Annotated in this window: 59 protein-coding genes and 4 tRNA genes (2 of these 63 only partly in view); 21 read left to right on the forward strand and 42 right to left on the reverse strand. The window is 72.9% G+C overall.

Annotated elements, in window-relative coordinates:
• A protein-coding gene (gene amcB / locus AB0K25_RS02775; protein ID WP_219470523.1) for a cyclophane-forming radical SAM peptide maturase AmcB crosses the window boundary here: on the forward strand, positions 1–856 show its 3' portion. The gene continues 248 nt to the left of window position 1, outside the view; only the last 856 of its 1,104 coding nucleotides appear in the window; its start codon lies beyond the left edge, outside the window; it ends in the stop codon at positions 854–856.
• On the forward strand, positions 825–1,058 hold the full coding sequence (gene amcA, locus AB0K25_RS02780; protein WP_219465589.1) for a multiple cyclophane-containing RiPP AmcA: 234 nt from the start codon (positions 825–827) through the stop codon (positions 1,056–1,058). The genes amcB and amcA overlap by 32 nt, the downstream gene beginning before the upstream one ends.
• A 183-nt stretch (positions 1,059–1,241) precedes the next feature.
• Here amcA and AB0K25_RS02785 read toward each other — a convergent pair whose 3' ends face one another.
• Complete coding sequence (locus AB0K25_RS02785; RefSeq protein ID WP_208565355.1) at positions 1,242–1,460, reverse strand: DUF3073 domain-containing protein; 219 nt, start codon at positions 1,458–1,460, stop codon at positions 1,242–1,244.
• 344 nt (positions 1,461–1,804) lie between these two features.
• Positions 1,805–2,887 carry a Glu/Leu/Phe/Val dehydrogenase dimerization domain-containing protein gene (locus AB0K25_RS02790; RefSeq protein ID WP_363817997.1) on the reverse strand — a complete coding sequence of 361 codons (1,083 nt, stop codon included), beginning with the start codon at positions 2,885–2,887 and terminating at the stop codon, positions 1,805–1,807.
• 264 nt (positions 2,888–3,151) lie between these two features.
• Here AB0K25_RS02790 and AB0K25_RS02795 point away from each other — a divergent pair, with 264 nt between their 5' ends.
• Both AB0K25_RS02795 and AB0K25_RS02800 read left to right on the forward strand, forming a co-directional pair.
• The gene (locus AB0K25_RS02795) at positions 3,152–3,991 is read left to right on the forward strand and encodes a hypothetical protein (protein ID WP_219465593.1); all 840 of its coding nucleotides are present in this window, start codon (positions 3,152–3,154) and stop codon (positions 3,989–3,991) included.
• A gap of 251 nt (positions 3,992–4,242) precedes the next feature.
• On the forward strand, positions 4,243–4,452 hold the full coding sequence (locus AB0K25_RS02800; RefSeq protein ID WP_007073996.1) for a BldC family transcriptional regulator: 210 nt from the start codon (positions 4,243–4,245) through the stop codon (positions 4,450–4,452).
• A 109-nt stretch (positions 4,453–4,561) separates the two neighbouring features.
• Here AB0K25_RS02800 and AB0K25_RS02805 read toward each other — a convergent pair whose 3' ends face one another.
• Positions 4,562–4,942, reverse strand: a complete 381-nt coding sequence (locus AB0K25_RS02805; RefSeq protein WP_208565358.1) for a PPOX class F420-dependent oxidoreductase — start codon at positions 4,940–4,942, stop codon at positions 4,562–4,564.
• 43 nt (positions 4,943–4,985) lie between these two features.
• Between AB0K25_RS02805 and AB0K25_RS02810 the strand changes: the two genes are divergently transcribed.
• On the forward strand, positions 4,986–5,825 hold the full coding sequence (locus AB0K25_RS02810; RefSeq protein WP_363818001.1) for a methyltransferase domain-containing protein: 840 nt from the start codon (positions 4,986–4,988) through the stop codon (positions 5,823–5,825).
• A 31-nt stretch (positions 5,826–5,856) separates the two neighbouring features.
• Here the strand turns inward: AB0K25_RS02810 and AB0K25_RS02815 are convergent, their stop codons facing one another.
• Positions 5,857–6,162 (reverse strand): hypothetical protein, encoded by a 306-nt coding sequence (locus AB0K25_RS02815; protein WP_208565360.1) that lies wholly within the window; start codon positions 6,160–6,162, stop codon positions 5,857–5,859.
• A gap of 169 nt (positions 6,163–6,331) precedes the next feature.
• Between AB0K25_RS02815 and AB0K25_RS02820 the strand changes: the two genes are divergently transcribed.
• Positions 6,332–7,186, forward strand: coding sequence for a 3-hydroxyacyl-CoA dehydrogenase family protein (locus AB0K25_RS02820; RefSeq protein ID WP_363818282.1), 855 nt, complete (start codon positions 6,332–6,334; stop codon positions 7,184–7,186).
• Entirely contained in the window at positions 7,183–7,926 is a 744-nt protein-coding gene (locus tag AB0K25_RS02825; RefSeq protein ID WP_219465595.1) for an enoyl-CoA hydratase/isomerase family protein, read from the forward strand. The genes AB0K25_RS02820 and AB0K25_RS02825 overlap by 4 nt, the downstream gene beginning before the upstream one ends.
• 48 nt (positions 7,927–7,974) lie before the next feature.
• Here the strand turns inward: AB0K25_RS02825 and AB0K25_RS02830 are convergent, their stop codons facing one another.
• Complete coding sequence (locus AB0K25_RS02830; protein ID WP_208565362.1) at positions 7,975–9,327, reverse strand: ABC transporter substrate-binding protein; 1,353 nt, start codon at positions 9,325–9,327, stop codon at positions 7,975–7,977.
• Between the two features lie 183 nt (positions 9,328–9,510).
• Between AB0K25_RS02830 and AB0K25_RS02835 the strand changes: the two genes are divergently transcribed.
• Positions 9,511–9,900, forward strand: a complete 390-nt coding sequence (locus tag AB0K25_RS02835) for a hypothetical protein (protein ID WP_219465597.1) — start codon at positions 9,511–9,513, stop codon at positions 9,898–9,900.
• A gap of 36 nt (positions 9,901–9,936) precedes the next feature.
• Here the strand turns inward: AB0K25_RS02835 and AB0K25_RS02840 are convergent, their stop codons facing one another.
• Positions 9,937–10,350, reverse strand: a complete 414-nt coding sequence (locus AB0K25_RS02840) for a hypothetical protein (RefSeq protein ID WP_219465599.1) — start codon at positions 10,348–10,350, stop codon at positions 9,937–9,939.
• Positions 10,351–10,477: 127 nt separating this feature from the next.
• On the opposite strand from AB0K25_RS02840, the gene AB0K25_RS02845 reads away from it, so the two are divergent.
• Positions 10,478–11,194: a DUF2786 domain-containing protein gene (locus AB0K25_RS02845; protein WP_363818006.1), complete on the forward strand. Its 717-nt coding sequence runs from the start codon at positions 10,478–10,480 to the stop codon at positions 11,192–11,194.
• Positions 11,195–11,206: 12 nt separating this feature from the next.
• Here the strand turns inward: AB0K25_RS02845 and AB0K25_RS02850 are convergent, their stop codons facing one another.
• The 9 genes from AB0K25_RS02850 to AB0K25_RS02890 all read right to left on the reverse strand — a co-directional run bounded on the left by AB0K25_RS02850 (position 11,207) and on the right by AB0K25_RS02890 (position 17,741).
• On the reverse strand, positions 11,207–11,731 hold the full coding sequence (locus tag AB0K25_RS02850; protein WP_208565366.1) for an SRPBCC family protein: 525 nt from the start codon (positions 11,729–11,731) through the stop codon (positions 11,207–11,209).
• Positions 11,732–12,129: 398 nt separating this feature from the next.
• Positions 12,130–12,203, reverse strand: a tRNA-Phe gene (locus tag AB0K25_RS02855).
• Positions 12,204–12,305: 102 nt separating this feature from the next.
• Positions 12,306–12,382, reverse strand: a tRNA-Asp gene (locus AB0K25_RS02860).
• 31 nt (positions 12,383–12,413) lie between these two features.
• Positions 12,414–12,486 (reverse strand) — tRNA-Glu (locus AB0K25_RS02865).
• Between the two features lie 143 nt (positions 12,487–12,629).
• Entirely contained in the window at positions 12,630–13,418 is a 789-nt protein-coding gene (locus AB0K25_RS02870; protein ID WP_208565367.1) for a polysaccharide deacetylase family protein, read from the reverse strand.
• 63 nt (positions 13,419–13,481) lie between these two features.
• Positions 13,482–14,420, reverse strand: a complete 939-nt coding sequence (locus AB0K25_RS02875; protein WP_219465601.1) for a MerR family transcriptional regulator — start codon at positions 14,418–14,420, stop codon at positions 13,482–13,484.
• On the reverse strand, positions 14,410–15,072 hold the full coding sequence (gene idi / locus AB0K25_RS02880) for an isopentenyl-diphosphate Delta-isomerase (RefSeq protein WP_219465602.1): 663 nt from the start codon (positions 15,070–15,072) through the stop codon (positions 14,410–14,412). The genes AB0K25_RS02875 and idi overlap by 11 nt, the downstream gene beginning before the upstream one ends.
• A gap of 4 nt (positions 15,073–15,076) precedes the next feature.
• Positions 15,077–16,558, reverse strand: coding sequence for a phytoene desaturase family protein (crtI, locus tag AB0K25_RS02885; RefSeq protein ID WP_219465603.1), 1,482 nt, complete (start codon positions 16,556–16,558; stop codon positions 15,077–15,079).
• 28 nt (positions 16,559–16,586) lie between these two features.
• A complete protein-coding gene (locus tag AB0K25_RS02890; protein WP_219465604.1) occupies positions 16,587–17,741 on the reverse strand; it encodes a polyprenyl synthetase family protein in 1,155 nt (384 codons plus the stop codon).
• A 64-nt stretch (positions 17,742–17,805) separates the two neighbouring features.
• On the opposite strand from AB0K25_RS02890, the gene AB0K25_RS02895 reads away from it, so the two are divergent.
• From AB0K25_RS02895 to AB0K25_RS02905, 3 genes are all read left to right on the forward strand, one after another.
• Positions 17,806–18,717 carry a phytoene/squalene synthase family protein gene (locus AB0K25_RS02895; RefSeq protein ID WP_357532847.1) on the forward strand — a complete coding sequence of 304 codons (912 nt, stop codon included), beginning with the start codon at positions 17,806–17,808 and terminating at the stop codon, positions 18,715–18,717.
• Complete coding sequence (locus tag AB0K25_RS02900) at positions 18,714–20,036, forward strand: deoxyribodipyrimidine photo-lyase (protein ID WP_219465606.1); 1,323 nt, start codon at positions 18,714–18,716, stop codon at positions 20,034–20,036. Before AB0K25_RS02895 ends, AB0K25_RS02900 begins: the two co-directional genes overlap by 4 nt.
• 151 nt (positions 20,037–20,187) lie before the next feature.
• Complete coding sequence (locus AB0K25_RS02905) at positions 20,188–21,672, forward strand: FAD-dependent oxidoreductase (RefSeq protein ID WP_363818013.1); 1,485 nt, start codon at positions 20,188–20,190, stop codon at positions 21,670–21,672.
• 221 nt (positions 21,673–21,893) lie between these two features.
• Here the strand turns inward: AB0K25_RS02905 and AB0K25_RS02910 are convergent, their stop codons facing one another.
• The 3 genes from AB0K25_RS02910 to AB0K25_RS02920 all read right to left on the reverse strand — a co-directional run bounded on the left by AB0K25_RS02910 (position 21,894) and on the right by AB0K25_RS02920 (position 24,050).
• The gene (locus AB0K25_RS02910; protein ID WP_219465607.1) at positions 21,894–22,649 is read right to left on the reverse strand and encodes a crotonase/enoyl-CoA hydratase family protein; all 756 of its coding nucleotides are present in this window, start codon (positions 22,647–22,649) and stop codon (positions 21,894–21,896) included.
• Between the two features lie 451 nt (positions 22,650–23,100).
• Positions 23,101–23,292 carry a DUF397 domain-containing protein gene (locus AB0K25_RS02915; protein WP_219465609.1) on the reverse strand — a complete coding sequence of 64 codons (192 nt, stop codon included), beginning with the start codon at positions 23,290–23,292 and terminating at the stop codon, positions 23,101–23,103.
• Positions 23,283–24,050 (reverse strand): helix-turn-helix transcriptional regulator, encoded by a 768-nt coding sequence (locus tag AB0K25_RS02920; RefSeq protein ID WP_363818018.1) that lies wholly within the window; start codon positions 24,048–24,050, stop codon positions 23,283–23,285. Before AB0K25_RS02920 ends, AB0K25_RS02915 begins: the two co-directional genes overlap by 10 nt.
• A gap of 198 nt (positions 24,051–24,248) precedes the next feature.
• Here AB0K25_RS02920 and AB0K25_RS02925 point away from each other — a divergent pair, with 198 nt between their 5' ends.
• Positions 24,249–24,527, forward strand: a complete 279-nt coding sequence (locus tag AB0K25_RS02925) for a flavin reductase (protein ID WP_308290966.1) — start codon at positions 24,249–24,251, stop codon at positions 24,525–24,527.
• Between the two features lie 149 nt (positions 24,528–24,676).
• Positions 24,677–25,528, forward strand: coding sequence for a Rieske 2Fe-2S domain-containing protein (locus AB0K25_RS02930; protein ID WP_363818021.1), 852 nt, complete (start codon positions 24,677–24,679; stop codon positions 25,526–25,528).
• A gap of 366 nt (positions 25,529–25,894) precedes the next feature.
• Here the strand turns inward: AB0K25_RS02930 and AB0K25_RS02935 are convergent, their stop codons facing one another.
• The 12 genes from AB0K25_RS02935 to AB0K25_RS02990 all read right to left on the reverse strand — a co-directional run bounded on the left by AB0K25_RS02935 (position 25,895) and on the right by AB0K25_RS02990 (position 35,441).
• A complete protein-coding gene (locus AB0K25_RS02935; RefSeq protein ID WP_219465613.1) occupies positions 25,895–27,205 on the reverse strand; it encodes a LysM peptidoglycan-binding domain-containing protein in 1,311 nt (436 codons plus the stop codon).
• Between the two features lie 131 nt (positions 27,206–27,336).
• On the reverse strand, positions 27,337–27,711 hold the full coding sequence (locus tag AB0K25_RS02940; RefSeq protein ID WP_244251708.1) for a hypothetical protein: 375 nt from the start codon (positions 27,709–27,711) through the stop codon (positions 27,337–27,339).
• 53 nt (positions 27,712–27,764) lie between these two features.
• Positions 27,765–28,241, reverse strand: a complete 477-nt coding sequence (locus AB0K25_RS02945; RefSeq protein ID WP_219470552.1) for a TadE/TadG family type IV pilus assembly protein — start codon at positions 28,239–28,241, stop codon at positions 27,765–27,767.
• A gap of 176 nt (positions 28,242–28,417) precedes the next feature.
• Positions 28,418–28,939, reverse strand: a complete 522-nt coding sequence (locus tag AB0K25_RS02950; protein WP_363818025.1) for a TadE family protein — start codon at positions 28,937–28,939, stop codon at positions 28,418–28,420.
• Positions 28,936–29,127, reverse strand: a complete 192-nt coding sequence (locus tag AB0K25_RS02955) for a hypothetical protein (protein WP_208565381.1) — start codon at positions 29,125–29,127, stop codon at positions 28,936–28,938. Before AB0K25_RS02955 ends, AB0K25_RS02950 begins: the two co-directional genes overlap by 4 nt.
• A gap of 28 nt (positions 29,128–29,155) precedes the next feature.
• A complete protein-coding gene (locus AB0K25_RS02960) occupies positions 29,156–30,016 on the reverse strand; it encodes a type II secretion system F family protein (protein ID WP_219470556.1) in 861 nt (286 codons plus the stop codon).
• Positions 30,016–30,915: a type II secretion system F family protein gene (locus AB0K25_RS02965; RefSeq protein WP_219465615.1), complete on the reverse strand. Its 900-nt coding sequence runs from the start codon at positions 30,913–30,915 to the stop codon at positions 30,016–30,018. The genes AB0K25_RS02960 and AB0K25_RS02965 overlap by 1 nt, the downstream gene beginning before the upstream one ends.
• Positions 30,912–32,465: a CpaF/VirB11 family protein gene (locus tag AB0K25_RS02970; protein WP_219465616.1), complete on the reverse strand. Its 1,554-nt coding sequence runs from the start codon at positions 32,463–32,465 to the stop codon at positions 30,912–30,914. Before AB0K25_RS02970 ends, AB0K25_RS02965 begins: the two co-directional genes overlap by 4 nt.
• Positions 32,455–33,258 (reverse strand): ParA family protein, encoded by an 804-nt coding sequence (locus AB0K25_RS02975; RefSeq protein WP_219465617.1) that lies wholly within the window; start codon positions 33,256–33,258, stop codon positions 32,455–32,457. Before AB0K25_RS02975 ends, AB0K25_RS02970 begins: the two co-directional genes overlap by 11 nt.
• Positions 33,259–33,260: 2 nt before the next feature.
• The gene (locus tag AB0K25_RS02980) at positions 33,261–33,911 is read right to left on the reverse strand and encodes an SAF domain-containing protein (RefSeq protein WP_219465618.1); all 651 of its coding nucleotides are present in this window, start codon (positions 33,909–33,911) and stop codon (positions 33,261–33,263) included.
• Positions 33,912–33,963: 52 nt separating this feature from the next.
• Positions 33,964–34,884 carry a hypothetical protein gene (locus AB0K25_RS02985; RefSeq protein ID WP_363818031.1) on the reverse strand — a complete coding sequence of 307 codons (921 nt, stop codon included), beginning with the start codon at positions 34,882–34,884 and terminating at the stop codon, positions 33,964–33,966.
• The gene (locus tag AB0K25_RS02990) at positions 34,878–35,441 is read right to left on the reverse strand and encodes a hypothetical protein (protein WP_208565387.1); all 564 of its coding nucleotides are present in this window, start codon (positions 35,439–35,441) and stop codon (positions 34,878–34,880) included. The genes AB0K25_RS02985 and AB0K25_RS02990 overlap by 7 nt, the downstream gene beginning before the upstream one ends.
• A gap of 545 nt (positions 35,442–35,986) precedes the next feature.
• On the opposite strand from AB0K25_RS02990, the gene AB0K25_RS02995 reads away from it, so the two are divergent.
• Positions 35,987–36,715 carry an A24 family peptidase gene (locus AB0K25_RS02995; protein WP_308291123.1) on the forward strand — a complete coding sequence of 243 codons (729 nt, stop codon included), beginning with the start codon at positions 35,987–35,989 and terminating at the stop codon, positions 36,713–36,715.
• Positions 36,716–36,738: 23 nt separating this feature from the next.
• On the opposite strand, the gene AB0K25_RS03000 is transcribed toward AB0K25_RS02995, so the two are convergent.
• The gene (locus tag AB0K25_RS03000) at positions 36,739–37,389 is read right to left on the reverse strand and encodes a phosphatase PAP2 family protein (protein ID WP_357532869.1); all 651 of its coding nucleotides are present in this window, start codon (positions 37,387–37,389) and stop codon (positions 36,739–36,741) included.
• Positions 37,390–37,562: 173 nt separating this feature from the next.
• Here AB0K25_RS03000 and AB0K25_RS03005 point away from each other — a divergent pair, with 173 nt between their 5' ends.
• Complete coding sequence (locus tag AB0K25_RS03005) at positions 37,563–39,908, forward strand: glycosyl hydrolase family 65 protein (protein WP_363818287.1); 2,346 nt, start codon at positions 37,563–37,565, stop codon at positions 39,906–39,908.
• Here the strand turns inward: AB0K25_RS03005 and AB0K25_RS03010 are convergent.
• The gene (locus AB0K25_RS03010) at positions 39,873–40,358 is read right to left on the reverse strand and encodes a hypothetical protein (RefSeq protein ID WP_219465623.1); all 486 of its coding nucleotides are present in this window, start codon (positions 40,356–40,358) and stop codon (positions 39,873–39,875) included. The two genes, AB0K25_RS03005 and AB0K25_RS03010, sit on opposite strands and share 36 nt — an antisense overlap.
• Before the next feature lie 183 nt (positions 40,359–40,541).
• Between AB0K25_RS03010 and AB0K25_RS03015 the strand changes: the two genes are divergently transcribed.
• Positions 40,542–41,324 (forward strand): SAM-dependent methyltransferase, encoded by a 783-nt coding sequence (locus AB0K25_RS03015; RefSeq protein WP_363818036.1) that lies wholly within the window; start codon positions 40,542–40,544, stop codon positions 41,322–41,324.
• On the opposite strand, the gene AB0K25_RS03020 is transcribed toward AB0K25_RS03015, so the two are convergent.
• Together AB0K25_RS03020 and AB0K25_RS03025 are read right to left on the reverse strand one after the other, a co-directional pair.
• Positions 41,297–42,535 carry an MFS transporter gene (locus tag AB0K25_RS03020; protein WP_363818039.1) on the reverse strand — a complete coding sequence of 413 codons (1,239 nt, stop codon included), beginning with the start codon at positions 42,533–42,535 and terminating at the stop codon, positions 41,297–41,299. The genes AB0K25_RS03015 and AB0K25_RS03020 overlap by 28 nt on opposite strands.
• Before the next feature lie 206 nt (positions 42,536–42,741).
• Positions 42,742–43,215 carry an Rrf2 family transcriptional regulator gene (locus tag AB0K25_RS03025; protein ID WP_357532875.1) on the reverse strand — a complete coding sequence of 158 codons (474 nt, stop codon included), beginning with the start codon at positions 43,213–43,215 and terminating at the stop codon, positions 42,742–42,744.
• Positions 43,216–43,523: 308 nt separating this feature from the next.
• On the opposite strand from AB0K25_RS03025, the gene AB0K25_RS03030 reads away from it, so the two are divergent.
• The gene (locus AB0K25_RS03030; RefSeq protein ID WP_208565392.1) at positions 43,524–43,916 is read left to right on the forward strand and encodes a transcriptional repressor; all 393 of its coding nucleotides are present in this window, start codon (positions 43,524–43,526) and stop codon (positions 43,914–43,916) included.
• Positions 43,917–44,187: 271 nt separating this feature from the next.
• Here the strand turns inward: AB0K25_RS03030 and AB0K25_RS03035 are convergent, their stop codons facing one another.
• Positions 44,188–44,580 carry an SCO5389 family protein gene (locus tag AB0K25_RS03035; protein ID WP_363818043.1) on the reverse strand — a complete coding sequence of 131 codons (393 nt, stop codon included), beginning with the start codon at positions 44,578–44,580 and terminating at the stop codon, positions 44,188–44,190.
• A 172-nt stretch (positions 44,581–44,752) separates the two neighbouring features.
• Here AB0K25_RS03035 and AB0K25_RS03040 point away from each other — a divergent pair.
• Positions 44,753–44,827, forward strand: a tRNA-Lys gene (locus tag AB0K25_RS03040).
• Between the two features lie 375 nt (positions 44,828–45,202).
• On the opposite strand, the gene AB0K25_RS03045 is transcribed toward AB0K25_RS03040, so the two are convergent.
• Both AB0K25_RS03045 and AB0K25_RS03050 read right to left on the reverse strand, forming a co-directional pair.
• Positions 45,203–45,577: a type II toxin-antitoxin system VapC family toxin gene (locus AB0K25_RS03045; RefSeq protein ID WP_219465631.1), complete on the reverse strand. Its 375-nt coding sequence runs from the start codon at positions 45,575–45,577 to the stop codon at positions 45,203–45,205.
• Positions 45,574–45,828: a type II toxin-antitoxin system prevent-host-death family antitoxin gene (locus AB0K25_RS03050; protein WP_219465633.1), complete on the reverse strand. Its 255-nt coding sequence runs from the start codon at positions 45,826–45,828 to the stop codon at positions 45,574–45,576. Before AB0K25_RS03050 ends, AB0K25_RS03045 begins: the two co-directional genes overlap by 4 nt.
• Before the next feature lie 794 nt (positions 45,829–46,622).
• On the opposite strand from AB0K25_RS03050, the gene AB0K25_RS03055 reads away from it, so the two are divergent.
• The gene (locus tag AB0K25_RS03055) at positions 46,623–47,204 is read left to right on the forward strand and encodes a TetR/AcrR family transcriptional regulator (protein ID WP_208565394.1); all 582 of its coding nucleotides are present in this window, start codon (positions 46,623–46,625) and stop codon (positions 47,202–47,204) included.
• A 454-nt stretch (positions 47,205–47,658) separates the two neighbouring features.
• Entirely contained in the window at positions 47,659–48,522 is an 864-nt protein-coding gene (locus AB0K25_RS03060) for a ParB N-terminal domain-containing protein (protein ID WP_219465635.1), read from the forward strand.
• Between the two features lie 54 nt (positions 48,523–48,576).
• Here AB0K25_RS03060 and AB0K25_RS03065 read toward each other — a convergent pair whose 3' ends face one another.
• The 5 genes from AB0K25_RS03065 to AB0K25_RS03085 all read right to left on the reverse strand — a co-directional run.
• Positions 48,577–49,938 (reverse strand): aminotransferase class V-fold PLP-dependent enzyme, encoded by a 1,362-nt coding sequence (locus tag AB0K25_RS03065; protein ID WP_219465636.1) that lies wholly within the window; start codon positions 49,936–49,938, stop codon positions 48,577–48,579.
• A gap of 90 nt (positions 49,939–50,028) precedes the next feature.
• Positions 50,029–51,573 (reverse strand): GMC oxidoreductase, encoded by a 1,545-nt coding sequence (locus AB0K25_RS03070; RefSeq protein WP_357532878.1) that lies wholly within the window; start codon positions 51,571–51,573, stop codon positions 50,029–50,031.
• A gap of 37 nt (positions 51,574–51,610) precedes the next feature.
• Positions 51,611–52,771 (reverse strand): acyl-CoA dehydrogenase family protein, encoded by a 1,161-nt coding sequence (locus tag AB0K25_RS03075; RefSeq protein ID WP_219470565.1) that lies wholly within the window; start codon positions 52,769–52,771, stop codon positions 51,611–51,613.
• Between the two features lie 8 nt (positions 52,772–52,779).
• Positions 52,780–53,523 (reverse strand): class II aldolase/adducin family protein, encoded by a 744-nt coding sequence (locus tag AB0K25_RS03080; RefSeq protein WP_219465640.1) that lies wholly within the window; start codon positions 53,521–53,523, stop codon positions 52,780–52,782.
• Positions 53,520–54,184, reverse strand: partial view of a dihydrodipicolinate reductase C-terminal domain-containing protein gene (locus AB0K25_RS03085; RefSeq protein WP_219465641.1) — the 3' portion only. Its footprint extends 79 nt past the window's final position; 665 of the gene's 744 nt are visible here — the last part of the coding sequence; its start codon lies beyond the right edge, outside the window; the stop codon is at positions 53,520–53,522. The genes AB0K25_RS03080 and AB0K25_RS03085 overlap by 4 nt, the downstream gene beginning before the upstream one ends.

Consider the following 54,184-nt stretch of genomic DNA (forward strand, 5'->3'; position numbering starts at 1 on the left):
CGCCGGGGTCGAGCACCATGTGCAGACCAACGCCACGTTGATCGACGACGCCTGGTGCGCGTTCTTCGTCGAGCACGGGGTGCGGGTCAGTGTGAGCGTGGACGGCCCACCCGACCGCAACGGGGAGCGGGTGACCCGGGCCGGCCGGCCGGCGTACGACCGGATCGTCCGGGGGATCGCCGCGTTGCGTCGGCACGGTCTGCCGTTCTCGGCGCTGGCGGTGGTGAGCCGGCCGACGCCGGGGCTCGCCACGGAGCTGTACGACTACTTCCTCGACCTGGGTTGTGACGTCCTCGGCCTGAACATCGAGGAGACCGAGGGGGTCAACACCCGCAGCAACGCCTACGACGCGGCGACGGTGACCGCGTTCTGGGCGGAGCTGGTGTCGGCCTGGCGGCGGACACCGCGGCTGCACCTGCGGGAGGTGGAGTGGTCGTTGCGGTACGCGGCGGCGGTGCTCGACGGCGCGGAGGGTGACCTGCTGCCCCGGCAGCTCGACCCGATCCCGACGATCGGGCACGACGGCTCGGTGACCGTGCTCTCCCCCGAGCTGGCCGGCTTCTCCGACGCCCGCTACGGCGACTTCAGCAGCGGCAACGTGCTGGTCACCCCACTGGCCGAGATCCTGGCCGGGGCGGCGGGCACGGACTGGGTGGGTGAGTTCCTCACCGGTGTCGAGGCGTGCCGGTCGTCCTGCCCGTACTTCGGCTTCTGCGGCGGTGGCCACGCGGCCAACCGCTACTTCGAGCAGGGGCGGTTCGACGGTACGGAGACCGAGCACTGCCGCAACAGCAAGATCCGCCTATTGGAGGGAGTGTTGGAGCATGCCCGAGACCACGAGTCGCCGGTCGCCTGAGCGCGTCGGGGCTGGCACGGACCAGGTCGCCGACCGGGTGCGGGAGGCCGCTGGGGAGATCTCCGCCCTGCTCCACGAGGCTGACGCCGCGCGTCGTTCCCGGTCGGAGGCGTCGGGCGGGGAGGGTGCCGGCGCGGTGTGCGCCTGGAACCACTTCGAGAACATCCCGACCTTCTACAACTGGAACAACCGACCGCGTTGAGCCCAGCGACGACGGTTCACCGCACCGGCAGGGTAGCGGTGGCCGCCGGGATCAGGGACCGCGCCGATCGGCCGGAGCGTGCTCCGGGACGGCGGGGTCCCTGATCGTCGGTGGTAGCGCCGCTCTGGTCGGGCACATGCGTGAGCACGCGGAGAGTTGCCGCGTGCTCAATGTGACCGGAGGTCAGCGGGTCGCCGGAGCCCAGGGGTCCGGATCGTCGCCCGCATGATCCTCGTCGTCGTCGTCGACATACTCTTTGTAGTCGTCGTCGAAGTGCTGTTCGGACTTCCCACCAGCACTCGCCAATTCGCGCTGCAAGGCGGTGAGGTCGGTGTTCGGGGAGTGGTACTTCAACTCCCGGGCCACCTTTGTCTGCTTGGCCTTAGCACGGCCGCGCCCCATGGCTCGACCCCCTCGCACAGAATGCGGGGCAGCCCGAAGGCGGGCCCCGATGACGTCAGGCATCTCTCGTGGCTCTTACGGTACATGGGGATGCCACCGTTCGGCACCTCGGGTTACCGTCTGCCGGCCCTGCGCGTCGCAGTCACCCGGCCGTCACCGATTGTACCGGGTAAGGGGTGATCGCCGGAGCTGCCCATGACGCCGGTCAAACCCCCCCAAAAGCCACGTAATCCCCATGCTGTCGAGCGGGTTTCCCCACCCCGGCGGCGGTCGGGTCGGGACCCGGTGGGCCGCCGGGGGGCGGTGTCCCGGGCGCGGCCGGCCGCCAGGCCCGGGACGGGCGCTCACCGCAGGTGGATGGCGCGCAGCCGGCCCACCTCGGCCATCCGGCGCTCGGCCAGCCGGTCGGCCGCCACGGCCGGCGGCACCCCCTCGTCGTCGGCCAGCCGCAGGATCTGCCGGGTGGTGTCGAAGATCCGGGTGGCCCGCAGCTTCGCCCGGTCGAAGTTGAAGCCCTCGATCTCGTCCGCGACCTGGATCACACCGCCGGCGTTGACCACGTAGTCGGGGGCGTAGAGAACGCCCCGGTCGGCGAGCTGCTTCTCGATGCCCGGGTGGGCGAGCTGGTTGTTGGCCGCCCCGGCGACCACCCGGGCCCGCAGCGCCGGCACGGTGTCGTCGTTGAGCGCCCCGCCCAGGGCGCACGGGGCGTACACGTCGATGTCGGCGGCGGCCAGCGCGGAGGTGTCGTCGACCAGGGTGACGCCGGGATGGTTGGTCCGCGCCCACGCCAGTGCCCTCGGGTCGACGTCGGTCGCCAACACCTCGGCCCCGTCATCGACCAGGTGACCGGTCAGGTGCCGGCCGACCTTGCCGAGCCCGGCCACCCCGACCCGACGCCCGCGCAGGCTCGGGGTGCCCCACACGTGCTCGGCGGCGGCCCGCATCCCCTGGAAGACCCCCCAGGCGGTGAGGACCGACGAGTCGCCCGCGCCGCCGTGCTCCACGCTGCGGCCGGTCACGTAGCGCGTCTCCCGCGCGATCACGTCCATGTCCGCCACGAAGGTGCCGACGTCGCAGGCGGTGTAGTAGCGCCCACCCAGGGACTGCACGAACCGGCCGTACGCGCGCAGCAGCGACTCGCTCCTGAGCTGGTCCGGGTCACCCCAGATGACCGCCTTGCCGCCGCCCAGGTCCAGCCCGGCCAGGGCGTTCTTGTACGCCATCCCCCGCGACAGGTCCAGCACGTCGGCCAGTGCCGCCGCTTCGCTGGCGTACGGGTAGAACCGGGTGCCGCCGAGCGCGGGGCCCAGCGCGGTCGAGTAGATACCGATGATCGCCCTGAGGCCGCTCTGCCTGTCCTGACAGAAGACGACCTGCTCGTGACCGGCTGATCCCGGGTCGTCGGTGCTCGCGAATACGCCCATGGCACGCTCCTGTGTCGGTGTGCGCCCTCGTGGGGCGCGGACCTGGTCGGCTGCCGGCGGGGATGGTGCCGGCCCCTGACCAGCCTAGTGGCGGTCGGAGACCGTGCCGTAGCCCGACGGGCCCGGTGCCGGGTCGTCCGCCGCCGACCGGCCCCGGTCCGGCCGGACCACCCGGCACCGGGTCACCTGCCGCCCGCCGGGCACCGGCCCGGCCGGGCACGACGGCGGCGGCACCGGCACCGGGTTTCGTGGGAGGATCGCGCGGTGCCGTCGCTCTTCGCTTCTTACCTGCGCGTGTACGAGCCGCTGACCGCCTTCGACCGGGACCGTCAGTCGTACTGGCGGCGCTACGTGCGGGAAGGGCGGGCGGTGGCCCCGTTGGAGGGGCCGGGTCGGCAACGGACCTCGGTCATCGCGGCGCTCGGCGCGGGCTGGACCCGGCTGCCCGACCTGCCCGACGAGGCGTACGTGCTGGAGATCGACGATGCTCTGCTGGTCTGCCCCTGGAACCTGCGGGTCCGGGTCGCCGAGGCGGCGCTGAGCGCCCGCGAAGGGGTGCCGTCGGTGATCGCCGACGCGTTCGTCCCGCCGATCCTGGCCGGGCAGGCCAAGTCGGTGGTGGAGGACTGGCGCAGCGGTGCCCGGGTGCTGGAGCACGGGGTGCCCAGGCTGCACGAGCAGATCGCCACCTGGGGCGTACCGCTGCGGTGGTTCGTGCTCTTCGAGGGGGGCGAGCGGGACCTGGTCACCCGGCCGGGGCGGCGGGCGTTGCGCTACCGGACGGAGATCTCCAGGGCCCGGCGACGGGCCTCCCGGGCGCTGTCGGTGCTGAAGAAGTCGATCGGTGAGGCGCCGATCACCGAGGCGGTGGAGGAGGCCGCCCGGTGGTTGGAGGAGTTCCACCCGCGCTCGGTGGTCGAGCTGGACTACGGCGGTCTCGTGCAGTTGCTCTCCGACGAGACGCTGGCGGGGGACGACTCGCCGGAGCTGGTGGCGACGGGTCTGGCCGGGCTCTCCCGGGGCGAGGCGGACGAGGCGTCGGCGGCCTATGACCGGCTGGTTGCCAGGTGGCGGGCGATCCAGCTGCTGGAGCGGTGCAATTAGCCATAAAACGCCCAGTAGCAACGCCAACCATGAGACAGTCTCGTAGTTGACGCATCACGAACCGTGATCATGAGTCCGAATAAGGTACTTTCTGCCGTGTAAAAGTCAGATAAATCGGGCATGGTTCATCCGTCCGTCTAGGGACCTTCGGCCGTTCGGCCCATGTCGGACATCGGGGACTAGCCGGACCATGGGAGACGCGTCGGCCGGCGGGACCCCGGCCGATGTCTATCCATGTGGAGGAGTGACCGATGGCATCGCGAACGCACGAACCAGAGCCGCTACTCACGCCGGCCGAGGTGGCGTCGATGTTCCGTGTCGACCCGAAGACGGTGACCCGGTGGGCCAAGGCGGGGAAGCTCAGCGCGATCCGAACCCTGGGCGGACACCGTCGGTACCGTGAGTCGGAGGTGCGGGCGTTGCTACAGGGACAGATCCCCCAGCAGCGCCAGGGGGACTGACCCGGTCAGAGCGTTTCGACCTCAGGGGCGGGCGGACGTCGCGGCAAGCGGCGACCGACCGCCCCTGAGTCATGTACGTGGTCGGTGCGGTCACCGGCCGGGCCGACGGTCACGGCCCGACGGTGACCCGGATACCGATGGTGCCCGCCTCGCCCCGGCGCAGCCGGCTGCCGAGCAGGGTCAACCGGCCCAGCAGCCGGTACTTGCGCTTGAGCAGGTCACGCACCCGGCTGCTCTCCTGCGGCCCACAGAGCACCGCGTGGCCCGGCACCGCCTCGCCCAGCGGACGGCCGCGCACGTCACAGGGGGCCACCGTCACCGTGCCGTCCCGCCGGATCCGCTTGACCTTGCCCGAGTCGGCAACCGTCCAGATCGCCAGGGTGTCGTCGTCACGGACCGCCCAGACCGGGGTGGACACCGCACGACCGTCCTTGCGGAACGTCGTCAGCAGGACGTACTTCTCCGCCGCCAGGCGGTCCAGATCGGTCACGCCGCCCAGGATACGGCGACCGCTCCCGGATAACGTGCAGGTCGTGACCGGAGAACCTCGGCTGGGCGACGTGTTCGGAGAACTACTGCGCGACGCGTACGCGGTGCACACCGGGATCGGCCCCCGGCCGTTGGTCGGCGGACGGCTGCCCCGACCGGTCATCGAGATCATCGAACGGGACGACGGACTGGTCAACGGGGCCCCCGCCGCGCACTACCTCGACGGGCCGGAGCACTGGCAGCCGTACGACCACCGGGCCGTGGACCGGACCCGGGGGGCCACCCTGGACGTCGGCGTCGGGGGCGGGCGGATCGCGCTGGTGCTCCAGGAGCGCGGGGTACCGGTCACCGGGCTGGACACCTCACCGGGGGCGCTGCGGGTCAGCCGGCACCGGGGGGTCCGCGACCTCGTCCTCGGCACCGTCGACGAGCACGTCGGCGATGGCCGCCGCTACGACACGTTCCTGCTGCTCGGCAACAACCTGGGGCTGATCGAGGGACGGGAGCGGGCCCCGGCGTTCCTCGCCGCGCTCGCCGCGCTGGCCCGGCCCGGCGCGCAGGTCATCGCGCACGGCACCGACCCGTACGGCACCACCGACCCGGTGCACACCGGCTACCACGAGTGGAACCGGCAGCGGGGGCGCCTGGGCGGGCAACTACGGTTGCGGCTGCGCTACCGCGAACTCGGAACCGAGTGGTTCGACTACCTCGTCTGCTCCGCCGAGGAGTTGGCCGAACTGGTCCGGGGCACCCCGTGGCGGCTGACGGACGTGGACGACCGCGACGCCCCGTACTATCTGGCCACCCTGCGGCTGGCGGGGCCCGGGGGCGGTGAGCGGGGCCGGCAGGCGGTGATCGGGGCCCGGGGGGCGGGTGGGCGGTGAGCGGGGGCCCGGTCGGGCCCCCGCGTCCGGATCAGACCTGGACGGTCGGGGGAAGCGGCTCCGGGGGGAGGCCGCCGTCGCCGTCGACCACCTCGTCCGGGGTGCCGTCCTCGTCGATGTCGACCATGGTGATGTCGACCTTGCCGTCGCCGTCGGTGTCGAACTGGAACAGGTCCGCCCGGCCGTCGCCGTCGGTGTCCACCACCCACACGTCGGTCTTGCCGTCGTTGTTGGTGTCGGCGCGGAGTAGGTCGACGCGCTCGTTGCCGCGCGTCTCCACGACCGCCGTGCCGTCGGTGGTGCCGCTGCCGTCCACGGTCTCCGGTGCCTGGCTCATGTCGACTGGTTCCTTCCCTTGACGTTGGCCCGTCTGTACCCGGTGCGGCGATCCCCCACGCATGCCGCCGGGAACGGTGCTGCATAGGGTCGCACCCATGAGCGAGCGAAGCGAGCGGTCGGGCGTGCCGGAGACCCCGCACGTCACCGTGCGCAGTGAGGGAGCGTCCATGAGTCGTCTTGTCGTCGTCGGGGCCGGCACGATGGGGCTCGGCATCGCCTACGTGGCGGCCGGCGCGGGCTACGCCGTCGAGTTGGTGGAGGTGGACCGGGGGCGGGCCGCCGCCGCCGCCGTCCGCCTCGACGAGCTGTGCGCGCGGGCGGTGCAGCGGGGCAAGGCCGGTGCCGACGAGGCCGCCGCGCAGCGGGCCCGGATCACCCTGCGGGGCGCGCTCGCCGAGGTCGCCCCGGCACCGGAGGTGATCGTCGAGGCGGTCCCCGAGCGACCGGAGCTGAAGCGGTCGGTGCTCGCCGAGGCGGAGCGGCTGCGCCCGGCGCTGCTGGGCAGCAACACCTCCAGCATCCCCATCGGCGAGCTGGCCGGGGGCCTGGCCCGGCCGGAGTCCTTCCTCGGGCTGCACTTCTTCAACCCGGTCTGGGCGATGGCCCTGCTGGAGGTGGTGGTCGGCGCGGCCACCGCGCCGGAGACCACCGCGGCGGCCGTCGCGCTCGCCGGCCGGCTGGGCAAGGACCCCGTCGTGGTACGCGACCTGCCCGGGTTCGCCACCTCCCGGCTCGGGGTGACCCTCGGCCTGGAGGCGATCCGGATGGTGGCCGACGGGGTGGCCGCACCCGCCGACGTGGACAAGGCGATGGTGCTCGGCTACCGGCACCCGGTCGGCCCGCTGGAGCTGACCGACCTGGTCGGGCTGGACGTGCGGCTGGACATCGCCCGCACCCTCCAGGCCGCCTACGGTGACCGGTTCGCCCCGCCACCGCTGCTGGTCGAGATGGTCGCCGCCGGGAAACTCGGCAAGAAATCCGGCCAGGGCTTCTACGCGTGGAAGGACGGTCGCCGGCAATGAGCGGACTGCGGGTGGAGGAGCTGCCCGACCGGGTGGTGGTGACCCTGGACCGGCCGGAGAAGCGCAACGCCATCGACGCCGACCTGATCGGTGCGCTGCACGACGTCTGTGCCGCGCTGGAGGCCCGGCCGCGGCTGCTGCTGCTCACCGGCGGCGCCGACGGGCTCTTCGCCGGCGGGGCCGACATCGGTCAACTGCGCGAGCGGGGCCGGCTGGACGCCCTCGCCGCGATCAACTCGGCGGCCTTCGCCCGGCTCCGGGCGCTGCCCATGCCGAGCGTGGCCGCCGTCGACGGCCCCGCGTTGGGCGGCGGCGCGGAGCTGGCGTACGCGTGCGACCTGCGGGTGTGCACGGCGCGGGCGGTCTTCGGCCAGCCGGAGGTGCGGTTGGGCATCCTGGCCGGCGCGGGGGCGACCCACCGGCTGCCGGCGCTGGTCGGCGAGGGCCGGGCCAAGGAGCTGCTGTTCACCGGCCGGCGGGTCGACGCCGACGAGGCGCTGCGGATCGGCCTGGTCAACCGGGTGGTGGCCGAACCGGCGGAGCTGCTGCCCACCGCGCACGGACTGCTCGACGAGATGGCGAAGGGTTCCGCGTTGGCGTTGCGGCTGACCAAGCTGGCGGTGGACGCCCCGCCCGCCGCCCACCCGCAGCTGGACCTGGTCAGCCAGGCGGTGCTCTTCGAAGACGAGGAGAAGCACCGTCGGATGACGGACTTCCTGGAACGTCGGCGACCCCGCTGAACGTCGGTGGGGCGGCACCGCACCCGGTGCCGCCCCACCCACGTCGCGTCAGTGCCGGATCGGTACGCCCGCGTCGGCCAGTGCCTTGATCAGCCCGGCGGACTCACCGAAGCCGATGACCAGCACCGCCTCCGGCTTGTAGTTCTTGATCTCGCCGGCCAGGCTGCCGAAGTCGACGGGCGGGGCCTTGGCGTCGGCCGGCGGCTCGTAGGTGAACAGTTTCACCCGGTCGGTGCCGAAGCCGGCCCGCTCCAGCTCGGCGCGGACGGTCTCCTGGAGGCCCTCGCCGTAGGAGTCCTTGCGGGCCACCACCACGATCTTGTGCGGGCCGTCGCGGAGGATCACGTCGGCCAGGGCCCGGCCCTGGAGGCTGTCCGGCGGGGCGGTCCGGAAGTAGAGGCCCTTGTCGTCGGCCTGGCTCAACCCGGAGTCGGTGTTGGACGGCGAAAAGAGGATCTTGCCGGCCGCCACCACGTCCGGCAGCACCGCGCTGGAGATGCCGGAGGCGGCGGCCCCGATGATGACCTGGACCTTGTCCTTGACGTGCGAGGCCACGGTGGCCTTGGCGACGGCCGGGTTGGTGCCGTCGTCACCGTCGATCCACATCACCGGGTCGCCGAGCACCCCACCGGCGGCGTTGATCTCCTTGAGTGCCAGCGCCACGCCGGCCGCCAACGGGGGGTTGGCCAGGGCCAGGTCACCGGTCTTGGGCAGCAGGCCACCGAGGATCAGCGGGGAGCCGTCGCTGCTGTCGTTGCGCCCGCCCCGCTGCTTCTTGGGCTTGGGGGCGGCCTTGGTGCTCACCCCGGACTCGTCCCCCGCACCGACGAACTCGGTCTTCGCGTCGTTGATCTTCTGGTTGTCGAAGTGCAGGGTCGCGTAGCTGGCGGTGGCCGGCTCCCCGAGGTCGGTGAAGCCGGCGCGGGTCAGCGACGGGCCGCGGTACTCGATGTCCTGGGCGTCGCGGGCCAGGGACAGGCAGCTCGCCGCGTCGGTGCAGCGCTGACCGTTGGTGGTCACCCCGACGATCTGCTTGGCGATGTCGGCCGGATCGGTGCTGCCCGCCAACTGGGCGGCCAGCGCACTGATCATGACCGCGTCGTACGACTCCGCCGCGTAGAGGTAGTCGGTCAACTTCGGGTCGATGGAACGTAGCCGCTGCTTGAAGTCGTCGGTGAGCGGCGTGAGCGGGGTGGTGCCCTTCATGCCGTCGACGAGATCCGCCCGGTCCTTCAGCTCGGCGGCGAAGGAGTTGAGCATGTTGCCGTCGGTGCCGTACAGGCGTACCTGCGGGGCAGCCGTCTCCTCGGGCTTGTCGGTCGTCCCGCAGGCGCTGGTGACGAGCAGGAACGACGCGCAGGCCGCCAGGATGGCCGCGCGCGGGCCGCGTGTAACGAGCATGGTCGTCCTTCCTCCGGCGCAGGTCCGGTGGGCACCATAGCGTGCCGACGACAACCGTGGGACCAGGGAGGCTGCCCTGGTCGCCGGCCCGACAGCGGACCGTACGCTCTGTCACGTCGGCTCAGCGGGTGGTCACCATCTCGGCGCTGTCTTCGCTTGACCTGGCGTCCTACTGTGCCGCAGGTGACCGACGTACCGGATCAGACGCTGGCCGACGCTACCGCCGTGCTCCATTCGGCGCTGACCGGGGACGGCGCCGCGGTGGCCGGCACCTTCGACGCCGTGGTGGACCGGTCCGGCCTCGCCGGTGCCTACACGGTCGCCTGGACGCTGGCCGCCACCATGGTCGGCGACCCGCCACCGCCGGGCGCCTGCGCGTTGGACTTCCCGGGCATCGACGACGCGGGGTACGACACCCGCTGGGTGGCCCGCTTCGTCAGCGCGTACGCCAACCACGACGCCGACACCGGTGAGGCGCTGTTCGGGGCGGCGGTCGCCGACGGGCAGCTGCCGGACTGCCTGCTCACCCTCGCCGGTTCGACCGTGGCGACCCTGCGCAGTCGGGCCGGTTGACGGCGCGACGCCCGTGCGGACGCCGCGCCGGCCGGCTCAGTACGCGTGGTACGCCACCAGCGGCTCGTACTCGTAGCGCAGGTTGGTGAAGCGGACCTTGAAGTTCGCGCCGTCGCGCACGTTGGTGGCGACGGTGATCCAGTCGGACTTCGCCGGCAGGTAGGTCAGGTAGTTGCACTTGTTGGTCTTGTCGATGAAGACCACACACGCCTCGGTGCCGAACTCGCTGCTGTTCTTGACGTTGACGTCCTTGCACCGGGTGCTGGCCTTGTACGGCCCGGCGTCCCCGCCCCAGCCACCGACCTGGAAGTACGACCGGACCGCCCCGCCATAGCAGGTGGCAGCCGATGCGGAGAGGTTCGTCTCCGGGGCGGCCTGGGCGGGTGCGCCGAACCACAGCAGGGGCAGGGTGGCGACGATTGCGGTCAGTCGGGCGGTCCGGGATGCCATGGTGGTGCCTCCAGGGAAGAGGGGCGGACCCTGCGTCGTGCACAGGGTGCGGTGAGTGGCGATGATATCTGTCGATCTCTGATCCCGCTGTGACACAACCGTGAACCTTTTGTGGTAACTGTGACCCATGTCCGAGGCGATGCTCAGCAAGGTGCGGAAGCTGTTGGCCCAGGCAGAGGACGCCGCCTGCACCCCCGCCGAAGCGGCCGCCTTCACCGCCAAGGCCACCGAGTTGATCGCCCGCTACGGCGTCGACCGCGCCCTGCTGGCCGCCCGCGACCCCACCACCGACCCGGTCGGCGACCGGGTGGTCGACGTCGTCGCCCCGTACGCCCGGGACAAGGCCGGGCTGCTCGCGGCGGTGGCCGACCCGCTGCGCTGCCGCTGCATACGCCGACCTGCCGGCACCGGCTTCGCGCTGCACCTGTTCGGCTTCGCCAGCGACCTGGAGCGGGTCGACCTGCTCTTCACCTCGCTGCTGGTGCAGGCCGCGCACGGCCTCGCCGGCACCGTGGTCCCACCCGGCGAACACCCGGCGGCGTTCCGGCGCTCCTGGCTGGCCGGCTTCGCCCGGGTGATCGCCGAACGGCTCCGGGCTGCCGAGGCGGGCGCGGTGGCGCAAGACGGCACCCCGTCGGTCGCGCTGGTGCTGGCCGACCGCTCCGACCGGGTGGCCCGCCGGGTCACCGAGGTCTATCCCCGGCTGCGGACCGCGCCCACCCGCCGGCTCGCCGGCTCCGGGTTCGGCGCGGGGGAGGCGGCCGGCCAACGGGCCGACCTCGGCGGGCCCGACGCGGTGCACGCCCCGACCGCCCCACCCCACCCCGGACTCCCCGGACGGTGAACACCGGTGGGGTCAGTGCGGGCCCGGGGCGGCGCCGGTGAGGGTGGCGAGATAGCGGCCGAGCAGCTCGTGCCAGCCGGCCGTCAACGCCGCACGGTAGCCCTCGGCGGCCTCACCGTGCCGGTCGAAGTGCCGGTGCTCCAGCTCGATGCGGGTGCGCCCCGACTCGTCCGGCAGGAACAGCACCTCCACCTCGCTGGCGCGCGCCGGGTCGGGCACCGGGAGCCGGTCGGGGCCGAGCTGCCAGGTGAAGACGAGCCGCCGTGGCGGGTCCCAGGTGAGCACCCGGCCCCAGTCGCCCCGGAAGCCGTACGGGCCGATCTCGTAGAGCATGCCGCCGGCCCGGGGCTCCATCCCCAGCTCGGCGAGCGCCGCCGGGCCGGACCAGGTGTACTCCCGGACCCACCAGTCGGCCAGCGAGCCGGTGAAGACCGCGAAGGCCTGCTCGGCGGTGGCGGGGACGAGGAGCGTGGAGCGCAACGAATATCGGTCGACGTCCTGATGGACGCCCTCCGGATTCGCCTTCTCCTGCCCCATAGGCCCGGACCATACCGGCTGATGAGGCGCTCTGCAGCCTCGCGTACTGGCCCCTTCCGGACAATGGACCTGGACCGGGCGCGGTTGGGCACCACCGGGCGGGAACGGGCTCAGGTGACGGCCACCGTGCAGCCGCCAAGCGGACGGCCCGTGACTGCGCGACAGGGACACTGTGGCCGGCGGCTACCGGGGCGCGGTGGTCGCAAGGGGAGGTCTTGAGTGGTGCAGGGTCAGATCGCGGGTGCAGCTACCCGTGGCCGGGGCGGCGGTGGGCTGCCAGTGGGCATTCCGGCCGGAACGGGGCAGGCCGGGTGGACGCCACATCTGGGCCGGATACACGAAAACGGTGACCGCGTTTCCGCAGGTCACCGCTCTCTGTAGCCCGGCGAAAGGCTATGTGGCCAGGGGCGGGGTCGAACCGCCGACCTTCCGATTTTCAGTCGGACGCTCGTACCAACTGAGCTACCTGGCCTGGTGCTTCGGGACATGTTACCCGGAGGGCGGGGTCTCCGCCGACAGGGTGACACGTCCCGATACGCAGAACGCCGCGCAATGGTGCACGCGGCGTCGGCGCTGGCGGTCCTGACGGGACTTGAACCCGCGACCTCCGCCTTGACAGGGCGGCGAGCACTCCAACTGCTCCACAGGACCTAGCTTTGTTGCCTCCGGCTGGGCCGGATCGTGCCCCCAACGGGATTCGAACCCGTGCTACCGCCTTGAAAGGGCGGCGTCCTGGGCCGCTAGACGATGAGGGCGGCCCCGCCATCATTGCACACTCGCAACTTCAAGCGGACTTGCTCCCATCCGGCCCCGCCGGAGGCATGAGAAGCATATGCCATGCCCCGGCGGTCGACCAAACCGGTATGCCTGCCGGGGTGCGGCCCGGCAAAGTAGCAGGTCAGCGAGGTGGTGCGATGCCGAAACGGCGCTTGAGGTCGCCGATGACCTGCGGCACGGCGCCCAGGGTGCGGCTCCGGTCACCCCCGCCGTCGTGCATCAGCACCACCGCACCGGGGCGGGAGGCGCTCCTGATCCGCCCGGAGATCACCCCGGAAGTGGGCTTCGCCCAGTCCTGGGGGTCGACGGTCCAGTGCAGCGACCGCATGCCGAGTTCCTTGGCGACCTGCACCACCTCCGGCGTCCACCGGCCACCGGGCTGCCGGTAGAACGGCACCTTCGCGCCCGGAACGGCCTTGGTGATGGCCTGGTTGGTGCGCACCAGGTCGGCCCGGATGTCGGCGACCGGCCGGCGGCCCAGGTCGACGTCGTGGTGCCAGCTGTGGTTGCAGAGCTGGTGCCCCTCGCGGACGATCCGGGCCACCAGCTCCGGGTGCTTGCGGACCTGGGTGCCGACCACGCAGAACGTCGCCTTGACCTTCGCCGCCCGGAGCTGGTTGAGCACCTTCGGCGTCCAGGTCGGGTCGGGTCCGTCGTCGAAGGTCAGCGCCACCGCGCGTACCCCGGTCGCCTTACGCAATCCGGCGGGCAGCGTCTTGGGCTTGGGCCGCAGCCGGGGCTTCGGCTTCTTGGTCGGCGGCGGCGTCGGCACCGGGGTCTGGGCCGGCTCGGGTGCGGAGGTCGTCGGGGCGGGCGCGGCTGCCGGCCGGACGTGCCGGGGCTTGTCTCCACAGCCGGCGACCAGCAGGAGCAGACCCAGGACAACCGCCAGGACGGGGCGTGAACGCATCGTCACTCCGAGGGATGGGGGTACGCGGACGGCCCCGACGGTAGTTCACGAAAGCGAAATATGTCAGGCCAGGTCGGTCCCGGTGGACTGGTCCAACGAATCCCGGACGGCCAGCGCGAGCGACACCGCCTCGGCCAGGTCGACCGGTCGGACCACTCCGGCGGGCAGGGTGTCGGCCCGCCAGCCCGGCCCGGCGGCGAGCACCAGCAGCGGTCGGCGGGGCACCGCGAGCAGGGCGGAGAGCTGCCCCGGATCGGCGGTGGGGCGGGTGTGCGACCAGACCACCACGGCCGCCGGCCCGGTCCGGTTGACCGCCTCGACCAGCGCGGCCACCGGCACCCGGGCGCCGAGCATCCGGTACGCCACCCCCGCCTCGGCCAGCGCCGCGGCGAGCGCCTCCAGGGGCAGGGTGTGCTGCTCCTCGTCGGCGCAGGACAGCAGGATGCGGGCCGGCCCGGTGGCCCGGCCGGAGCGGGCGACGGCGGCGAACGCCTCGGAGACGCACCGGGACATCAGGTGCTCCACGTCGATCAGGCCGGCGGTGGCCACGAACCGCTCACCGATGCCGGCCAGCACCGGCCGGAGCAGCCCCTCCCAGGTGGCGATCACCCCGTCGGTGGCCAGCGCCTGGGAGATGGTGTCGCCGATCGCCGCCGCGTCCAGTCGCATCGCGGCGCGGGCCAGCCCCCGGGCCGCCGGTCCCGCCCGGCCGACGGGGATGGCCTGTCCGCCGCCGTCCCGGCTGGCCCCGGCCGGCAGGCGTAGCGCGGTGCCGGGGCTCTGTTTCGCCCAGCGGGCCGCCTCCGCCGGGCTGACCCCCTCGGCGGTGAGCTTCCGCATGATCTCCAGGCGGGCCAGGTCGGCCGGGGTGTAGCGCCGGTGGTGACCGGGGACGTGCTCGCTCGGGCCGAGGCCGTAGCGCTGGTGCCAGGTACGCAGGGTGGTGACCGCCACGCCGAGCCGGCGTGCCACGGCCCCCGCGCTCAGCGGCTCAGCGACCACCCGACCGCTCCGACGCGTCGTCCACCCGGCGGCCGGACGGTATTGCGGAGCCGGCGGCGGGACCCCCGGCGGGAGCCTCGGGACCCCCGGCAGGGGCATCGGGGCCGGTGGTGGTCGGGGCCGGCCGGAGCAGTCGGCTCACCACACCACCGAGCCAGGGGGCGTACGGGCGCGGGTCGGCGTCGATCTCGGTCATCAACCGGGTCGGGTCGACCCAGCGCAGCTCGGCCACCTCGTCCGGGTCCGGCCGCAGGGTGAGTACGGCCGGCACGTCGGCCCGGAGCACGTGGTCGTACTCGAACTCGACCCGACCGGTGGCCGGGTCCTCGGCGTAGTAGAGGTAGACGCCGACCTCGGTCAACGACACCGGCCCGGCGCCCAGCTCCTCGGCGAGCCGGCGGTTGGCGGCCTCCGCCAGTGACTCGGCCGGCAGTGGGTGCCCGCAGCACGAGTTGGCCCAGCGCAGCGGGAACCGGGTCTTGACCGGGGCCCGCTGTTGCAGGAGGACCCGGCCGTCCGGGTCGACCAGCAGCACCGAGAAGGCCCGGTGCAGGCGACCGGGTGCCTGGTGGGCGGCGGCGACGGTGGTCTCGCCGAGCACCCGGCCGGTGTCGTCGACCAGCTCGACGAGGTGAGCCTCCCGGGATTTCACGCGGTCACCGACCCGCGCCGGTGATGCGGTTGGCGGCCAGCTTGCCGGAGATCAGCACCATCGGCACACCGACACCGGGCTGGGTGCCGGAGCCGGTGAAGACCACGTTGGGCAGGCTGCGGTGCAGATTGGACGGGCGGAACGGCCCGGTCTGGAAGAGGCTGTGCGCGGCGGCGAACGGCGTACCGGCGGCCATTCCCTGCTCCTCCCACTCGGCGGGGGTGATCGTACGCAACACCTCGATGCCGGCGCCGAACCCGACGTACCCGCGCTCCTCCAGCGTGGCGACGAGCTGGTCGGCGTAGCGCCGGCTCAGGTCGCCCCGCCAGTCGAACGGGGCCCGGTCGAGGTTGGGCACCGGGGCCAGCACGTAGTAGGTGTGCCGGCCGTCCGGGGCGACCGACGGGTCGGTCCGGCTCGGGTTGGTGACCAGCAGCGACGGGTCGCTCATCAGCTCGCCGCGCCTGATCACCTCGTCGAAGGTGCCCTTCCAGGACCGTCCGAAGTGGATGTTGTGATGAGCGATCTTCCCATACCCCTGCGTCGATCCGACGTGCAGGACCACGCAGGACGGCGAGTAGGTCAGCTTCCGCTGCCGACCCTCGGGGAGCAGGTCGCGGTAGGCGACCGGCAGGTCCGGGTTGAGCACCACCACGTCGGCCGGGATCAGCTCGCCGTCGGCGGTGACCACGCCGGTGGCCCGGCCGTTGGCGGTCTCCACCCGGGCGACCGTGGTGTCGTAGCGGATCTGGACGCCGTGCTTCTCGGCCGCGCCGGCCATCCCCTTGGAGACCGCGTGGATGCCGCCGCGCGGGAAGTAGACCCCGGCCACCGAGTCGAGGTACGCGATGACGCTGTAGATGGCCAGCGCGTCGTGCGGCGAGAGCCCGGCGTACATCGCCTGGAAGGAGAAGATCCGCTGGGTACGCGGGTCGGAGAAGAACTGGTTGATCTTGGTTTGGAGTCGCCGGAACGCCCCGTTCGCCAGCAACTTCAGCAGGTTGCCGGTGAGCAGGTCGGTCGGGGCGTCCAGGTTGCGGTCGATGAAGTCGGCCCGTTCCCAGTTCCACAGGTTGCGGGCGTAGTCGACGAACCGCAGGTAGCCGTCGGCCTCGCGGGGGCCGCAGACCCGGGAGATCTCGGCCGCCATCCGGGTGGTGTCGGTGATCACGTCCAGGGTGGAGCCGTCCGGGTAGTAGGCCCGGTAGGCGGGGTCGATCGGGGTCAGGTCGAGCCAGTCGTGCAGCTCCTCGCCGACCGCACCGAGCGCCTCGGCGATCAGGTCGGGCATGGTGAGCACGGTGGGGCCGGTGTCGAACTCGTACCCGTCGACGCTGAGCCGACCGGCCCGTCCGCCCGGCACCGGCTCGCGTTCCAGCACGGTCACCTGCCGGCCGCTACCGGCCAGGTGCAGCGCGCACGCCAGCCCGCCCAGGCCCGCGCCCACGACCACCACCCGGTCCGTACGTCCCGTCACGGTCCGCACGCGACCACCTCCTTCAGAAAGTTGCCCATCATGCCCGCCGCGTCGCGGCGGCGGTGGCGAGACCGGTCAGCGCGGTGCGCGCCGTCTCGTCGATCGACGCGGTCTCCAACGCGGCGAGCGCGTCGGTGACCCGGTCGGAGATCATGCGCTCGACCCGGCCGACCGCTCCGGTGTCGGCGACGATGTCGGCCAGCCGGGCGACCTCGCGGATGCCGACGGCGGTGCCGGCCCGCTCCAACGCCCGCCGCTGGCCGCCGGTGGCGAGTTGGCGGGCGAGCATCAGCAGCACCGTCGGCTTGCCGGTGCGCAGGTCGTCGCCGGCCGGCTTGCCGGTCGCCGCCGGGTCACCGTAGACGCCGAGCAGGTCGTCGCGGAGCTGGAACGCCTCGCCGACGGCCAGTCCGTAGCGGGTGTACGCGGCGATCAGCGGCGCGTCGGGCTCGGTGCCGGCCAGGCAGGCGCCGAAGAGCAGCGGACGCTGGACGGTGTAGCTGGCCGTCTTGTAGCGGGCCACCCGCAGCGCCCGGTCCACCGACCAGTTCGCCGCGTCGTTTTCGCCGAGCACGTCGAGGTACTGCCCGGCGATGGTCTCGACGCGCATCTGGTCGTAGCAGCGCCGCACCTCCAGCATCCGGGTCGGCGGCACGGTGGCGTGGGCGAGCAGCCGGTCCGCCCAGACCAGGCAGAGGTCGCCGATGAGGACGGCAACCGACTCACCGAACCGGCCCGGATCGCCGGTGTGTCCGGCGGTGACGTGCCGGGCGGCGGCGGCCCGGTGCACGGTGGGCAGGCCCCGTCGGGTGTCCGAGGCGTCCATCACGTCGTCGTGCACCAGGGCGAAGGTGTGCAGCAGTTCCAGGGCGGCCAGCGCGGGCAGCACGGTGGGCAGTGGCGCGTCGCCGCCCACCACACCCCGCCAGCCCCAGTAGGCGAAGGTCGGGCGGACCCGCTTGCCGCCGGCCAGCACGCAGTCGCGTGCCGTCGCGGCGAAACCGCCCATCGCTGCGTCGATCTCGGTCAGCGCGTCGACCTCGCGGGCGAGGAACGCCGACAGGGTGCCGTCGACGTCGTCGACCAGGTCACGGGCGAAGGCGGCCAGTACGCCGTGGACCGGATCGTCCGTCGCTCCCGGCTGTGCCGGCGCGACGCGGAGCGCGTTACCCGCAACTGCGTCGTTGGCCATGGGGGCGAGCGTACCCTAGGGTTACGAGTTGCGTCGATTGCTGCGTCGAATCAGAGGAGGCCCGGTGGACACCGATCTCACCGCTGCCTATGCCCGCTGCCAGGAGCTGCACAGACACCACGGGCGCACCTACTATCTCGCCACCCGGCTGCTCCCCGCATGGAAACGCCGACACGTGCACGCCCTGTACGGGTTCACCCGCTACGCCGACGAGATCGTGGACCGCACCGAGGACCTGCCCCCCGCCGAGCGGGCCGCCCGGCTGGACGCCTGGGGTTCCCGCTTCGTCGCCGGCCTGCACGGTGAGCCGGTCGACGACCCGCTGCTGCCGGCGGTGCTGCACACCATCGCCGTGTTCGACCTAGACCGGGCCGACTTCGCGTCGTTCCTGCGCAGCATGGCGATGGACCTGACCGTCATGTCCTACCCGACCTACGACGACCTGCTCGACTACATGGAGGGCTCGGCGGCGGTCATCGGCACCATGATGCTGCCCATCCTCGGCAGCTCCGACCCGGTCGCCGCCCGGGAACCGGCCCGGCAGCTCGGGTTCGCCTTCCAGCTGACCAACTTCATCCGGGACGTCGCCGAGGACCTCGACCGGGGCCGCACCTACCTGCCCGACGAGGACCTCGCCAAGTTCAACGTCACCCGCGAGGACCTGCTCGCCGCCCAGGCCGCCGGCCACAGCACCGACAAGATCCGCGACCTGATCGAGTACGAGGTGACCCGCGCCCAGGCCCACTACGCCGCCGCCGCGCCCGGCATCACCCTGCTCGCCCCCGCCTCCCAGGCGTGCATGCGCACCGCCTACGCCCTCTACGGCGGCATCCTCGACGAGGTCGCCGCCCAGGACTACGACGTGTTCGTCAAGCGGGCCGTGGTGCCCCAGCGGCGACGGCTGGCGGTGGCGGCGAAGGCCCTGCTGACCCGTACCGGCACCCCGGTCGTGGTGCCCGGCCCGGCCCTGACGTGAGCGGCCGTACGGCGGTGGTGTTGTTCACCCGCGACCTGCGGGTGCACGACCACCCGGCGCTGGCGACGGCCTGCGCCGCCTTCGACCGGGTGGTGCCGCTGTACGTCCTCGACCCGACGCTGGCCGACCACTCGCCCAACCGCACCCGGTTCCTGCACCAGTGCCTCGCCGAGCTGCGGGACACCCTGCGCGGGCTCGGCGGTGACCTGGTGATCCGCCGGGGCGACCCGGTGGCCGAGACGGTCCGGGTGGCCCGGGAGGTGGACGCCGAGGGCATCGGCCTGTCCGCCGACGTCAGTCGCTACGCCCAGCGCCGGGAACGCCGGCTGCGCGCCGAGTGCGACCGGCACCGGCTCGCCCTGCGGCTCTTCCCCGGCGTCACGATCGTCGAGCCGGGGGCGCTGCGACCCGGCGGCGGCGACCACTACCGGGTGTTCACCCCGTACCACCGGGTCTGGTCCGCGGCGCAGTGGCGGGAGGAGCTGGCCGCGCCCCGGCGGGTCACCCTGCCCGACGGGGTCGCGGTCGGCCGGCTGCCGGCGCTGCCGAAGGGCGAGTCGCCGCAGGCCGCGGTCGGCGGCGAGACCGTCGGGCAGCGCCGGCTCACCCAGTGGTTGCCGACCCTGCGCCGGTACGACGACATCCACGACGACCTGGCCGGCGACGAGACCTCCCGGCTCAGCCCGTACCTGCGGTTCGGCTGCCTGTCCCCGCTGGCGGTGGCGAACCGGGCCGACGACCGGGGGCACCCGTTCGTCAGGCAGCTCTGCTGGCGGGACTTCTACCACCAGGTCACCGCCGCCTTCCCGGAGATCGCGGCGAAGGCGTACCGGCGCGGGGCCACCGAGGACTGGCGGTACGACGCGGCGGCGTTGACCGCCTGGACCGAAGGCCGGACCGGGATGCCGATCGTGGACGCCGGGATGCGTCAACTGCACGCCGAGGGGTGGATGCACAACCGGGCCCGGCTGATCACCGCCGGCTACCTGACCAAGGTGCTCGGCCTGGACTGGCGGCCCGGTCTCGCGGTCTTCTCCCGCTGGCTGCTCGACGGGGACGTGCCCGACAACTCCGGCAACTGGCAGTGGGTGGCCGGCACCGGCAACGACAGCCGCCCCTACCGCGGGCTCAACCCGGTCCGCCAGGCCGAACGCTACGACCCCGACGGCGGGTACGTGCGTCGTTGGGTGCCCGAGCTGGCGGCGGTGGCCGGCAAGGCCGTGCACCAGCCGTGGCGGCTGCCCGCCGAGGTGCGACGCACCCTCGACTACCCGCCGCCGCTGGAGGTGCCCGACGCCGACCCGGTCTGGCTGCGCTGAGGTCTGGCCCGTCGGCCCGGGCCGCTTGCGCCGGGCCGCTTGCGCCGGGCCGGGTCCCAGGCGGTGCGGGGCCGGGTCCGGCGGTGCACGCGGGCGGGAATTCCGGGGTGGACCGGTGGCCGAGGGTGGGGTCGTGCGGAATGCTGACGGGATGGCAGAGCCGGAACTGGTGGACGTGGTCGTGATCGGGCTCGGCGTGGGCGGCGAGGAGGTGGCCGGGCGACTCGCCGAGGCCGGCCTCAGCGTCGTCGGCGTCGAACGGGACCTGGTCGGCGGGGAGTGCCCGTACTGGGGGTGCATCCCCAGCAAGATGATGATCCGGGCGGCGAACGCCCTGGCCGAGGCGCGACGGGTCGACGGGCTGGCCGGGTCGGCGCAGGTCCGGGCCGACTGGGCGCCGGTGGCGAAACGCATCCGGGAGGAGGCCACCGACACCTGGAACGACCGGGCCGCGGTGGACCGGTTCACCGGCAAGGGCGGGCGGTTCCTGCGTGGCAGCGGCCGGCTCGACGGTCCCGGCCGGGTCCGGATCGGTGACCAGGTGTTCCAGGCCCGGCGGGGCGTCGTCCTCGGCACCGGTACCCGCCCGTCGATCCCGCCGATCGACGGGCTGGCGGGCACCCCGTACTGGACGAACCACCAGGCGATCGAGGCGGCGGAGCTACCGGCGACCCTGCTGATCATCGGGGGCGGCGCGATCGGGCTGGAGCTGGCGCAGGTCTTCGCCCGGTTCGGGGTCGGGGTGACCGTGCTGGAGGCGTCCGGCCGGGTGCTCGCCCTCGAAGAGCCGGAGTCGTCCGAGGTGGCCGCCGCCGCGTTGCGTGCCGACGGGGTGGAGATCGCCACCGAGGTCAAGATCGAACGGGTCGGCCACGACGACGACACCTTCACCGTGTACGCCGGTGACCGGTCGTTCAGCGCCGAGAAACTGCTGGTGGTGACCGGTCGCCGGGCCCACCTGGACGAGTTGGGGTTGGACACCGTCGGGGTGGACGCCACCCAGCGCTACCTGCCGGTGGACGACCGGATGCACGTCACCGACGGGATCTGGGCGGTCGGCGACGTGACCGGCGAGGGCGCGTTCACCCACATCGCCATGTACCAGGCGTCGATCGTGGTCGCCGACGTGCTCGACCACGCCCGGCGGGCCGAGGGCGGCCCCGACGCCAGCGGCACCGCCAGCGTGGTGGGCGGTGCGATGGGCGCGGCCAGCGCCGTCGGGGGTTCGATGGGCGCGGCCGGCCCGAGCGGCGCCGCCGGCACCGTGCCCCGCGCCGACTACCGGGCGCTGCCCCGGGTCACCTTCACCGACCCGGAGGTGGGCGCGGTCGGGCTCACCGAACGGCAGGCCCGCGAGCGGGGCATCAACGTGCAGGTCGGCTTCACCGAGCTGTCGTCGTCCACCCGGGGCTGGATCCACGGTGGCGAACCGGGCGGCTTCATCAAGGTGATCGCCGACGCCGACCAGGGGGTGCTGATCGGTGCGACGTCGGTCGGCCCGGCCGGGGGTGAGGTGCTGTCGGCGCTGGTCGTGGCGGTGCACGCGGCCGTGCCGGTCAGCCAGCTGAGGCACATGATCTATGCGTACCCGACGTTCCACCGGGCCATCCAGAGCGCCCTGAACGACCTGAGCTGAGCCCGGCGCACCGGCCCGGCGCGGCGCAACCGCCGGGTCGGCCGGTCCGGTCCGGCCTCGGAGCAGACCGGGCCAGGTTCCCGGTTCACGCCGGCCGGGTGGGGTGCGCGGTTCGTGCCCCGGGCCGGGTGGGGTTCCAGGTTCGTGCCCCGGGCCGAGTGGGTTCCAGGTTCGTGCCCCGGGCCGGGTGGGGTGAGCGGTTCGTGCCGGCCGGGCCGGAATTACTGTCCGTGCCGGCCGGCACCGGCGGCGAACCGGGCCGCGCCGGCTGTGGCGTCCGCCGCCAACGAGTCGATGCCGTAGGCGAACTCGGTGGCGAACGCCTCCGGCTCGGGCCGGCCGGCACCGGCCAGCACCGAAGCCCGGTCGTTGCGCAGGCAGGTCTGCGGATGCCGGGCGATCTCGGCGGCCAGCCGCTCGGCCGCCGTCCGCGCCTCACCCGGCGCGACCACCCGGTTGACCAGCCCCATCGCGTACGCCTCGTCAGCGGGCACCGGGCGGCCGGTGAGGATCAGGTCCATCGCCCGGCTCTGGCCGATCAGCCGGGGCAGTCGTACCGTGCCGCCGTCGATCAGCGGCACTCCCCAGCGTCGGCAGAACACCCCGAGCACCGCGTCCGACTCGGCGACCCGCAGATCGCACCAGAGCGCCAGCTCCAGGCCACCGGCCACCGCGTACCCGGAGATCGCCGCGACGACCGGCTTGGACAGTGCCATCCGCGTCGGACCCATCGGGCCGTCGCCGTCGGGCTCGACCCGGTTGCCGCTCGGCGTGCCGATGGCCTTGAGGTCGGCACCCGAGCAGAACGTGCCGCCCGCACCCCACAGCACCGCGACCCGGGCCTCCGGGTCGGCCTCGAACGCGCGGAACGCGTCGGCGAGCGCCCGCGCGGTCGGCCCGTCGACGGCGTTGCGCGCCGCCGCCCGGTCGAGGATCACCGTGGTCACCGCCCCGTTCCGGGCAACATGCACCGCCATCCCCCCAGCATCCCCCGCCCACCCCCGCCCGGCCACCCCGCCTGCACCCGCCTGCCCCGCCTGCTGCGCGGGGCCTGCGGGTGCGCTCCCCGCCTGTCCTGCCTGCTGCGCGGGGGCGCTTCCGCTCACCCCGCCTGTCCGCAAGCCCTGCCTGCTGCGCGGGCTTGCGGGTGCGCTCCCCGCTCCTCCCGCCTGCCCGCAAGCCCCTGCCTGTTGCGCGGGGCTTGCGGGTGGCGCTGGTGCTGGGTCCCCTGGGGCTTGGGCAGCGCCATCGGCGCGACAATGGCGGGGATCTGCGTGGGCGGGTGGTGCCGTGCCTGGGCCGCAGCGCCGGGCCGTGCCGGGGGCCGCGGTGCCGTGCCGGGGCCGCAGTGCCGTGCCGGAGGCCGCAGCGCCGGGCCTGGGGGTGGCCCGGTCGGTGCGACCCGGTGTCACGGCAGGCGGGGTGGGGTCAGCGGCGGTCGGTGATCCGGGTGAGGAAGGTGTGCCAGGCGGCGGGGGTGAAGGTCAGGGTGGGGCCGTCGGGGTCCTTGGAGTCGCGGACGGCGATCACCCCGGGCAGGTTGCCGGCCACCTCGACGCAGTTTCCGCCGTTGCCGCTGCTGCGGGTGCTCTTGCGCCATCGGGCGTGGTTCAGTTCCATGTCTGGGCCACCTTCGTGATCAGATCGACGGACTGCCGGTGGGACAACGCCTCGCCGCGCACGTTCTCCCACGCTGCCATCATGGCCGCGAGGTCATCGAGATCGCTAACCACCTGTCCCTGGAGTTGGTTGTCGAGATAGCCGGCCATCCGGTGATCCGGGTTCGTGGCGATCACGAAGGGGCCGTTGAGGCCGGCGTACTCACCCACGGTGGCCGGCACGACGTGCACCCGGACGTGTAGCTGGTCGCAGGCGTCGGCGAGGGCGAGCAACTGCTCGTGCATGGCCTGCCGGCCGCCGACCGGCCGATGGAGGACCGACTCGTCGAGCACGGCCGTGAGCTGGGGTGGATCGTCGCGTTTCAGGATCGACTGGCGGGCGAGCCGGGCCGCGAGGTGCCGGTCGACGTCCCCCCGGGGCAGGGTGCCGGCACCGAGCAGGACGGCTCGGGCGTACGCCTCCGTCTGGAGCAGGCCGGGGATGACGACAGACTCGAATGAGCGCAGCGACAGGGCGTCGCGTTCGATCTCCTGCCAGGGACGGAACCACACCGGCTCGCGACGTCTAGAAGTGTCCGGCCAGATGTCCACGATGTCCCGCCGGAGCGCTTCCGCGGCGGCTACCCGGTGCCGGGCGTGCGGGATCCGCCCCTCGCTCAGCCAGCGGCCCACCGTCTTGGGGTCGACGCCGACGCGCTCGGCGAGGGATTCGGTGGTGTAGCCGGTTTCGTTGAGTGCCGCGCGCAGCGCATCGTTCACGACTCCTCCATCGGACGTCTCGAATATCTGCCCACCATACGCCTACGCGGTGTATCTGTCTGACCACAGGGAGGCACGATCTGGTGGAGGGCGGCGCGGTCGGTGGAGGTGAGGGAACCCGGCGGTCGACGTCCAGCCCGGGGCCACCCCGCCGGTGACGGGTGGGGTGGCCCCGATCCACCTGGAAGGAGAACCGCAGTGCGACACCGCTCCCTGCGCCACACCCGACCGCACCTGCCGATGCGTCCACTGTGGCGGTGTCGGGGCTGCGGCGCGGAGTGGCCGTGCCAGCCGGCCCGGCTCGCCCTGCTGGTGGAGTACCGCGAGGACCGGACCGGCCTGCTCGTCTACCTGAGCACCCTGATGGCCGAGGCGGGTACGCAACTGTCCCAGCTCAACGGGAACGTCGTACCCGATAATCTGATGGGTCGTTTCCTCGGGTGGGCCAGAGCGCGCGGGTCGGACACCAGCCCCTGACACCGGCCGGCGGCCCGCCCGCCGGGGCGTGGGTGGCGGGATGCCGCGCCGGTCGGTGCCCGTGTCCCGGCGCGGCGCTGATCAGGGCAAAGGGCAGATTCGTCCCGGCCGCCCGGTTTGCGGCCCGGTCAGCCGGGAAGTCGGGGAACGTGCGAGCGTTGATGACGAAACTCGAACAGGCCACCGCGCTGGACCGGGCCGGCGACCGGTTGCAGCGTGCCGTCCAGGCGACCCTGCGCCCACAGCGGGTGCGTGACCTGCTGCACGGCGTGTTCCTGGGGCATCCGCTGCACCCTGCGATGGTGCAGGTGCCGGTGGGGGCCTGGATCAGCGCGGCAGTGGTCGATCTGCTCCCCGGTCAGCGTCGCGCGGCCACCACACTGGTCGCGCTGGGCACCGTGAGCGCGGTGCCCGCCGCCGTGGCGGGGCTCAACGACTGGGCGGAGCTGTCCCGGGACCAGCGTCGGGTGGGGCTCGTGCACGCCGCCGCCAACACCGTTGGCCTGACCCTGTACGCCGGCTCCCTCGCCGCCCGGTTGAGCGGCCGGCACGGCGTCGGCCGGGCGCTGGCCTACCTGGGGCTGGGCGCGGCGAGCGCCGGGGCGTACCTCGGTGGGCACCTGGCGTACAAGCAGGGGGCGCAGGTCAGCCAGAGCGTCTCCGAGCTGCACCGGATGAGCGACGGGTGGCAGTCGGTGGCCGAGCTGGCGGGGCTGCCGCAGCGAGAGCTGGTGACCCGCGAGGTGGACGACGTCTCGGTCATCCTCTACCGGCACGGCGACGAGGTCACCGTCATGCTGGAGCGCTGCCCACACCAGAGCGGCCCGCTCGGTGAGGGCGAGGTGCAGGAGATCGACGGGCACGCCTGTGTGGTCTGCCCCTGGCACGGCTCGGCGTTCCGCCTCAACGGTGGCGAGGTCGTCCACGGCCCCTCCGCGACCGACCAGCAGATCCTCCCCACCCGGGTAGTGGACGGCACCCTCCAAACCCGCCTCCCCTAACCACCCGCCCCTCCCCACCCGCCCGCCCTCCCCACCCGCCCCGTCGTCCCTGCGCCCCCACCCGCCCTGCCCCGCCCCCACCCGCCCTGCCCCACCTCGCCTTGCCCCGACCTCGCCTTGCCCCGCCCCGCCCCGCCCACAGCGTGATCAAGAGGTTTGCGTCGTTTGATCAAGAGGTTTGCGTCAAAGTTGATCTACAAATTGACGCAAACCTCTTGATCACCGGGGCGGGCGGTGCGGGCCGGGCGGTGCGGGGCGGGCGGTGCGGGGCGGGGCGGCGGGGGCGGCTGGAGCGGGCTGGCTGGGTTGGGCGGCCGGGGGCGGGACGGGGTGGGGAGTGGGGAGGGGGTGGGAGTGGGGACGGGGTCAGTCGCGGCGGTGGCGGCCGGTTACCAGGTCTCGGGCGGCGGAGGCGCGGCTGCCCATCGAGCGGCCCGGGGTGCGGCCGGCGGTGCGGTTGGTGGACATGCGGGCGGCGGCGATCCGGGCGGCCGAGGTGCGCCCGGCGGTCACCCGGACGGGTCGGCGGCGCAGGCCGAGTACCGCGCCGATCTGCGCGCCGACGATGCTCGCCACCGCCAGCACCGCCGACACGGCCAGTGGCCGGTTGATGGCGTCGTCCGGGGTGGCCCGGGACGCTCCGGCGGCCATCGCCGGCGGCACCCCGACCGGTCGCTCGGCCGGCGGCTGCGCGGGCGGTTGAGCGGTCTGCGGGGTGGCCGTCTGCGGGGTGGCCGGTCCGATCTTGCCCGGTTTCGGGGTGGCCGGCCCGGCAGGCTTGCCCGGGGTGACCGGCGTACGGGGGGCACCCTGATGCTGCGGGTCGGCCTGGCCGCCCGGCGTGGTGACCGGCGGGCGCGGGGACGGCTTGCGGGGCGTGTTCGGGACCAGGTGGCCGCTGGCGTGCCGGCGGGCACCGGTGTCGTCGGCCTCGGTGGGGAGTTTGATGAGCTGACCCGGCCGGATCCGGTCGGCGTCGCGCAGGTCGTTGAGCCGGGCCACTTCGGGATAGCGGTCGAAGTCGTCAAGGTAGCGTTCCGCGACCTCTCCCAGGTAGTCACCCCGGGCCACCCGGTACATCGGCTTCGCCGTCGACTTCCCGTCCTCGATGCCGGTCCGGGGGACGGGACCGAGGCCGGAACCGGGGACCGCGCCGTGGGTGACACCGGCGCTGGCACCGAGGCCGGCGCTGGGGGCGGCACCGAGCCCGGTACGGGAGGTGTCCAGGGTGGTCGCCACGCCGGTGCCGGCGGCGGCCGGGAGCGGCTGGGCCAACGTCACGGCCGCGCTCGCCGCCGGGCTGGCCGCGACGATCAGGGCGACCGAGCCCAGTAGGGCTGCTGCCGCCCGCTGCTGCCGGCTCATCCCGGGCAGCCGGGGCGTCTGCCGGCGGGTGATCTGGGCACCCATCTCCACCAGCACCGAGAAGGCGAACGTCGCCCAGCCGAACCAGCCGACCAGCGCCAGTGCCCGGATGAAGAGCTGGCCGTCGTCCCGGCTGGTCAGCACGGAGCCGACCTCGGTGAGGGTGGGCAGGTGGTCCGGCAGCGGGTTGCCGGCGAAGGCGAGCAGGGCGATCGGGGCGCCGACCAGCAACGCCACCAGCACCACCAGCGACCCGAAGCCGGTGAGCAACTGCCCGGTACGTCGGGCAGTGGAACCACGCGGTGTGGCCATGCTGCCCTCCTTCCTACGGTCTGCCGGTGCGGGGACACCGGATGGGTGGGCCTACGGTCTCGGTGCGGGACCCCGGTGAGCGGGCCTACGGTCTGGGTGCGCAACGGACGGAATCCGCCAGGTCGACGGGCTCATGGTCGGTCGGTGAGGGTGCGGGCGGTCGCCTCGCCGACGACGGTGACGGTGCGGTCCATGCCGATCAGGCCGAGCATGTGCCGGCGGTAGACGACGGTGACGCGTACCCGGATCTGTTTCTCGCCGGCCACCACCGGGAAGCTGACCTGCTGGCTGGTCACGTCGGAGTTGCCCCGCAGGTACTGGGTGACGGCCGCGCGGGCACCCGGCTCGTCGATCACCTTGGGCCGGCCCTCGATCGCGGCGGCCCGGTCGATCACCTGCCCGCCGCTGCGGGCCGCCTCGGCGGCCAGGTCGTCGGCGCGTTGCAGGGTACGCAGCTGACCCGCGCCGTCGTACGCGACGCCGATGATCGCCAGCACGCCGATCATGGTGACGGCGAGGAAGAGGCTGATCCGGCCCTCGTCGCCGGTCGGACGCGCGGTCACTGCCGGGTCCGGTAACGGTCCAGGGGGGAGGCGAAGGTCGCCTCGACCCGCCGGTCACGCATCGGCAGGCCGGGGAAGCGCATGCCGGCGAAGGAGACCGTGCAGCTCACCCGGACCCAGATGCTCACCGGTTCGCCGAGCGGCCGCCGGAACGCCGTGCCCACCGAGGTGTGGTCGGAGTTGCGCGTCGAGCCCCAGACCGTGACCTGGGGTGCGCTCGTACAGTTGAGGCCACGCCAGTCGAGCTGCCGCCGGGCGGCCGTCCGGGCGGCGCTCTCCGCCGTGCCGGCGTCGCGGGCGATCGAGGCGGCCCGCGCGGCGTCGTGCGCCGCCGCCTCCACCGCCTCGTCGGCCACGGCAACCCGGCCGGCCACCCCGGCCAGCATCAGCAGCGCCAGGAACGCCGGGGTCAGCACCGCCACCTCCACCGACACCGATCCCCGGGTACGCCCCGCACTCCGGTCGGCCGACACCGATCCCCGGGTACGCCCCGCCGCCCGATTCACCGACACGTGGCCCGGGTGACACCCGACCACCTCGTCGGGGCTGCCGGATCGCGGGGCGTGCACCACGGCCCGGTCGCCCCGGACACGTCGTCGGGCGGGCCGGGTCAGCAGTTCGCGCCAGGTACGCCGGGGCGGGTGGGCGGTCACGGGTTGGTCCACCGTTCGGCCGTGCCGTGGGCGGTCTGCCGGATGTCGAACCGGACGGCCGGGATGACGCTCAGGGATTTCCCGGTGACCGTGCAGGTCACCTCGGTGGCGGTGGCGGCGCAGGTGGTCTTCGCGCCGACCAGCCAGTCCCCGGCGGCACCCAGGAAGTGTCTGGCGCGGGCCTCACCCGCCCCGGCCGGCGCGTCGAGGACCCGTTGCGCGTTCACCCCGCTCTGGGCGGCGTGCATCGCCGTCGACCGGGCCACGAACCAGGCGGCGATCTGGACGGAGCTGAAGAGCAGCACCAGCACCGCCGGCATCACCACGGCCAGCTCCACGGGGTTGGCCCCCCGGTCCGTACCCCCGGCGGTGAGCCTGCGGTGGGCGGCCCGGCCTGCGGCGCGGAGCCCGGTCGGGGTGTCCCGCCCGGCCGTGGACGCGCACGGGGGTGCGCACCGGGACCTGGCGGTGGGGGCCGTCCGGTCCCGGCGCGAGCCGGTCAGGGGGAGACTGGTCACGGGTTGTCGATGCTGTTCATCCAGTCGGTGGCCTTGGTCAGGACGATGCCGGTGACTGCGACCCCGGCTACCACCAGGCCGGCGATGATCACGGCGGTCGGGACCGGGCTGTCGCCCCGCTCCGCCTCGCGGCGTAGCTCGGCCAGGCGGGCCACGGTGGCCGCGTAGAGGAAGGTGACGAGGTGCATGGCGGGACTCCTTGGGGAGGTGGGTTACTCAGAGGCGGGCGATGAACGGATAGAGGACGAAGGCCAGCAGCACGAAGACCAGCAGCGAGCCGGGAATGTCCAGCCGGCTGGTGACGCCCTCGGCGCGGGCCAGGTTGTCGGTGCGGATCTGGTCCCGGAGCGACTCGGCGCGGCTGCGCAGCGTCTCGTGCACCTGGGCGCCCTCGCTGCCGGAGGACCGCATGATCGCCCCGACGTCACCCAGCTCCGGGATGCCGATCTTCTCGGCCAGCGCCTGCAACTCGTCCCAGGGCGAGTGCATCTGCATCTGGGCGATCCGCAGCGACTCCCGGATGCGGGCGAAGACCCAGCCGTCGCAGACCGCCGCCGCGCGTTCCAGCGACTGCACCGGGCCGTGCGCCGCCGACAGCTGCAACGCCACCAGATCCAGGTAGGTGCAGACCGCCGCGCGGAACTCGTCCCGGGCGGTGTCCGCCTTGGCCAGCACCGTGTGGTGCGCGAGCAGCGCGCAGACCAGCGCCAACCCCAGACTGCCCAGCACCGGTACGGCCACCGGAATGCTCACCCCGGCGAGGAAGAGCAGGGCCCCCGCCACCGTCGGGGTGGCCAACCCGACCAGGGCGGAGAGCAGGATCGACATGGTGTACTGCTCGGGGGTCTGGTCGAGCAGGGCGAGCTGGCGGTGCGGCGGGCGCAGCCAACGGGCGACGCCCCCCAGCCAGTCCGGCCCATGTCCGGTGGCGACGGCGGTGCCCGCCGGTTGGTGCAGTCGGCGCAGCGCCGGGCCGAGCGCCGGGGAGGCCGGCAACGCCTCCCGGACCAGCAGGAACACGCCGAGTCCGATGGCGGCCCCGCCGAGCACCGCGATGGTGAGCTGCCAGTTGAGCATCATGCGACCAGCTCCGCCGGGTCGGGTCGGGGCAGGAACCGGGGCGGCGGTGGGGGCTGGCTCATCGCGCGCACCCACACCAGCAGGGCGATGAACGCCGTCGCGAGCACCGCCATCAGCACCTGACCGAACAACGTCCCGTACGGCCGGACGTACTCGGTGTTGACCAGCCCGTACGCCAGCACGGCCAGGGTCATCCCGGTGAGGAAGCGGACCGCGAACCGGGGCTGGGTGCGTTTGGCCTCCACCTCGCGCCGGGTGGCGACCTCGGCGGAGGCGGCCGACGCGATGGAGCCGAGGACGTCGCCGAGGCGTTCCCCCCGGTCGGTCAGGTGCAGGATCAGCGCGGCGACCACCTGGTCGCAGACCGGGTCACCGATCTCGTCGGCGAACGCCAGCAGGGCGGACCGGGCCGTCCAACCGGCCTGGAGGCGGGCGGCGAGCAGCCGTACCTCCTCCTGGATCTGGTCCGGGACGGTGGCGATGGTGACGACGATCGCCTGCTGGAGGCCCTGTCCGGTGTTGGAGACGTCCTTGAGTCGGCGGGTCCACTCGCCGACGGCCTCGATCCGGGTGATGGCCCGTTCCTCGGCCCGCCCCACCGCGAACAACCAGGGCACCCCCGGCACCGCCACCGCCACGATCAGCCCCACCACCGGCAGCCCGGTCAGCAGGAACGCCAGCGCCCCCGCCACTACCGCCGCACCGAGCGTCATCTGGTGGGCCCGCTGGTCCCGCCGGTTGGTGCCCGAACCGAGCCAGAGCCGACGCAGCCCGGTGGTCGAGGTGCGGGTCGGGCGGGTGGGCTTGGTGGTGCCGAACAACGCCACCACGGCCAGCACCATTCCGCCGACACAGGCCGCCCCGGAGACCACGGCGAGCAGTTCGATGGTGCTCATCGGCGCACCACCGGGGCGAGGCGGCTGTGCCGGGGGCGACGCCACGCGCCCGCCCCGGCCTCGATGAAACGGGACAGCAGCCGGGCGTCGTAGCCGACCCGCAGCAGCTGGCCGCGGACTCGTTCCGGCAGGTGGCGGGGGATGGCCCGACCGTCCGGGCCGGGCCCGAACACGGTGGTGGTGGTGATCCGGTTGGCGTCGCCGACGCCGATCACCTCCTCGACGTGGGAGACGAACCGGTGCTTGCGTCCGCCGATCGCGGTCTCGTCCTCGACGGTGACGTAGACGATCAGGTCGAGGGCGTTGCCGGCCATCCGGCGGGCCTGGTCGACGGTCATCTCCCGGCCGTGCGCCAGCGCCAGCTCGATGATCCGCTCGCTCACCCCGCCGGGGGTACGGGCGTGGATGGTGCACATCGATCCCCGGCTGGTGGTCATCGCCTGGAGCATCGGCACGATCTCCCGGGACCGGACCTCGCCGACGATGATCCGCAGTACGCCCATCCGCAGCGACACCGGGATCAGGTCGGCGATGCTCACCTCACCGGCCGGTCGACCGTCCAGGCCACGTTCGCCGTGCCCCTCCCGGGATTCGAAGCTCATCACCGCCCGGTGCTTTTCGCCGCGTCGGGCCGGCAGCAGTTCCCGGCTCTCCTCCAGCAGCACGTACGGTTCGTCGGGCGGGATCTCGTCCATCAGCGCCCGGATGACCGTGGTCTTGCCGGCCCCGGCCAGCCCGGCGACCATGATGTTCAACCCGGCCCGCATAGACGCCCGCAGGAAGTCACGCAGCAGCGGGTCGATCATCTCGTCCAGGTCGGGGCGGCTGCCGGCCAGGTCGTCGAGGCTGACGTCCAACGTGTTGTGCTTGCGGATCACCGCGTAGGGGCGGTGGCTGACCAGGAACACCGCCGCCAACCGGCTGCCGTCGGGCAGTTGCAGGTCAAGCGTCGGCTTCGAGGTGGACAACGACCGTTCGGTGGCCCCGGCCCGGCGGGCCGCCGCTTGGAGGATCTCCACCAGCTCGTCGTCGCTGTCGGCGATCGGCTCACCCCAGTCGACGCCGCCGCCGTGCCGGGTGATGCGCACCTGGTCGCAGCCGAGGATGTGCACCTCCTCGATGGTGTCGTCGACCAGCAGGGTCTGTAGCCGGCCCAGCCCGACCAGCTCGGCGGTCACCTGGTCGAGCAGGGTCCGTTCCTCGTCGGCGCTGAGCGGGGTGCCGGCCCGACGTACCGCGTCGGCGTAGCCGGAGACCACGGCCACGGCGAGCCGGGCCCGCTCGACCTCCTCGGCGTCGGCGTCGAACTCCCGGCCGCGCTGCCACTGGGTGAGTCGTTCGCTCAGCTCCCGGCGCAGCTCGCGGACCACCGCGAAGTCCACCTTCGGCCGGGGTGGCGCGGTCGGCGCGGGTGCCGGCGGGGCGGCGGCCGGTGGCGCCGCCGGGGCGGTGGCGTGGTGCCGGCCGTTCACCGGGGCCAGCGGCGGCATGGTGGAGGTGACCCCGGGCGGCGGGGTGCGTGGGTCGTGGGAGACCGGCTCAAACCGCATCCGGCACCCCCTGCGCCGGGGTCGGCCAGGCCAACCGGGCCCGCCGCTGCTCCAGCAACTCCCGCACCGGGGTCTCCAACGCGGCCGCCGCGCGCATCAGCGGCCGTCCGGCGCGGATCGTGCCGCCGAAGCTGAGCGCCTGCGCGGTACGCGGGTCCTGCGGCAACCGGGCGATCACCGGCACCCCCAGGGCCTTGCCGATCTCGCCGGTGCCGTGCCCGTCGCCGACCACCACCAGCCGCAGCGTGCCGGGGGGCACCCGGTGGTTGGTGAAGTCCCGTTCGATCGCCCGGATCATCGACCGGGTGCCGGAGAGGCCGGGCAGCTGCGCCCGGGTCACCAGCAGCACCACGTCGGCGGCGCGCAGCAGCGGCCACGGCGGCCCGAAGACCTGCAGGCGTCCGCAGTCGACGATCACGTCGTAACCGGGCCGGCCCTTCTCCAGGGTGTGGAAGTAGTCGGCGAACCGTTGCCACAGCGGGGCGACGCTGCCGGCCTGCGCCGGGTCGACCACACCGGGCAGCAGCAGTCGTTCCCGCCTCGGCGCGTCCAGGTCGACCAGTTGGGACCAGAACGTCGACTCCAGGCTGCCGTCGCGCAGCTCGCCCACGGCCAGCTCACCGATGCCGCGTGGCCCGTCGAGGGCGCCGCCCAGGTAGCCGGCGAGCACCGAGCCGCCGGCCGGGTCGCACTCGGCGAGCACCAGCCGCCGGTGCCAGCTCAGGGTGCAGGCCAGCGCCGTGGTGGTGACGCCGGGTGAGCCCTTCGCCGAGACCAGCGCGATGATGGCCATGGTCAGGCCGCCTCGGTCAGCACGAGGGCGATCCGGTCCTGCGCGGCCAGCACCACCACCGCCGGGACGTCCCGTACGGCGAGTGCCAGGTAGATCACCACGTCGTCGTTCTCGGGGACGACCGCGTCGATCACCGTGGCGGTGAACCGGGTGGCCGACGGCTGGTTGTCGGCATCCTCGTCCGGGGTGCTGACCAGCAGCACCTTGTCACCGGGGTGCAGTTTGCGGGCCGGCACCTTGCTCGGTTCGAGGCCCAACGCGATCTGCTGCTGCCCCTGGCCGAGCAGCGGGGCGTCGGTGAGCTGGGCCATGGTGAGCAGCGAGCCGGGGACCAGGGACACGGCGGCCCGCTTGCCGACCACCTCGTCCCGCTTCTTCGCCGGCACCGGGGACAGCCCCGCGCCCCCGGAGACCTGCACACTGACCAGGTCGTCGGCGGTCAGGATGCGGCCCACCTCGACCGGGCGGGCGACCGCCAGGTAGCTGCCGGTGGCCCGGACCGAGGTGACCGCGAAGGCCGCGCCGAGTCCACCCAACGCGATCAGCAGCACGGCGAGCCCGAGCAGACCGGGCCGGGTACGGCGCTGCCGGACCACCTTGGGTGGGGCGACCGGCGCGTCCACCGGACCGCTGTTACGGGTGGCCAGACTCACTGAACAATCTCCGTTCGCGGCTGCGGGGCTCGCAAGATCGAGCGGTGGGCGCTCATCGGGTCACCACCTGGAGTTCCTTGATCTGGATCTCGACGACGCCGCTGGTGCGGGTCTGCGCGATGTCACCGCTGCGGCCACCGCCGACCCAGTGCACGTTCCAGAAGGTGGTGGCGCTGACCCGGTAGTTGTTGGCCTTGGGATAGCCGTCGTATCCGCAGGTGGGCGACTTCTTGCCGGCGTTCGGGCCGGTCGTCTTGTAGGGCGTGCCCGGGCCGGTGCAGGTGACCTTCTTGCCGTTGCCCATGGTCCACACGGTTCGTTGGACCTTGGCGGTGATGGTGACGGTCAGCCCCCGGTCGCTGGCCCGGGCGGTGAGCGGGCCGAAGTAGTTCTGGCCGGGGCTGGCCCACATCCAGACCGGCAGGCCGACCAGGCCGGGGCCGACGCTGCGCCGGGGCGCCACCGAGGCCCGGGGCGGCAGCAGGCTGATCGAGGCGAGCGCCCGGCGGGCCAGCTCCTCCGGGTCGGGCGGGGTGCCGAACCCGGGCGGCGGCCCGTCGAGCAGCACCATCGACTGGTCGCCCAGGTCCCCGCCGTTGCAGGTCCGGACGTACCACACCTGGCCGTCCGGGGCGTCGCGCTGGGGCTCGGCGACCTTGTAGTAGCAGCCGCTGGCGTTGTCGAACCAGCCGAGGTTCGGGTTGTAGCAGGGCAGCGGCCTGCCGTTCCACTGGCACTTCGGGGTGGCGCCGGGGCTGTTCGGGCCGCCCGGTCCGTCGCCGCCGCCGGGATCACCGGGGGTGCCGGGCTCGTCGTCCCAGACACTGCAGTCGTTCTGCCCCGGTGGGCACTCCACCCCCGGGCCGGCGGCCTGCGCCCGGGCCGGTGCGGCGAACCCGGCCGCGAGCACGGCCACCAGCAGGCCGGCCAGCACCCGACGGATGGGGAGGCGTTCGGTGCTCCGTGTCAACATGGCTGGTCCTCGTGTGCCGCGCCGGCGCTGATCAGCCACCGGCCGTCCGGGTAGCGGGTCGCGGTGGCGGTCGCCAGGTGCCGGCTTCCGCCGGAACCGGGCACCACCCGCTTGTCCTTGACATAGACCAGCCGGTAGCCGGTGGCGTCCAGGCAGTCCTGGATCTCCACGGTCGGTGGGTCGCCGTCCAGGCTGACGGAGGTGACGGTGGGTGCGGACTTGAGCGTCCCGGTGCGTACCGCGCCGTGCCGGCGGGTGTCGTCGATGGCGACCCGGACCCGGGTGAGCAGCGGGTCGGCCAGGAACCGGGTCAGCTTCGGGTGGCGGGGGTCGCTGTCCCGGCTCGCCTCACGGGAGGCGTCGAGATAGCCGGCGTACGCCGCCAGCGCGGCCCGCTCGGCGGCCCGTTCCGCCTCGGTCGGCTGGCGGGTGTCGCTCGCGGGCCGGGGTGCGGGCGCGGTGGTCGTCTCCGGTGAGTCGCCGCAGCCGGCGGCGGAGCCGGCCACCACGGCGACGACCAGGCAGGTGGTCCAGCGGCGGGAATGCCGAGTACGCATTGCCGTGCCCCTCCTCGGTATCACCCGGCGGCGGCGGTCGTGGCGGCCTCCGGGCATGCGGCGGTACGCCGGGATGATGTCGATCGGACATGTCCGGGTGCTGTCGCATTTACCTGTGCGGATCTTCTGCCAACTGTGGAGCGTCGTGTCCGGTGTGGGCGGTGACGCGGCTGCGCGGGGTTGCGTCCCACCCAAGGGGCGAGCATAGGCTGACGTGCGCCGATGCAACAGAGGCAATTCAACTGCGCACTCTCGGTGATGGGCAGGAGTGACGACACGTGGGCGATGTCCAGGGGGGCCGGCCGGGGCTACCGGTGCCGGCCGAACGAGGGCCGGTGCCCGTCGACCGGCCCGGCCCGGCCGTCGAACCGTCCGCGCCACCGGGGGATTTGGGGTGGGTCGAGGCGGCCGGTCCGATCCGTTCCCCGGTCGTCACGGCCACTACCGCCCAACCTTCCGGACGGGTGAGGGCGGTTCCGGGCTCCACCACCGCCGACGAGCTGATACCGGACCGTTACGTCGGCCCGGACGGGAAGTCACCCTCCGTGTTTTTTCTGCGGCGGCTGGCAGGGGTCCTGGCGGTCGTACCGGTCCTGCGGCTCGCGGTCGCCCGGTACGCCGTACCCCCGGGGGTGGTGGACCGGGCCGGGTGCGACGGCTGCGGCGCACCGATCGGGCTGGACCGGCCGCTGCCGGCGCTCGGGCCGGTGGCCCGCTGCCCGGCCTGCCGGGGGCGGATCGGCGCGGCGCCGCTCGCGGTCGAGGCGCTGTTGCTGGCGGCCGTGGCGGTGCTGGTGCTGGTCGACGGTTCGTTGGCCGAGCGGGCCGCGCTGGCCTGGTGGCTCGGCTGGGCGATCCCGCTGGTCCTGGTGGACCTGGCGGTGCACCGGCTGCCGGACCGGCTCACCTGGCCCGCCGCCGTCGGCACCTGGGCGTTGCTCGGTGTGGCCGCGCTGACCGGGGCTGGTGCCGGGCCGTGGCTGCGCGCGATGGCGGCCGGCGCGGCGCTCGGTCTGGCCTTCGCCACCACCACGCTGCTGCTCGGCCGGCGCGGCTTCGGGCTCGGCGACGCCAAGCTGGCGCTGGGGGTGGGGGCGTTGCTCGGTTGGCAGGGCTGGGGCCTGCTGGTGACCGGCCTGGTGCTGACGTTCCTGCTGTCGGCGCTGGTCAGCGTGGCGCTGTTGGCGAGTCGTCGGATCGGCTGGTCCAGCCACCTACCCTTCGGCCCGTTCCTGGTCGCCGGCACCTGCGCCGCCCTCCTGCTGACCGGCTGAGCAGACCCGGCCGCTGACCCCGCTCATTGGCCGGCCCGATCCCGCTCAGCGGCGGGGCCGGGGGCGGTGGGGACCGGTTCCCGCCCGGCCGGGACGCCACGACGGCGCAGCGTCCCGGCGACGGCGCGGGCCGTCACCGGGGCGAGCAGCAGGGTCACCGCCACGCCGAGGAGCAGGCCGGCGAGGACGTCGTGCGGGTAGTGCACGCCGACGAACACCCGGGAGAGCGCGGCGAGCAGGGCCAGCGGCACGGCGAGCAGACCCCACCGGGGGGACAGCAGCAGCACTGCGGTGGCCAGCGCCCCGGCGATGGTGGCGTGGTTGCTCGGGAACGACCAGTCGCCCACCGGCGGGCACTGCCCGGCCAGGATGGCCACCGCACCCCGACAGGGCCGATCCTCGTCCACCAGTGACTTGAGCACCTCGCTGCACCCGTACGCCAGGACGACGGCGGCCGGCGCGACCAGCGCCAGGGCCCGGCCCCACGGGTCGGCGTGGCGCAGCCGGGACACGGCGACGGCCACCAGCAGCAGGCCGAGCAGCAGGATCACCCCCTCGGTGAAGTGCACCGCGAACCACTGCACCGGGGTCGGGGCGGAGTCGGCCACGTCGACGACGTCGCGGTACCACTGCTCGCTGATGTCAGGAATGTCTGCGGTAAAAGTCTTTTCCATCACTCACCTCACCAAAGTGTCATACCGCTTTCAGTGCCATCGAGGTGGAGGAAACCGGTGGAACCGTCACATGCTGCGGGATGCGACGGCGGTTCGCCGCCCGCGTCACAGCGAGTTCACAGCGCCCCCGCGATTGGCCGCCCACCGCCGCCGGGTACCTCCCCACCGTGCAGATGGACGAGACCTGGCAGATCCGGCGGACCGCCACCGACCTGGACCGACTCAGCGAGACCGAGTCGGTCTTCGCCCTGTCCAACGGCTGGGTGGGCTGGCGGGGCACCCTCGACGAGGGCCAGCCCTACGGCATGCCGGGCAGCTACCTCAACGGCCTCCACGAGCGGCGGCGACAGAGCTACCCCGAGGACGGGTACGCCTTCCCGCAGGAGAGCGACACCGTGATCAGCGCGCCCAACGCCGCCCTGATCCGGCTCTGGGTGGCCGGCGAACCCCTCGACCTGCGCACCGGAACCGTCCGCGCCCACGAGCGCACCCTCGACCTGCGCGCCGGCGTGGTACGCCGACACACCGAGTGGATCTCACCGGCCGGGCACGGGGTGCGGGTCCGCAGCACCCGGCTGGTCTCCCTGCCCCGGCACGCCGTCGCCGCCGTCGACTACCAGGTCGAACCGCTCGACGACCGGCCGGTCGAGATCCGGGTCTGCTCGGACGTGCTCGCCAACGAGCGGGTGCCCGAACGGGCCGACGACCCCCGGGCCGCCTCGATCGTGCCCGACCCGCTCGACGCCGAGCTGCACCGCCCCGACGGCCACCGGGGCGTGCTGGTGCACCGCACCGACCGCAGCGCCCAACGGGTCGCCGTCGCGGTGACCCACGCGACGGACGTGCCGGCGGGGTTCACCGACGGCGACGACCACACCCCGGACCGGCTGCGCACGACCCTCGAAGGTCGGCTCGCCCCCGGGCAGCGGCTCCGACTGACCAAGTACGCCGCGTACGAGTGCACCCCGGTCGACGGCGGCACCCCCGACGAGCTGGCCGACCTGGTCACCGCCGAGGCCGACGCCGCCCACCGGCACGGGTTCGACGCGCTCCTGGCCGACCAGCGGGCCACCCTCGACGAGCGGTGGCGCACCGCCGACGTGGAGATCGACGGCGACCCGGAACTCCAGCAGGCCGTCCGGTTCTCCGTGTTCCACCTGCTCCAGGCGGGCCGGGCCGACGGCGACCGGACCATCGCGGCGAAGGGACTCACCGGCAACGGCTACGACGGGCACGTGCTGTGGGACACCGAGAGCTACGTGCTGCCGGTGCTGACGTACCTGCTGCCCGGGGTGGCCCGGGGTGCGCTGCGCTGGCGGCACGACCACCTGCCGCAGGCCCGGGACCGGGCCGCCGAGCTGCGGCTCACCGGGGCCACCTTCCCGTGGCGCACCATCGGCGGCCGGGAGTGCTCGGGCTACTGGCCGGCCGGCACCGCCGCCCTGCACGTCAACGCCGACATCGCCGACGCGGTGCTGCGCTACGTCACGGTCACCGGGGACCAGGAGTTCCTCGCCGACACCGGGCTGGAACTGCTGGTGGAGACGGCCCGGCTGTGGGCCGGCTACGGCCACTGGTCCGACGACGGCGCGTTCCACGTCACCGGGATCACCGGCCCCGACGAGTACGCCGCCCTGGTCGACGACAACGTCTTCACCAACCTGATGGTCCGGCGCAACCTGCGGGGCGCCGCCGACGCCGCCGGACGGCACCCGGAGCGGGCCACCGCCCTCGGTGGCGACCCGGCGGAGATCGCCGGCTGGCGGGCCGCCGCCGACGCGGTGCACCTGCCCTACGACCACAAGCGCGGCGTACACCAGCAGGCGGCGGGCTTCACCGGGCAACCCGAGTGGGACTTCGCGGCGATGACCGACGACGACTACCCGCTGCTGCTGCACTACCCCTACCTGGAGCTGTACCGGCGGCAGGTGGTCAAGCAGGCCGACCTGGTGCTGGCCATGCAACGCTTCCCGGGGGAGTTCACCGCCGAGGAGAAGGCCCGCAACTTCGCCTACTACCAGGCCCGCACCGTCCGCGACTCGTCGCTGTCCGCCGGCTCCCAGGCGGTGCTCGCCGCCGAACTGGGTCACCTCGACCTGGCGTACGACCTGTTCGCCGAGGCGGCCCTGCACGACCTCGCCGACCTCGGCGACAAGACCGGCGACGGGCTGCACCTGGCGGCCCTGGCCGGGGCGTGGACGGCGGTGGTGGAGGGCTTCGGCGGGTTGCGCGACGACACCGGGGTGCTCTCGTTCGACCCCCGGCTGCCGGCCCGGATCGACCGGCTCGCCTTCCACCTGCGCTGGCACGGGCACCGGCTGCGGGTCACCCTGACCCGCGACGGGGCCCGCTACGAGCTGCCCGACGCCGACCCGGAGACGACGGTCGACCTGCGGCACGCCGGGGAGCCCGTGACGGTCACCGGCGCGGCGGCGGTCACCCGGCCCCTGCCGCAGGTGCCCGACCCGGGGCCGGAACCGCCGTCACCGCACGGCCGGCGGCCCGCCCGCCGGGCCTGACCCGCCCCGCATCCGCTCCCGCACCACCGCCAGCTCCTCGAAGGCGTACGCCCAGTTGTGGCACTTGAAGCTGCGCAGGCCGGTGATCGGGGTGTGGCAGTCGAGGCAGTGCACCCCGGCGATCGCGTCCGGGACCTCGGTGTTGACGTAGCGGCGGTCACCGAGGATCACCGTGGCGATCATCAGCGGGTCGTGCACCCCCTTGAGGGCCGAGGCGACGATGTCCAGCCAGGTGGTCCGGCGTCCGCACTTGGGGCAGTCCGGTTCGTCGCCGCTGACCCACAGGGGTGCGCCGATGCTCTGCGCCGGCATCCCGAGCAGCTTCTCCAACCGGCGTACGTCGTGTTCCGGGGTGGTCCAGCGGTGCCGCCCCGGCAGCGAGGCGGGTGAGTCGTACACGGCCCGGAACAGGGCCGGGTCCACCTCCACGGTCTCCCGGTCAGTGTTCATCGGATGCCTCCTCGCCGTCAGTCGGTGTCACCGTCATACCGGCCCGGGGCGGTCCCGTGCTGCCGGCTCGCCGACACGGCGGGTCAACATGTCGTCGCCCGGGGTGCTAGACATCAGGGCGCGACGTGCCCGCCGCCCGGCGGTGGGTCGTCCCGCAGCGACGTGAGGGGAAAGGGAGGGCCGGTGACCGCGCCGACCGACGCCGAGCCGGGGCCGAACGTGGCCCGGATGTACGACTACTACCTCGGCGGGTGCCACAACTTCGCCGCCGACCGGGCCGCCGCCGAGCAGATCCTGCGGATCTTCCCGGACACCGGGATCGCCGCCCAGGCCAACCGGCACTTCCTGCGCCGGGCCGTGCGGCACGCCGCCGAGCTGGGCGTACGCCAGTTCCTCGACATCGGTGCCGGGCTGCCCACCCAGGGCAACGTGCACGAGATCGTCCGCCGGGTCGCCCCCGAGTCGACGGTGGTCTACGTCGACTACGACGAGGTCGCCGTCACCCACGCCCGGCGGCTGCTGCCGGCCGACGGGCGGACCAGCGTGGTCCGGGGCGACCTGCGCCGGCCGGACGAGTTACTGGCCCACCCCGACGTGCGGGCGGCGATCGACTTCGGTCGCCCGGTGGCCGTGCTGCTGGTGGCGGTGCTGCACTTCGTCACCGACGCCGAGCAGCCGTGGGATGCCGTCGTCCGGCTGCGGGAGGCGACGGTCCCCGGTAGCCCGCTGGTCGTGTCCCACCTCACCACCGACGGTGCCCCGCCGCTGCCCACCCGGCAGGGGCAGGCGGTCTACCAGCGCAGCAGTGCCCCGCTGGTGCCCCGCCCGCACGCCGACGTGCTGCGTTTCTTCGACGGGTACGACCTGGTCGATCCGGGGCTGGTCCGGGTGGCCGAGTGGCGGCCCGACGGGGAACCCCGGGAACGGATCTCCCACGGCTACGCGGGGATGGGCCTGCGCCGCTGACCGTCGCGCCGGGTGATCCGCTGTCCGAGGTGGAGCACCAGCAGGGCGGCCACGGCACCGGCCGCGCCGAGGGCGTACATGGTGGGCACGCCGGAGGGCAGCGTCGCGCCGCCGACGGCGGTGCCCAGGCCGATCCCGAGATAGATGGCGGACGAGTTCAGCGACACCACCAGGGGGGCCTGCTGCGGCGCGGCGGCGATCAACCGGTGCTGCTGTGCCGGGGTCTGACACCAGCTCGCCGCGCCCCACGCGCCGACCAGCAGCGCCACCAGCACCGTCGGGGCGGACCCGGCGGTGCTGAGCGCACCGAGCACGCCCAGCGCGACGGCCAGCGCGGCATAGCCCGTCGCCAGCACCGGCACCGCACCCCACCGGTCGGTGGCGTACCCGGCGGCGACGTTGCCGACGACCGCCCCCACGCCGTAGAGCAGCAACATCAGGTTGACCTGGTACGCGTCGACGTCGAGCGCGCCGAGGGTCGGCACCGCGAAGGCGTACACGGTGTAGCAGGCCGCCATCCCGATCACGGTGAGCGGCAGGACGGCGAGCACGGCCGGTCGGCGCAGCGCCGTCAGCCGGGCGCGCAACGGGACCGCCGGGCCGCCGGGCAGCGCGGGCATGGCCAGCCGGACGGCCGCCGCGACGGCGAGCGCCAGCAGGGCGACCGCGACGAGGGCGGCCCGCCAGCCGAGCCACCGCCCGGTCAGCCCGCCGAGCGGCACGCCCAGCGCGGTGGCGACGGTGAGCCCGCCGATCACCACGGCCAGGGCCCGACCCCGTTGCGCGGGCGGCACCAGCGAGGCGCCCACGGCACCGGCGTTGGGGGTGTACGCGGCGGCGCCGGCGGCGGCGACGATCCGGCCGAGGAGCAGCACCGGCAGCGTCTCGGCAGCCGCCGCGACGAGGTTTCCGGCGGCGAGCACCAGCAGCGCGGCGACGAGCAGGCGACGGCGTGGCAGCCGGGCGGCCAGCGTGGACAGCAGTGGGGCGAGGATCGCGTAGGAGATCGCGAACACCGTCACCGACTGCCCGGCGGCGGTGGTGGTGGTCCGCAGTGCGGCGGCCATGTCGGGCAGCAGCCCGGCGACGACGAACGCGTCGGTGCCGACGGCGAAGGTGCCGGCCGCGAGGATCAGGGTGATCCGTGGGCCGCGCCCGGGTCCGGCGGTGGTGGCCGGCCCCGGGCCGGTACGGGTGTGCGGGTGGGACATGAGGTCTCCGGTCGGCGGGACGGCGTGCGGCGGCACGGCGGGCCGTGCCGGGCACGGGGACTCGGGGGTGGACGGTCGTCGGGGCCGGCGGGTGCGTCGGCCGGGCCGGTGGCCGGGGTCGCCGGTCGGGCGCGGGTGGGCCTGCGGGTGGTGGCGGGGTGCGCCACCGGTCGGTGCGACCGTGGGTCGGAGGTCGCGGGCGGGCGTCAGCCGCGCAGTTGCGCGTAACGGCGACGGGTGCGTTCGGCTGCGCCCGCCGGAGCGGATTCGAGCAGGTCGGCCAGGGTGTGGCTGGCCAGCTCGCGACGCCAGGCCAGGTCGGCGCGGTGCATCACGGTGCTGATGGCACACGGGGTGCGGAACTCCGGCGCGGAGGGGTCCACCCCCGCGCCCCGCTGGCGGATCTCGGTGCACCGGAACGGGTTGTCGGGCCCGTCGACCGCCACCAGCACGTCCATCACCGTCACGTCCGCCGGTCGGCGGGCGAGTCGGAACCCGCCGCGCGCGCCGGGCACGGACTGGAGGATGCCGGCCCGGGTCAGGGCCTGGAGGCACTTGGTGAGGTACGCCGGGGGCAGCTCGAACCATTCGGCGAGCCGGGCGGCGGGCATCGGGTGTTCGCCGCCGATCCAGGCGAGCGTGAGGCAGCAGTGCAACCCCCACTCGACCTGCTCGCTCATCCGCATAACCAGGATATTAGCTGTCCTGATTATGCGGCGGGGGGCGACACCGACGGCCGGCTACCCGCGCGCCGGTTCCGGTGCGGGACCAGGGCGGTCGGCCGGCCGGAACCCCGGTCACGGCCGTCGCGCGTGTCGATGCCGGGCGGGGCGGTCGCCGTGGGCGTGGACACGGGCCGTGGCGTGCTCATATGCGCAGCGCATAATGGTTACGGTCTCCGCGCTGTCCGGTGGAGGCGAGGGGCAGCGACGGCCGCCGGTCGGGGGTCGGGGCGACGAGCGGAGACGGCGGTACGGTGACCCAGGCGATGCCGAACGTGACCCGGAACACGCGTCAGCGCGGCGAGGTGCTGGCGTTGCTGCGTGAGGTCGACGGTTTCCACACCGCGCAGCAACTGCACCAGATGCTGGTGGCCCGCAAGGCGCGGGTGGGCCTGACCACGGTCTACCGCACCCTGCAACTGCTCGTCGATGCCCAGGAGATCGACTCCACCCGGCTGCCCGGCGGTGAACAGCTGTTCCGCCGGTGCAGCCAGAGCCGGCACCATCACCACCTGGTCTGCCGCCGGTGCGGTAGCACGGTGGAGGTGGCCGGGCCGGCGGTCGAACGGTGGGCCGACCAGGTCGCCGCCCAGCACGGCTTCACCGAGGTCGGGCACACCTTCGAGATCTTCGGCACCTGCGCGCAGTGCGCCCGTTGACCCGCGGCACACCGCACCGCCCCCGGCGATAACCGGACCCCCGTCGTCGGCGGGCTGCCGCCCGTGTCCGACTGTCGGGCACCGTCCGGTTGTCACCCGCGTCCGGTCGTCCGGCACCCGCTCGGGTTGTCGCCCGTATCCGGTTGTCGGGCACCGTTCGGGTGGTCGCCTGCGTCCCCGCTGTCCGGCCCCGCTCGGGTTGCCGCGTGTGCGGTGCCGTCCGGTGTGCCGGACCGGGAGTGGTGTCCTCCGGTCCGGCACACCGGTGCGGTCAGCAGTTGCGCAGCTCGGGTGACTGGTTCAGGAGCTGACCACGGGTGGAGACGAAGCGGCGGTAGGGCTCCGAGTCCACCGCCGCGGGGCGGAACGCGGCGACCCGGTGGCAGTTCTGGAACGCCAGCTTCACGCCGAAGTGGCGCTCCAGGCTGGCGCGGATGGCGTCGCTGGCCAGTGCGCGCAGCAACTGCCCCCGCTCCGCCTCGCCGGGCGGGGGTACGGAGTTGTCCGCCCGCTCCGCGCCCGACGACTCCAGGTCGGCGACGACCCGGCTCACGGTCTGCCAGGCGTACGGCAGGGATTCCCGAACGCAGGCGACGAAGTCCCGGTCGTCGACCGGGCCCGCTTCGGCGGCTTCCAGCAGGGCGGGTGACACGGTGAGAGACATGATCCTCCTCAACTGATAATGATAACGATTGTCGTTAGCGCTAACCCCGTGAGCACACCACGTCACTCCGCCCGCGTCAAACACCGACACTCCCGACGGTGCGCACGCAGCGGAGGGCGGGTCTTAGGTGGACCCGACCCGGCCGACGTGGTCGGGTAACCTGTGGCTCAGCGGGCCGTTAGCTCAATGGCAGAGCTGAGGACTTTTAATCCTTAGGTTCTGGGTTCGAGTCCCAGGCGGCCCACCAGCAACCACCGCTGAGCTGCCGAAACACCTGACGAAGATCATCGGGCACAACCAGGGCGCAACTCAGCCCCGATCCTGGTCCGCACGGAGATCCCGTCGAGCGCTGCCCGCGTCCCGCGAGAGGCCACCGGCCAGGCCGCGCGGCCGGTCCTTTTTCGGCGACCGGTGAACGTAGGCCTCCTACGTGATCCGCAGGTTGGCGTGCCGTAGAGCCCTCCACACCCCCGCGGCAAGCTCATCAGGGGGCAGTTACAGACGTTTGGTTGGATCTATGCGTTGGGTCTGTGTGGAGATCGTTCTGCGGGTTCGCAATGGCGCCGGCTTCCGACGCGTATGCCCAGATGTCGGTTCGGTGGCCGTGAGACCAGCCACTGACTCATACCTTCAGGATGTCCACGTCGTACAGCGTTATCGACGCGTCGCGGGTGGCCAGGGTCAGCCTTTCGGCGGTCGCCTGTGCCACCAGCATGCGGTCGAAGGGATCGCGGTGATGTGGCGGCAGGCGGCCGGCGGCGATGGCGTGGGCGTGGGTCACCGGGAGTGCGCGAAAGCCCATGTCCCTTACCCTCTCGGCCAGGTCCGGGGGGCCGGCGAGTTTTCCCACGCTCTGCTTGATGGTGATCTCCCACAGGCTGACCGGGGAGAGGAAGATGTCCGGGTCGTGGCGTAGTCGATCGAGGAACTCGTCGCCGAGAGTCGCATCGCCTGTGATGGCCCACAGTGCGACATGGGTGTCCAGCAGCAGGGTCATGCACCGATGCCGAAATCAGTGGCGATCTCTGCATTGGTCTGGTGTGAGTCCCAGTCGCCGGAGAGATCCAACTGACCGGCGAGGGAGCCGACCGCGGTTCGGTTGGCCCGCCGTACCAGCGGCACGACCTTCGCCACCGGAGTTCCTGCCCGGTCGATGATGATCTCCTCGCCGTGTTCCACCCGGTCGATGATGCGCGACAGGTGGGTCTTGGCATCATGCATGTTGTAGTGCACGGCCTCAGCGGACATGACGCCACCTCCTCGATTAGCTAACAGCTTAGCCTGCCTGGATCGATGTCGTCACGGATTCGTAGGCCGCCGGCCTGGTCGGGCTCGTCGGGGGTCGCTCGACGACCGCGAGCTGAGCAAATTCAGTGGTAGTGGGTTACCAACGATGAGGGCAGTGTGGTTCGCATGGTGGTGCCTCCGGCCCACCAGCAATCGCAGCCGAGCTGCGGAAATGCCTGACGAACATCAGCAGGCACCACCAGGGCGGCAGTTCGGCCCCGCTCCTGGTCCGCACGCAGATCCTGCCGAGCGTCGCCCGCGTCCGGTAGGAGTCGGCCGGCCACCTCGCACCAGCCCGCCCGCGACTCCGACCGGCGGGCATCGACCCGTGCCGCTGGTACGCGCGGGACCCGGCAGTATCGGTGCGGGTTCCACGCGTTGCCGGCGTCGTCGGCGGGGGGCAACGGGCGTCGGTCGAGCCTGAGAATTTTTGATCATAATTATGGTGATTTTGCATACAGTAAGTGCGGCAATATGTCGTCATTTCCGGTCAGTGTCGGCATTTCGCGCCGGGGGTCGAGGCATAAATCAGCTTCTACCGGCGCTAAGATGGAGCAAACGTGGTGCGGGGCTACTCCGGTGACGGCTCGTGACCTTGAGGTTGCGGGGTGGCCGTGTGTGCTCTGCCGCCCTGCGTGTGCTATGAAGGTACGGCGACTTCCTATGGCCCATAGGTTGCAGCCGGTAGCTAGTTGCATGACTGGTCGCTTGAGTTGACGCCTCCAGGACGAGGCTGAGGGATCAGGGAGGCAAGGGTGGCCCGAGTCGGATTGGTGGCGTCGCGGGTGACGACGGCCGCAGCCGACCTGGCTGACAAGGTCGGCTTCGACAAGGTCACCCTCTCGGCCGTGGCTCGCATCCTCGGCATCGCCGAGCCCAGCATGTACTCGCACGTCCGTAGCGTCGCGGAGCTGCGTAAGGGCGTCGCCGTGCTCGCCGCCACCGAGTTGGCTGACTGCATCGGTGAAGCGCTCGCGGGTCGGGCCGGCAAGGACGCGTTGGTGGCCTTCTCCAATGCCTACCGGGAGTTCGCCCGCACCTGCCCGGGCCGGTACACCGCCACCCACATCCAGCTCACCGAGGAGGAGCTGTCCCGGTCGACGGGCCACCAGCGCATCTTTGCGATGACGATGGCGATGTTCCGCGCCTACGACCTGAGCGAGGGCGAATTGACCGACGCGGTGCGGCTCGTCCGGAGTTCTCTGCACGGCTTCGTCTCACTGGAGTCGATCGGTGGTTTCGGTCATCCCCGGGACGTGCAGAAATCTTGGGAAAATGGCATCGAAGCAATTCACGTGATGCTCACCGAGTGGCCCTCGTCCGGCGCTGCGCGATAGGTGACCCCCGGCGGTAGTCCGCCGCCGGCAAGCGCGCTCCCCCGGCCGCGCCTTTAATGCCTGGGGTAACTCTTCATTCCCGTTTTCCGGGTGCCGTCGTACGCCTCATTATCACTCTGAGTAATTGTAGAGTGACCCGTTGCGTCCAGGGATATACATTGATAGATTTGCACTGATGTTTACATGTGTAACAGCGCCCGACCCGGCGCGAGGGAGGCTTCAACGGGTCAATCACTCCGCACTGCACCGTGATTTTATTGTGGAGGCAAAGATGACTACGGGGACGACAGATTCGACGAGCGATGACGTGAATTATTCGGGGGATTCGAGGCACCACCGGGTCGAGGGGGGCGAGACCAGCCCGACCGTGGAACAGGTTCCTCTTAACGAGCTCAGCGGGTCCTGCTCGCCGAGAATCGCCGGAGCGGACGGATCCCACGTACAGACGCTCGCGGTGTGCGCCGGGCAACTACCGCCGATCATCGTGCACCGGCAGACCATGCGGGTGGTGGACGGCTGGCACCGGTTGCAGGCCGCCGGCATCCGGGGGGACGCCACCATCCCGGTCCGGTTCTTCGACGGAAACGAGCAGGACGCCTTCGTCCTGGCCGTACGACTGAACGCCAAGCACGGTCTGCCGCTCTCGGCCGCCGACCGGCGGGCCGCCGCCGAACGTATCGTCGCCTCCCATCCGAGCTGGTCCAACCGGGCCATCGCCGCCGTGGTCGGCATCGCCGACAAGACCGTCGCCTCGATCCGACGGCAGCGCAACGAAGGCGTCGCCTCGGAGGTGAGCAGGGTCGGCCTCGACGGCCGGACCCGGCCGGTCTCCAGCGCCGACGGACGCCGACGTGCCGGTGAGTTCATCGCGCGGCATCCGGACGCGTCGCTGCGGGAGATCGCCCGCAGCGTCGGCATCTCACCCGGAACCGCCCGCGACGTCCGGACCCGCCTGGAGCGTGGCGAGGACCCGGTCGCCACGAAGCAACGAGACACCGACGCCAGGCAGGACACGGCACCGGTCCGCCAGGTGACGCGACCGCCCCGGGACGATCTCGCCGCCCGGCGCACCAGCGTCGAACAGCCGACGCCGGTGTTGGACCTCCGGCGGGACCCCCGGCTCCGCTTCACCGACGCCGGCCGCCTCCTGCTGCGGTTCCTGGAGTTCCGTGCCCTCGACGAACTGCAACGGCGACGGCTGGTGGAGGCCGTGCCGACCTACCAGTCGGGCGCGGTGGCACGCATCGCCCGGGAGTGCGCGCGGAGCTGGCAGATGTTCGCCGATCAGCTGGAACGGCGGGAACGCTACTCCGCGTGACACCGGCACCAACGGCGCCGCCGGGCGGAGATCCGGCGGCGCCGTTCGTGCCGGTCACCGGACGGGGGCACAGCGCTCCCCGTCGTTGCGGTACTCGTGCCGCGTGCCCTCGTGGACGATCGACGACACCGCGTCCACCAACCGATCGACGTGTTCCACCGGAGTCCCCGCGCCGAAGCTCGCGCGTATCGCGTGCTGGCTGCGCCCCTGCGGCCGGGAGTCCCGCCCAGAAGCGGGCCCCTGGTGCACGGCACCGACCAGCACACGCATCAGGGGATGGGCGCAGAACAGGCCGTCCCGCACGCCGATCCCGTGCTCGGCTGAGAGCGCTGCCGCCACCTGCGAACTCCTCCACCCCTCGATCACGAAGCTGACCACGCCCACCCGTGGTGCCCCGTCGCCCAGCAGGGAGAGCAACGTGACACCCGGAATGGCGGCCAGGCCGCCCGTCAGCCGGCGCAACAAGGCGTCCTCGCGCTCCACGAGAGCGCTGAACCCCGCTTCGGCCAACGCCCGGCAGGCCGATGCCACGGCGTACGCACCCACGACGTTGGGCGACCCGGCCTCGTGCCGTGTGCTGCCGCCGTGCCACTGCACGTCGAGGGTGCCCGCCGCCGTCACCTCCACCCGCCGGCTCGCCCCGCCGCCGGCCAGGTAGGGCCGTGCCGCACCCAGCCAGTCGGCCCGACCGGCCAGGACACCGGCCCCGAACGGGGCGTACATCTTGTGACCGGAGAACGCCACGTAGTCGACGCCCAGGGCGCCGACGTCGATCGGTCGGTGCGGTGCCAGCTGGGCGGCGTCGAGCACCAGGCGGGCACCGGCGGCGTGGGCCACCGAGGCCAGCTCCGCCACCGGCCACAGTTCGCCGGTCACGTTCGACGCCCCGGTCACACAGACCAGCCCCGGTCGTCGCCGGCTTCGTCCGGCCAGCGCCGCGGTCAACCGGTCGACCGCGTCCTGCGCCGAGCACGGTGCGGCAAGGACGGTGGTCGCGCCGTCGTGCCACGGCAGCAACGCGGCGTGGTGCTCGGTCTCGAAGACATACACCTCGGTGTCCCCCGGAAGGGCCCCGGCGAGCAGGTTGAGCGAGTCGGTCGTCGAGCGGGTGAACAGGACCTCGTCGTCGGGCCGGACACCGAGATGCTGGCGGACCGTGTCCCTGCTGCGCTCAAGCAGCGCGGTGGACAACTGCGAGAGATAGCCCGCGCCGCGGTGCACGCTCCCGTAGTACGGCAGGAAAGCCGCGACGTCGTTCCACACCCGTTCCAGGGCAGGGGCGCTCGCGGCGTAGTCCAGCGCCGCGTACGTCACGTGTCCGCCGGTGACCAGCGGCACCGTGACGTCGCGACCCAGGACCGGCAAGGGTGCGCGGAGCGCCGGATCGATCGGCGCAGAGGTGGAAGTGGCCGGCATGGAGGACCTCCTGTTCCTGAGTGCACGCCCGACGGGCACGGACTGGTTCCCTCGACACGGTGAGCGCGGGCCCCGGGCCGGAGAGCCGGTTCACCTCACCGCCGCGGACGCGGCCCCCGAGGCAGCGCCGACGACTGCCGGCCGCCCCAGCCGGTCGCACAGATCCCGCGCTCCCAGCACGGCCAGAGCCATGCTGGTGAGGGTCGGATTGCACGCCGTACGCGTCGGGATGACACCGTTGCCGGCCACGTACAGCCCGCGCACACCCCAGACCTGCGAAACCGGGTCACAGACACTGGTGCCGTCGTCCGAGACTCCCATCCGTACGGTGCCCTGGTAGTGCAGGGAGCTGCCGGGCGGATGCACCCAGGGCACCTCGCCCTCGACCGGCCGGCCGAGCAGCCGGCTCAGCCGCAGCACCGCCTCCCGCGCCGCCTCGATCGTGGCCCCGTCTGCCGGGCTCGGCCGGTGACGCAGCCGCATCACCGGCAGGCCGGCCCAGTCACGCTCGTCATCGCTGAAGGTCACCCGGTTGCCCGCAGCCACGTCCTGCGGCACGAAGAGGTGCACCGCGGCCCAGGGGTGCGGGGCAGGGACCGGCAAGGTGGTCGGATCGAGGGGAGTCACCATCCCGTGGAACGGGAAGGTCAGGTCGTCGTAGGGAATCCAGGTGACGCCCCGGGCCGGGCCGGCCGGCACCTCACCGGCGAAACCGTGCAGCTCGGCGGCGAGCGACACCTGAGCGTGCTCGTTGAGGTACCGACCCAGCGCCGGTGGCCGGATGCCCGAGGCGAACAGCAGTTGCGGGGTACGCAGCGAGTCTGCGGCGACCACCACGTGCCCGGTGCGCACGGTGGAAACCGATCCGGTGGCGAGATCGCGCAGCTCCACCCCGGTCACGCCACCGTCGTCGGTCAGGACCCGGCTGCACAGGGTCCGGGTACGCAACGCGACGTGGCGGTGCCGGTCGCCGAGCAGCCCGCCGAGGACCACGTCGACACCGGCCCGCCGTACCGACCCGTGCTCGACGGTCAGCGCCATGGGCAACGGCTGAACGCGCCGGTGCGCAGCGCGGCCGTCGTCGAGTGCGGCACCCAACCGTCGCCGTATCCGTGACTCGACGGGCGAGTCGGCGAACTGCCGTGCCGAGACGCGCAGTAGACGTTCGGCGACCCCGAGCGCCCCGTCGAGCACGGCCGGGTCGAGAAAGTCGATGCGCTCGGCACCGGCGGGCCGTGGGCAGGCTGCGAACCACTGGGTGGCCATGCCGCCGACGTTGCAGGCGGCCTGCGCGGCGGGGAGGGAGCCGCCCGGGTCCACCGGGAACAGGCCCGGACGGCTGAGAAAGGCATCGTCACGTTGACCACGCGGAACGTTGTGGGCGATGCCGGAGGCGACCGTCGTGCCATGCCGGACCCGCAGCGGCCCCTGTGACGCGACCTGGGCCCGGTCGAGTTCCCCCGGATCCGTGACGTGACTCAGATGCCGGCCCGGTGGCTCGGTCACCGCCGGACCAGCCTCGACGATCAGGATGCGCACGGCCGGTACGGTGTCCGCGACCAGCCGCGCGTAGACGGCACCGGTGAGGCCGCTGCCGACGATGACGACGTCCGCGACGTCGGTGGACTCGCTCATCTGTGCTCCTCAGCCGGAGTCGAGGTGCGGACCGCGGTCACAGTGACCGTGCGATCACGACGCGCTGTATCTGGTTCGTCCCCTCGATGATCTGCAGCAGCTTGGCCTCCCGCATCCAGCGCTCGACCGGATGGTCCCGGACGTAGCCGTACGCGCCGAGCACCTGGACGGCGTCGGTGGTCGCCCGCATCGCCACGTCGGTGGCGAAGAGCTTGGCCCGGGCGGCCATCGCCGTGACGACGCCGTCCGGCTGGCCCTCGTCCAGGGCCCGAGCGGCCTCCCGGACCAGGGCCCGCGCCGCGGCGATCTCCGTCGACATGTCCGCCAACAGGAACGCCACACCCTGGAAGTCGGTGATCGGACGATCGAACTGCCGCCGGTGCCTGGCATAGGCGGTGGCGTACTCCAGGGCTGCCTGGGCGAGCCCGACGGCACAGGAGGCGATGCCGAGGCGGCCCCGGTCGAAGAGCCCGGCCGCGATGAGGAAGCCCTTGCCGCGTCGGCCGATCAGCCGGTCGGCCGGCACCCGCGCGGCATCCAGCACGACGGAGGCGGTCGGCGACGACTGCACCCCCATCTTCCGCTCCGGCCGCTGCGGCGAGACACCCGGCGTGTCGGCGGAGGCGAGCAACACCGACAGTCCCCGTACGCCCTCGCCACCGGTGCGGCAGAAGACGTTGTAGTAGTCGGCGACGCCGGCATGGCTCGTCCAGGCCTTCGTGCCGTCCACGACGTAGACGCCCGCGGCCTCGTCCAGGCGGGCCGCGCAGGCGATCGCGCCGACGTCCGACCCGGCCGCCGGCTCGGAGATGCAGTTGGCACCGAGCAGGTCACCGCCGAGCATGTCGGGCAACCAACGGCTGCGCTGCTCCGGACTGCCCCACCGGGCCAACGGGTAGCACGACAACACATGGATGTTGACGGACTGCGCCACCGCCAGCCAACGGCTCGCGAGTGTCTCCAACACGCTCAGGTAGACCTCGTACCGCTGACCGCCACCCCCGTACTCGACCGGGTAGGGCAGGCCCAGCAGGCCCACCCGGCCCAGCGTGCGGAGCAGGTCCCGGGGAAAACTGCCGCGTGCCTCGAACTCGTCGACGAGGGGCGACAGCTCCTTGTCGGCCAGTTCCCGGGCCAGCGACAGCAGGTCCCGGACCTCCGTCGCCTCCGCCGCCCCCGGAGGTGCTCCCTGCGGGATCCGCCCCGTCACCACCGGGCCGCCGCCGGCCACGTCGCGTCGACCCGGCGGACCGCGTACTCCCAGTACGACCGGATGGACAGATCGGCGTAGATGAAGTCGCGCTTGAGCTGGACGTCCTCGTCGGTGGCCCAGACGTACGGCACGCCGGTCTGCTCGGCCAGCAGTTGCAGGCGGCACGCCCGCTCCAGGACCTGCGCGAGCACCGCGGCGTGCCGGACGCTCCGACCGACCACCACCCCGCCGTGGTTGCGCAGCAGCAGACCCTCGCCGCTGCCGAGGCTCTTGGCGATCGCCTCGCCGGTCGACTGGTCGAGCACCGTGTTGCTGGTCTGCGTGAACAGCCCGAGCCGGCCGGTGAAGTAGGAGCCGTCGTGCGAGAGGGGCCGCAGGTGCAGATCGGTGGCGCCGAAAACGAGCGTGTACGGCGCATGGCTGTGCACGATCCCGTTGACGTCCGGGCGGGCCCGGTAGATGGCCTGGTGCAGCGGCAGCTCGGGGGGCGCCAACGGGTCCACCGGAGCGTGCGGGTCCGTCGACGCGGCCACCACCTGGGACGGGGTCGCCTCGTCGAAGCCGCAGAGGGCGTTCTTGATGAAGAACACGTCCGAGCCGGGCCTACGTGCCGAGATCTGACCCTGGTTGAAGTCGTCGTGACCGTCGAGCGACAGCATGCGTGCGCCGTACGCGATCTGCCTGCTCAGGTGCGCCGGAACCGGACGAGGAGTCACCTGGTCGGCCTCGGGGCTCATCGTTGGTCCTTTCCGCCGTCGCCGCCCATGACGGCCAGCATCTGGTCGAAGACGTCGTGTGCGTGGTGCACGCCCACCGGCAGACTGGTGGCCGCGGCAGCGATACCGATCGCCCCGGCGGCGGCGGTCCGGATGGACCCCACCGTGTGCACCAGGGCGAGCGACTGCCCGTCCCAGCCGAGTCGCAACTCGTGGTCGCTGACCGCGTCGCCCGCGCGTAGCGAGGCCACGTCGCTGACCTCGTGCCCGGTCAGCGACGTCCACAACCGGCTCAGCTGAACCGCCGTGGTGCTGGGCCGGTGCGCCTTGCGGGCCGGGTGACGCTCGAAGACGGCGGCCTCCGGGACCGCCCCGGTGACGCCGGCCCGCGCCATGGTCGTCACCACCTCGGCGACGCACCGCACCGCCCTGCTCAGCAGGTAGTTTCCCAGGGTCAGGTTGGGGGCGGCCACCACGGCGACGGACCGGCCCAGCCGGCCCAGCACGGCCTCCTGCTGCTCGTCCAGTCCCGAGACGCACTGGACCAGCGGGCGACGCCAGTGGTGACAGAGTTCGGCGACGCCGGTCAACGCCGCGGGCGCGGAGCAGTCGACGACGACGTCGGGTGCCGTCTCGGTGCGTGGATCGGGCAGGGCGCGGGAGGCGTAGACGCGTACCTCGT

Origin of the sequence: Micromonospora sp. NPDC049257 (genome assembly GCF_040678915.1) — a bacterium.
In the GTDB taxonomy this organism is placed as follows: domain Bacteria; phylum Actinomycetota; class Actinomycetes; order Mycobacteriales; family Micromonosporaceae; genus Micromonospora; species Micromonospora antibiotica.

Coding starts and splice junctions, on each gene's coding strand:
- amcA (WP_219465589.1), top strand. CDS start 825: ATGCCCGAGACCACGAGTCGCCGGTCGCCTGAGCGCGTCGGGGCTGGC.
- AB0K25_RS02785 (WP_208565355.1), bottom strand. CDS start 1,460: ATGGGGCGCGGCCGTGCTAAGGCCAAGCAGACAAAGGTGGCCCGGGAG.
- AB0K25_RS02790 (WP_363817997.1), bottom strand. CDS start 2,887: ATGGGCGTATTCGCGAGCACCGACGACCCGGGATCAGCCGGTCACGAG.
- AB0K25_RS02800 (WP_007073996.1), top strand. CDS start 4,243: ATGGCATCGCGAACGCACGAACCAGAGCCGCTACTCACGCCGGCCGAG.
- AB0K25_RS02815 (WP_208565360.1), bottom strand. CDS start 6,162: ATGAGCCAGGCACCGGAGACCGTGGACGGCAGCGGCACCACCGACGGC.
- AB0K25_RS02820 (WP_363818282.1), top strand. CDS start 6,332: ATGAGTCGTCTTGTCGTCGTCGGGGCCGGCACGATGGGGCTCGGCATC.
- AB0K25_RS02825 (WP_219465595.1), top strand. CDS start 7,183: ATGAGCGGACTGCGGGTGGAGGAGCTGCCCGACCGGGTGGTGGTGACC.
- AB0K25_RS02830 (WP_208565362.1), bottom strand. CDS start 9,327: ATGCTCGTTACACGCGGCCCGCGCGCGGCCATCCTGGCGGCCTGCGCG.
- AB0K25_RS02840 (WP_219465599.1), bottom strand. CDS start 10,350: ATGGCATCCCGGACCGCCCGACTGACCGCAATCGTCGCCACCCTGCCC.
- AB0K25_RS02845 (WP_363818006.1), top strand. CDS start 10,478: ATGTCCGAGGCGATGCTCAGCAAGGTGCGGAAGCTGTTGGCCCAGGCA.
- AB0K25_RS02850 (WP_208565366.1), bottom strand. CDS start 11,731: ATGGGGCAGGAGAAGGCGAATCCGGAGGGCGTCCATCAGGACGTCGAC.
- AB0K25_RS02870 (WP_208565367.1), bottom strand. CDS start 13,418: ATGCGTTCACGCCCCGTCCTGGCGGTTGTCCTGGGTCTGCTCCTGCTG.
- AB0K25_RS02890 (WP_219465604.1), bottom strand. CDS start 17,741: ATGGCCAACGACGCAGTTGCGGGTAACGCGCTCCGCGTCGCGCCGGCA.
- AB0K25_RS02905 (WP_363818013.1), top strand. CDS start 20,188: ATGGCAGAGCCGGAACTGGTGGACGTGGTCGTGATCGGGCTCGGCGTG.
- AB0K25_RS02910 (WP_219465607.1), bottom strand. CDS start 22,649: ATGGCGGTGCATGTTGCCCGGAACGGGGCGGTGACCACGGTGATCCTC.
- AB0K25_RS02915 (WP_219465609.1), bottom strand. CDS start 23,292: ATGGAACTGAACCACGCCCGATGGCGCAAGAGCACCCGCAGCAGCGGC.
- AB0K25_RS02935 (WP_219465613.1), bottom strand. CDS start 27,205: ATGGCCACACCGCGTGGTTCCACTGCCCGACGTACCGGGCAGTTGCTC.
- AB0K25_RS02940 (WP_244251708.1), bottom strand. CDS start 27,711: ATGATCGGCGTGCTGGCGATCATCGGCGTCGCGTACGACGGCGCGGGT.
- AB0K25_RS02955 (WP_208565381.1), bottom strand. CDS start 29,127: ATGCACCTCGTCACCTTCCTCTACGCGGCCACCGTGGCCCGCCTGGCC.
- AB0K25_RS02960 (WP_219470556.1), bottom strand. CDS start 30,016: ATGCTCAACTGGCAGCTCACCATCGCGGTGCTCGGCGGGGCCGCCATC.
- AB0K25_RS02965 (WP_219465615.1), bottom strand. CDS start 30,915: ATGAGCACCATCGAACTGCTCGCCGTGGTCTCCGGGGCGGCCTGTGTC.
- AB0K25_RS02970 (WP_219465616.1), bottom strand. CDS start 32,465: ATGCGGTTTGAGCCGGTCTCCCACGACCCACGCACCCCGCCGCCCGGG.
- AB0K25_RS02975 (WP_219465617.1), bottom strand. CDS start 33,258: ATGGCCATCATCGCGCTGGTCTCGGCGAAGGGCTCACCCGGCGTCACC.
- AB0K25_RS02985 (WP_363818031.1), bottom strand. CDS start 34,884: ATGTTGACACGGAGCACCGAACGCCTCCCCATCCGTCGGGTGCTGGCC.
- AB0K25_RS02990 (WP_208565387.1), bottom strand. CDS start 35,441: ATGCGTACTCGGCATTCCCGCCGCTGGACCACCTGCCTGGTCGTCGCC.
- AB0K25_RS03000 (WP_357532869.1), bottom strand. CDS start 37,389: ATGGAAAAGACTTTTACCGCAGACATTCCTGACATCAGCGAGCAGTGG.
- AB0K25_RS03005 (WP_363818287.1), top strand. CDS start 37,563: ATGGACGAGACCTGGCAGATCCGGCGGACCGCCACCGACCTGGACCGA.
- AB0K25_RS03010 (WP_219465623.1), bottom strand. CDS start 40,358: ATGAACACTGACCGGGAGACCGTGGAGGTGGACCCGGCCCTGTTCCGG.
- AB0K25_RS03020 (WP_363818039.1), bottom strand. CDS start 42,535: ATGTCCCACCCGCACACCCGTACCGGCCCGGGGCCGGCCACCACCGCC.
- AB0K25_RS03025 (WP_357532875.1), bottom strand. CDS start 43,215: ATGAGCGAGCAGGTCGAGTGGGGGTTGCACTGCTGCCTCACGCTCGCC.
- AB0K25_RS03030 (WP_208565392.1), top strand. CDS start 43,524: ATGCCGAACGTGACCCGGAACACGCGTCAGCGCGGCGAGGTGCTGGCG.
- AB0K25_RS03035 (WP_363818043.1), bottom strand. CDS start 44,580: ATGTCTCTCACCGTGTCACCCGCCCTGCTGGAAGCCGCCGAAGCGGGC.
- AB0K25_RS03045 (WP_219465631.1), bottom strand. CDS start 45,577: ATGACCCTGCTGCTGGACACCCATGTCGCACTGTGGGCCATCACAGGC.
- AB0K25_RS03050 (WP_219465633.1), bottom strand. CDS start 45,828: ATGTCCGCTGAGGCCGTGCACTACAACATGCATGATGCCAAGACCCAC.
- AB0K25_RS03065 (WP_219465636.1), bottom strand. CDS start 49,938: ATGCCGGCCACTTCCACCTCTGCGCCGATCGATCCGGCGCTCCGCGCA.
- AB0K25_RS03070 (WP_357532878.1), bottom strand. CDS start 51,573: ATGAGCGAGTCCACCGACGTCGCGGACGTCGTCATCGTCGGCAGCGGC.
- AB0K25_RS03080 (WP_219465640.1), bottom strand. CDS start 53,523: ATGAGCCCCGAGGCCGACCAGGTGACTCCTCGTCCGGTTCCGGCGCAC.